This window comes from Campylobacter sp. BCW_6877 (genome assembly GCF_001762445.1).
Lineage (GTDB): Bacteria > Campylobacterota > Campylobacteria > Campylobacterales > Campylobacteraceae > Campylobacter_D > Campylobacter_D jejuni.
Genome location: NZ_MJWW01000055.1, coordinates 1 through 51526, shown reverse-complemented (window position 1 = coordinate 51526; position 51526 = coordinate 1). Strand labels below are relative to the sequence as shown.

General features: G+C 32.0%; 39 protein-coding genes, 2 tRNA genes and 1 pseudogene. 25 read left to right on the top strand and 17 right to left on the bottom strand.

Annotated features, from left to right (window positions below; genetic code table 11):
• Positions 1-280 precede the first annotated feature (280 nt).
• From AJ936_RS07205 to AJ936_RS07195, 3 genes are all read right to left on the bottom strand, one after another.
• Positions 281-1327, bottom strand: coding sequence for a type II asparaginase (locus AJ936_RS07205; protein WP_079396326.1), 1047 nt, complete (start codon positions 1325-1327; stop codon positions 281-283).
• Between the two features lie 85 nt (positions 1328-1412).
• Positions 1413-2984 (bottom strand): single-stranded-DNA-specific exonuclease RecJ, encoded by a 1572-nt coding sequence (gene recJ, locus AJ936_RS07200; protein WP_070209968.1) that lies wholly within the window; start codon positions 2982-2984, stop codon positions 1413-1415.
• On the bottom strand, positions 2971-4602 hold the full coding sequence (locus AJ936_RS07195; RefSeq protein ID WP_070209967.1) for a CTP synthase: 1632 nt from the start codon (positions 4600-4602) through the stop codon (positions 2971-2973). Before AJ936_RS07195 ends, recJ begins: the two co-directional genes overlap by 14 nt.
• Positions 4603-4721: 119 nt before the next feature.
• Here AJ936_RS07195 and thyX point away from each other — a divergent pair, with 119 nt between their 5' ends.
• The gene (gene thyX / locus AJ936_RS07190; RefSeq protein WP_002871158.1) at positions 4722-5345 is read left to right on the top strand and encodes an FAD-dependent thymidylate synthase; all 624 of its coding nucleotides are present in this window, start codon (positions 4722-4724) and stop codon (positions 5343-5345) included.
• A gap of 119 nt (positions 5346-5464) precedes the next feature.
• Entirely contained in the window at positions 5465-6850 is a 1386-nt protein-coding gene (locus tag AJ936_RS07185) for a cation:dicarboxylate symporter family transporter (RefSeq protein WP_070209966.1), read from the top strand.
• Positions 6851-6888: 38 nt separating this feature from the next.
• Here AJ936_RS07185 and AJ936_RS07180 read toward each other — a convergent pair whose 3' ends face one another.
• Together AJ936_RS07180 and purB are read right to left on the bottom strand one after the other, a co-directional pair.
• Complete coding sequence (locus AJ936_RS07180; protein WP_002860869.1) at positions 6889-9258, bottom strand: ribonucleoside-diphosphate reductase subunit alpha; 2370 nt, start codon at positions 9256-9258, stop codon at positions 6889-6891.
• A 15-nt stretch (positions 9259-9273) separates the two neighbouring features.
• Entirely contained in the window at positions 9274-10602 is a 1329-nt protein-coding gene (purB, locus tag AJ936_RS07175) for an adenylosuccinate lyase (protein WP_070261427.1), read from the bottom strand.
• A gap of 77 nt (positions 10603-10679) precedes the next feature.
• Here purB and AJ936_RS07170 point away from each other — a divergent pair, with 77 nt between their 5' ends.
• The 6 genes from AJ936_RS07170 to dsbI all read left to right on the top strand — a co-directional run bounded on the left by AJ936_RS07170 (position 10680) and on the right by dsbI (position 17148).
• The gene (locus AJ936_RS07170; RefSeq protein WP_052859117.1) at positions 10680-11582 is read left to right on the top strand and encodes an RluA family pseudouridine synthase; all 903 of its coding nucleotides are present in this window, start codon (positions 10680-10682) and stop codon (positions 11580-11582) included.
• A gap of 111 nt (positions 11583-11693) precedes the next feature.
• Positions 11694-12566, top strand: coding sequence for a fumarylacetoacetate hydrolase family protein (locus AJ936_RS07165; RefSeq protein WP_053872890.1), 873 nt, complete (start codon positions 11694-11696; stop codon positions 12564-12566).
• 87 nt (positions 12567-12653) lie between these two features.
• Entirely contained in the window at positions 12654-13568 is a 915-nt protein-coding gene (locus AJ936_RS07160) for a cytochrome-c peroxidase (protein ID WP_070233442.1), read from the top strand.
• Positions 13558-15336, top strand: coding sequence for a methyl-accepting chemotaxis protein (locus AJ936_RS07155; RefSeq protein WP_070274255.1), 1779 nt, complete (start codon positions 13558-13560; stop codon positions 15334-15336). Before AJ936_RS07160 ends, AJ936_RS07155 begins: the two co-directional genes overlap by 11 nt.
• 106 nt (positions 15337-15442) lie before the next feature.
• Positions 15443-15610, top strand: coding sequence for a disulfide bond formation protein Dba (gene dba / locus AJ936_RS07150; RefSeq protein ID WP_002779270.1), 168 nt, complete (start codon positions 15443-15445; stop codon positions 15608-15610).
• An 11-nt stretch (positions 15611-15621) separates the two neighbouring features.
• Positions 15622-17148, top strand: a complete 1527-nt coding sequence (gene dsbI / locus AJ936_RS07145; RefSeq protein WP_070274254.1) for a disulfide bond formation protein DsbI — start codon at positions 15622-15624, stop codon at positions 17146-17148.
• A gap of 20 nt (positions 17149-17168) precedes the next feature.
• On the opposite strand, the gene queC is transcribed toward dsbI, so the two are convergent.
• Entirely contained in the window at positions 17169-17843 is a 675-nt protein-coding gene (queC, locus tag AJ936_RS07140) for a 7-cyano-7-deazaguanine synthase QueC (RefSeq protein WP_002871557.1), read from the bottom strand.
• A 76-nt stretch (positions 17844-17919) separates the two neighbouring features.
• On the opposite strand from queC, the gene AJ936_RS07135 reads away from it, so the two are divergent.
• Positions 17920-19146, top strand: a complete 1227-nt coding sequence (locus AJ936_RS07135; RefSeq protein ID WP_044779735.1) for an HD domain-containing protein — start codon at positions 17920-17922, stop codon at positions 19144-19146.
• Positions 19147-19237: 91 nt separating this feature from the next.
• On the top strand, positions 19238-19762 hold the full coding sequence (locus AJ936_RS07130) for a YagU family protein (RefSeq protein ID WP_002860860.1): 525 nt from the start codon (positions 19238-19240) through the stop codon (positions 19760-19762).
• Between the two features lie 11 nt (positions 19763-19773).
• Here AJ936_RS07130 and ilvD read toward each other — a convergent pair whose 3' ends face one another.
• Positions 19774-21450 carry a dihydroxy-acid dehydratase gene (ilvD, locus tag AJ936_RS07125; RefSeq protein WP_052949447.1) on the bottom strand — a complete coding sequence of 559 codons (1677 nt, stop codon included), beginning with the start codon at positions 21448-21450 and terminating at the stop codon, positions 19774-19776.
• Between the two features lie 158 nt (positions 21451-21608).
• Between ilvD and AJ936_RS07120 the strand changes: the two genes are divergently transcribed.
• From AJ936_RS07120 to AJ936_RS07110, 3 genes are all read left to right on the top strand, one after another.
• The gene (locus tag AJ936_RS07120) at positions 21609-22256 is read left to right on the top strand and encodes a ferritin family protein (protein WP_002855562.1); all 648 of its coding nucleotides are present in this window, start codon (positions 21609-21611) and stop codon (positions 22254-22256) included.
• Positions 22257-22320: 64 nt separating this feature from the next.
• On the top strand, positions 22321-22560 hold the full coding sequence (locus tag AJ936_RS07115; protein WP_044778569.1) for a ComEA family DNA-binding protein: 240 nt from the start codon (positions 22321-22323) through the stop codon (positions 22558-22560).
• Between the two features lie 32 nt (positions 22561-22592).
• Entirely contained in the window at positions 22593-23168 is a 576-nt protein-coding gene (locus tag AJ936_RS07110; RefSeq protein ID WP_070274253.1) for a ribonuclease HII, read from the top strand.
• Here the strand turns inward: AJ936_RS07110 and AJ936_RS07105 are convergent, their stop codons facing one another.
• From AJ936_RS07105 to AJ936_RS07095, 3 genes are all read right to left on the bottom strand, one after another.
• Complete coding sequence (locus tag AJ936_RS07105; protein ID WP_070274252.1) at positions 23169-24614, bottom strand: glutamate synthase subunit beta; 1446 nt, start codon at positions 24612-24614, stop codon at positions 23169-23171.
• Between the two features lie 9 nt (positions 24615-24623).
• Positions 24624-29114 (bottom strand): glutamate synthase large subunit, encoded by a 4491-nt coding sequence (gene gltB, locus AJ936_RS07100; protein ID WP_070274251.1) that lies wholly within the window; start codon positions 29112-29114, stop codon positions 24624-24626.
• A 134-nt stretch (positions 29115-29248) separates the two neighbouring features.
• Positions 29249-30556, bottom strand: coding sequence for a Na+/H+ antiporter family protein (locus tag AJ936_RS07095; protein ID WP_070274250.1), 1308 nt, complete (start codon positions 30554-30556; stop codon positions 29249-29251).
• A gap of 203 nt (positions 30557-30759) precedes the next feature.
• Here AJ936_RS07095 and AJ936_RS07090 point away from each other — a divergent pair, with 203 nt between their 5' ends.
• Both AJ936_RS07090 and AJ936_RS07085 read left to right on the top strand, forming a co-directional pair.
• A complete protein-coding gene (locus AJ936_RS07090) occupies positions 30760-31998 on the top strand; it encodes a sulfite oxidase (protein WP_070274249.1) in 1239 nt (412 codons plus the stop codon).
• Positions 31999-32000: 2 nt separating this feature from the next.
• On the top strand, positions 32001-32342 hold the full coding sequence (locus AJ936_RS07085; RefSeq protein ID WP_070274248.1) for a monoheme cytochrome C: 342 nt from the start codon (positions 32001-32003) through the stop codon (positions 32340-32342).
• Positions 32343-32367: 25 nt separating this feature from the next.
• Here AJ936_RS07085 and gyrB read toward each other — a convergent pair whose 3' ends face one another.
• The 3 genes from gyrB to dnaA all read right to left on the bottom strand — a co-directional run bounded on the left by gyrB (position 32368) and on the right by dnaA (position 37255).
• Positions 32368-34677 carry a DNA topoisomerase (ATP-hydrolyzing) subunit B gene (gene gyrB, locus AJ936_RS07080; protein ID WP_070274247.1) on the bottom strand — a complete coding sequence of 770 codons (2310 nt, stop codon included), beginning with the start codon at positions 34675-34677 and terminating at the stop codon, positions 32368-32370.
• 28 nt (positions 34678-34705) lie between these two features.
• On the bottom strand, positions 34706-35773 hold the full coding sequence (gene dnaN / locus AJ936_RS07075; RefSeq protein ID WP_002881348.1) for a DNA polymerase III subunit beta: 1068 nt from the start codon (positions 35771-35773) through the stop codon (positions 34706-34708).
• Positions 35774-35932: 159 nt separating this feature from the next.
• Positions 35933-37255, bottom strand: a complete 1323-nt coding sequence (gene dnaA, locus AJ936_RS07070) for a chromosomal replication initiator protein DnaA (protein ID WP_002870442.1) — start codon at positions 37253-37255, stop codon at positions 35933-35935.
• 94 nt (positions 37256-37349) lie between these two features.
• On the opposite strand from dnaA, the gene ruvC reads away from it, so the two are divergent.
• From ruvC to AJ936_RS07045, 4 genes are all read left to right on the top strand, one after another.
• The gene (gene ruvC / locus AJ936_RS07065; protein ID WP_079861665.1) at positions 37350-37832 is read left to right on the top strand and encodes a crossover junction endodeoxyribonuclease RuvC; all 483 of its coding nucleotides are present in this window, start codon (positions 37350-37352) and stop codon (positions 37830-37832) included.
• A gap of 203 nt (positions 37833-38035) precedes the next feature.
• Positions 38036-40612 carry a flagellar hook protein FlgE gene (gene flgE, locus AJ936_RS07060; protein WP_070274245.1) on the top strand — a complete coding sequence of 859 codons (2577 nt, stop codon included), beginning with the start codon at positions 38036-38038 and terminating at the stop codon, positions 40610-40612.
• 246 nt (positions 40613-40858) lie between these two features.
• The gene (gene queF / locus AJ936_RS07050; RefSeq protein ID WP_070209957.1) at positions 40859-41242 is read left to right on the top strand and encodes a preQ(1) synthase; all 384 of its coding nucleotides are present in this window, start codon (positions 40859-40861) and stop codon (positions 41240-41242) included.
• Between the two features lie 135 nt (positions 41243-41377).
• The gene (locus AJ936_RS07045) at positions 41378-42025 is read left to right on the top strand and encodes an outer membrane beta-barrel protein (protein WP_052949455.1); all 648 of its coding nucleotides are present in this window, start codon (positions 41378-41380) and stop codon (positions 42023-42025) included.
• A gap of 35 nt (positions 42026-42060) precedes the next feature.
• On the opposite strand, the gene AJ936_RS07040 is transcribed toward AJ936_RS07045, so the two are convergent.
• On the bottom strand, positions 42061-42690 hold the full coding sequence (locus AJ936_RS07040; protein WP_002870446.1) for a hypothetical protein: 630 nt from the start codon (positions 42688-42690) through the stop codon (positions 42061-42063).
• Between the two features lie 316 nt (positions 42691-43006).
• Here AJ936_RS07040 and leuA point away from each other — a divergent pair, with 316 nt between their 5' ends.
• The 4 genes from leuA to leuD are packed head-to-tail and all read left to right on the top strand — an operon-like array spanning position 43007 to position 47618.
• Positions 43007-44542, top strand: coding sequence for a 2-isopropylmalate synthase (leuA, locus tag AJ936_RS07035; protein ID WP_070243343.1), 1536 nt, complete (start codon positions 43007-43009; stop codon positions 44540-44542).
• Positions 44539-45615 (top strand): 3-isopropylmalate dehydrogenase, encoded by a 1077-nt coding sequence (leuB, locus tag AJ936_RS07030; RefSeq protein WP_070248648.1) that lies wholly within the window; start codon positions 44539-44541, stop codon positions 45613-45615. Before leuA ends, leuB begins: the two co-directional genes overlap by 4 nt.
• Positions 45602-47014, top strand: a complete 1413-nt coding sequence (gene leuC, locus AJ936_RS07025) for a 3-isopropylmalate dehydratase large subunit (RefSeq protein WP_072238641.1) — start codon at positions 45602-45604, stop codon at positions 47012-47014. Before leuB ends, leuC begins: the two co-directional genes overlap by 14 nt.
• A gap of 1 nt (position 47015) precedes the next feature.
• The gene (gene leuD, locus AJ936_RS07020) at positions 47016-47618 is read left to right on the top strand and encodes a 3-isopropylmalate dehydratase small subunit (protein WP_070209953.1); all 603 of its coding nucleotides are present in this window, start codon (positions 47016-47018) and stop codon (positions 47616-47618) included.
• Here leuD and AJ936_RS07015 read toward each other — a convergent pair.
• From AJ936_RS07015 to AJ936_RS07005, 3 genes are all read right to left on the bottom strand, one after another.
• Positions 47598-48128 (bottom strand): GNAT family N-acetyltransferase, encoded by a 531-nt coding sequence (locus AJ936_RS07015; protein WP_002870451.1) that lies wholly within the window; start codon positions 48126-48128, stop codon positions 47598-47600. The two genes, leuD and AJ936_RS07015, sit on opposite strands and share 21 nt — an antisense overlap.
• A 27-nt stretch (positions 48129-48155) precedes the next feature.
• A tRNA-Val gene (locus tag AJ936_RS07010) sits at positions 48156-48231 on the bottom strand.
• A 3-nt stretch (positions 48232-48234) separates the two neighbouring features.
• A tRNA-Ala gene (locus AJ936_RS07005) sits at positions 48235-48310 on the bottom strand.
• 115 nt (positions 48311-48425) lie between these two features.
• Between AJ936_RS07005 and AJ936_RS07000 the strand changes: the two are divergent.
• Positions 48426-49166, top strand: a pseudogene (locus tag AJ936_RS07000) (DNA topoisomerase); the annotation flags it as partial.
• Positions 49163-51514 carry a hypothetical protein gene (locus AJ936_RS06995; RefSeq protein ID WP_070273933.1) on the top strand — a complete coding sequence of 784 codons (2352 nt, stop codon included), beginning with the start codon at positions 49163-49165 and terminating at the stop codon, positions 51512-51514. The pseudogene AJ936_RS07000 and the gene AJ936_RS06995, both read left to right, overlap by 4 nt.
• Positions 51515-51526: the final 12 nt, after the last annotated feature.

The following is a 51526-nucleotide window of genomic DNA, read 5'->3' as shown; positions in this document are numbered from 1 at the left end:
TAATTTATAAAATCTACTCAGTTAGTGAAACTTTATAATTTAAAAGATTTTAAGTCCTTTTTTCAAAAAAGGAAATGAAAGTATAACCAATTAAACTTAAAAGGGGATTAAATAATATAAATATTTGTGTAAGTATTTATATAAGTATTTGGTGGGTTAAAAAATGGGGGCTATATTTTAATGATAATAAAAAATGCAAGATATAATATACTATTATTAGGATTAAAAGGCTTGACTTAGGGAAGATAAATTCCCTAAGTTTAGAAATATTTAAAAAATTTTAATATTTTAAAAAATACTCTTGAATTTTTTTAGGATCACTTGTTTTTGTAAGCGCTAACATAAGCAAAACTCTTGCTTTTTGAGGATTCAAATCTTCAGCACTAATAAAACCTAATTTTTCATCTGAATCACTCACAGCAACACGACCTGCTACAACCCTTGAACTTACAACAACATCAAGTCCTTTTTTTATAAGCTCTTTTAAAACATTTTTTTGATCTTCATGTATACTTCCTGCACCACTTCCTGCAACAACTATGCCCTTAGTTCCATGTTCAAATAGAGCTTTTGCAGCGACACCGCTACCATCATTTGAATAGCTATAAAGAATATCTACTTTTGGCAAACTTGTGAGTTTGCTTACATCAAAAGGAGCGTTTTTTGCATGAGCTTTAGTAACATTATTATAGAAAAAGACTTTACCATCTACTATATAACCCAAATCCCCAAAATCAGGAGAAGAGAAAGCATCAACATTTAAACTATGGGTTTTTACTACACCTCTGGCACTTAAAATTTTATCATTCATAGCTACCATAACACCCTTGCCCTTAGACTCTTTATCAGCAGCTAATGCTACAGCATTGTAAAGATTTTTTGGCCCATCTGCACTTATAGCAGTTGATGGACGCATAGCGCCAACTAAAACTACAGGCTTATCACTTTTAATGGTTAAATTTAGAAAATAAGCAGTTTCTTCCATGGTATCAGTACCATGAGTTATAACCACACCATCCACCCCTTCAGCAAAAAGCTTATTGATTTCTTTAGCAAGCTTTAGCCAAATTTCATCACGCATATTTGAACTATCAATATTTGCTATTTGTTCCCCACTAATATTAGCTAAATCTTGAATTTGTGGAACCGCTTTGATTAAAACATCTACACCAACAACCCCAGCTGTATAACCTGTTGTAGCAACAGCACTATCAATAGAACCTGCTATAGTTCCACCTGTTGCTAAAATAGCAATCTTTGGTTTAGCTTCTGCCATACATGCTCCTATAGATAAAAATACTAATACACATAATAGTAACTTTTTCACATTTCTCCCCTTATTTTGTTAAAATTCGTTTCATTAATGAAACTTATATAATATTAATAAATAATAAATAAAAATTTTATAAAATTTATAAAATTTCTTTAATAACAAATTGTGGAGTTACTAATCCTCTAAATTCATTCTTAGAAATACTTCCAAGCAAAGAAATATTTTGATTCAATTCTGGCTCTTTATCAAAATTAAAAAATAAAGCTTCTATGGTTTTATTTTCCTTGGTTAAAATAAGCTTTAAGTGTTTTTCATCTTTACCTAGAAGTTTTTTATTTTTTACACAAAGATTTTCTAAAACAAAAAAAGGTCGTGGATTTTTATGTCCAAAAGGTTCAAAAGATTCTAAAATTTCAAGCATTTCAAAATCAATTTCGCTAGGTTCTAAGATTCCTAAAATTTCATCCGTATCCAAAAATTCACTTTCAGAAATTTGCGAACATTCTTTTTTGATTTTATTTTTAAATTGTTCAAAATTTTCAGAGTTTAAACTGATTCCAGCAGCACCTTTATGACCACCATAATTGCTTAATATAGAATTTGTCTTAGAAATTAAAGCTAAAATATCAATCTTACCAACACTTCTTGCACTGCCTTTTAAGTGTTCTTCATTTTGAGAAAATACAAAAGCAGGTTTATTAAAATATTTAGCTAAACGACTTGCCACAATCCCTAAAACCCCTTCATGCCAATTTAAACCCGATACCACAATACAAGAATCGTTTTCATCGATTTGATTTAAACTATCTTCAAAAAGCTGTTTTTCTTCATCTTTACGACTTTCATTAAAACTAACAATTTGCTCTAGATATTCTAAAGCTTTATTAAAATCTTTAGTGTGTAAAAATTCATAAGAAATACTTGCATCATCCATTCTTCCAGCGCTATTTATAAGTGGAGCAATTAAAAACCCTATATTATCAAGAGCAAATTTATCCTTTTGATAATAATGCTTAATAGCCCTAAAAGCAGCTCTTTTGGATTTGTTAATATGATCTATACCACGCCTTACTAAAGCACGATTTAAATCTCTAAGCTCCATCATATCTGCAATAATTGCAATCGCCAAAAGTTCTAAAAATTTACTCATATCGTATTTAAGCTTGCAAACTTCTTTTAAAGCTGCTATCAAATACCATGCCACTTGAGCTCCACAAATTTCAATTTCTGGAAAATCACAATCTTTTTGCTTTGGATTGATAATGGCAAAAGCATCAGGCAAAACATCTTGAGGCATATGATGATCAGTGATAATCAAATCTATATTTTTTTCTTTGCAGAGTTTGGCTGCTTCAATAGCAGCTATTCCATTATCTACTGTTATTATTAAATTTACATCAAGTTCGTTGATAATCTCAGCATTTAATCCATATCCATCTTTAAAACGATTTGGAATTCTTACTATATAATCAAAACCTATATCATCGAAAAATTCTGCCATAATAACACAAGAAATGATTCCATCAACATCATAATCCCCTACTATGGCGACTTTCTCATTTTTTTCTACAGCTTCTTTGATGCGATTAGCTGCTTTATATGCATCCTTTAAACAGCATGGCAAAGGCAGATCACAAAGTTTGGTATGCAAATCTTTTTCAAAGCGTGAAGCCAAAATTTTTTTAATTTCATTTTTATTAATTATCTTCATAGTTTATAGCTGCCTTGATAAAACCGCAAATCACAGGATTAACATGCTCAAGTCTTGATGTAAATTCTGGATGAAACTGCACAGCCAAGAAAAAAGGATGACAGTTAAGCTCAACTGCTTCGATCAATCCTTTGCTTTCACCACTTACAATCAAACCGTGTTTTTCAAAATCTGCTCTATATTTTGGATTTGCTTCATAACGGTGGCGGTGGCGTTCTTTTACACTTTTTGCTTCATTATAAACCTTAGCCAAAAGGGATTTTTCCTTAATATCGCATTTATAAGCTCCTAAACGCATAGTTCCGCCTAAAGGAGTTTTTGCAGTACGAATTTGTTTTTCTCCATTTGTATCCATAAATTCATCAATCAAATAAACCACAGGATTTTGGCATTTCTCATCAAATTCACTTGAATTTGCATCTTTAAGTTTTAATACATTTCTAGCAACTTCCACCAAAGTAAGCTGCATACCTAAACAAATTCCTAAAAAAGGAATTTTATTTTCTCTTGCGTATTGAATGGCTTTTATCTTACCTTCTACACCACGATATCCAAATCCCCCAGCAACTAAAATTCCACTCACATCTTTAAATACTTCAGCACTTTCCATATTTTCAAGTTTTTCACTATCTACCCATTTTAACTCCACTTTAGTATCTAGAGCTGCGCCTGCGTGTATAATAGCTTCAGTAAGGCTTTTATAGCTTTCTTTTAAATCCACATATTTGCCTACAAAAGCGATTTTAACTTCATTGCTTGGAGCTATAACTCTTTTTACCAAAGAGTCCCAATTTTCCATGTTAGGTTTTAAATTTTTCAAATCCAAAATTTCAGCAATAGGGCTTAAAATATCTTGCTTTAAAAAATTAAGTGGAATTTGATAAATACTAGCCGCATCAACACTTTCTATCACGCAATTTTTTTCCACCCCACAAGAAATAGCAATTTTATCTTTTAAATCTCTATCAAGAGCTTTTTCACTACGACAAATAATCATATCAGGACTAATGCCTATGCGTCTTAACTCGCCTACACTATGTTGAGTTGGCTTTGTTTTTAATTCTCCTGTAGCCTTGATAAACGGTACTAGAGTAAGATGAATATTCATAGCATTATTTTTACCCACTTCCAAACGCAAAGCACGAATAGCTTCTAAAAAAGGCAAGCCTTCTATATCCCCAACAGTTCCGCCTATTTCAACGATGAGTATATCTTTGCCTTCTCCTGCTTTTTTAATGCGATCTTTGATTTCTCCTACTATATGAGGGATAACTTGAATGGTTTTGCCAAGATATTCTCCACGCCTTTCTTTTTCAATCACACTTTGATAAACGCGTCCTGTAGTAAAGTTATTATCTTGAGATAAACTCTCATCCAAAAAACGCTCATAATGTCCCAAATCAAGATCCGTTTCTGCTCCATCATCAGTTACAAAAACTTCCCCATGCTCAAAAGGACTCATGGTGCCTGGATCGACATTGATATAAGGATCAGCTTTTAAAATACTCACTTTAAGCCCTGAATTTTTTAAAAGTGTTGCGATAGAAGCAGCAGCTATCCCTTTACCCAAAGAACTTAAAACTCCGCCTGTTACAAAAATATATTTTGTTTGTTTCATTGATAATAAGCCTTATTTTTTTATCTAATTATAGCTTGATAAAACTTTTTATTTCATTAGAATTTTAAGTAAAAAATGCAAGAATTATAAAAAATATTTTTATCAAAAAAGGAATAAGCATGCAAATCACTTTACTTTTTCACACTCCATTATCTATTTGTTCTCATGCAACAAGAACTTGTTGGCAAAGCTTTGAAAAAGGCGATTGCGGTGGCGAAAAAGATAAAGAACTTATCGATCGCGTGGGCAATAAATTCAAACACGCTTCAACCTTAGAACATCTAAACTATACTTTTTATATACAAGGAATTTCAAGAGCTTGTTTGCAAGAAGTTGCAAGACACCGTCACACTAGCCCTAGTGTAAAAAGCACACGTTATACCTTAAAAGAACTTCGCAATGAAGCTGAATTTAAAATAGGAGATTTTGAAAATGCAAGCCGTTATCTTGTGCTTTGTGGTAATGAAGAGGTTGATAACGCAAGCATTAAAGCCTTAGAAAATTTACGCACTATTTTACAAAAAAGCATTAGTCTAGATATAGCCAAATACTGCTTACCAGAAAGCTATAAAACCGAACTTACACTAACAATTAATGCAAGAAGTTTACAAAATTTCATATCTTTGCGTAGTTCAAAATCAGCTCTTTGGGAGATTAGAAATTTAGCAAATGCTTTATTTGAAGCCTTACCACAAGAACACAAATTTATATTTGAACATTGCCTACATAAAGATATAGAATAAATCATACTAATTTTATCTTATTTAAAATATTTTTATGCTACCATTTATAAAATCAAGCTTTATGCAAGTATATTTTCATATACCTTGTGCTTGATTATAGTTTCTTATAAGGACTTTTTATGGATAAACAATTTTTTCAAGATTTTCTAATGATTTCACAAGCTCATACTATAACTACTCTTACTATGCTTTGTGTTGTTTTTTACGCATTAAAAAAAATGCGGGATATAAAAATCAATTTTTCTCTTCGCATGCTATTTGCGCTTTTAATGGGTTTGGGGTTTGGTTTTGCTTTGCAATATTTGGCAAATTTTCCAGATGCTAAAGAAGCAAGTAATATTCTTTGGTATAGTGAAACAAAACATTGGTTTGCATTTGTAAGTTCTGTTTTTGTAGCTTTTATAAAAATGTTGGTTGTTCCCCTTGTAAGCATTTGCATTATAAAAGTAATTATAGAAATTGATAAAAATATCAAAATATCCTCCTTGCTTGGAATAAGTCTTTTTTGGATACTCTTTAGCACAGCCATAGCTGCAACCTTGGGTATATTTTTAGGTTATAGTTTTGATTTAGGAAGTAATTTTGCTATACATGAAGGAGATAAACAAATTTGCGAAATTCAAACTTTTTCAAATATTATACTAGGGCTAATACCTAGCAACATCATTACAGCTATTAATAAAGAAAATATTATAGCTATTGTCATTTTTTCTTTTTTTATAGGAATTAGTGCTAAAAAAATTTCTACAAAAGAAGAGTATGAACAAGCCTTTAAAAGTTTTCATAATTTTATCCTAACCTTTTATAATATTATGATGAACATGACTGCTACAGTTATTAGATTTATGCCTTATGCTGTAGTTTGTATGATGGCTAATGTGCTTTTAAGCAATGGTTTTGAAGCTATCAAAACAGCTGGACTTTTTATAATGCTTATTTATATAGCTATGTTTATGATGTTCGGGGTGCATTTTTTACTTCTTGCTTCACAAGGGCTAAACCCTATAAAATATGCAAAAAAAGCATTTCCTGTATGGTTATTTGCATTTAGCTCAAGATCTTCTTTGGGCACTTTGCCTATGACCACTTCAACTTTGCAAAATAAATTTGGAGTTAATTCAGCTATAGCTAATTTTGTAGCATCTATAGGTACAACAACAGGACTTAATGGTTGTGCGGGATATTTTCCAGCTTTAGCGGCAGTTTTTGTAGCTTTTGCTACACATACACATATTGATTTTACATTTGCTTTAATGATAGTTTTGGTAGCTGTTATTGGATCCTTGGGTATAGCTGGAGTACCTGGAAGTGCAACTATGGCAGCTTCTATTATGCTAGCAGGGATTGGATTTGGTAATAATTTTGTCATGCTAAGTTTGATTTTAGCCATAGATCCTATTATAGATATGGCAAGAACAGCAAGCAATGTCTCAGGAGCTATGACTTCGGCACTTTGTACTGCAAAAAATCTAAAAGCTCTAGATAAAGAAATTTACAATTCTTAATCTTTTAAAACCCAATGCTTTTCATTGGGTTTTAGTATTTATTGGCAACCTTCACATTCTATGCTACGATCTGCAACATTGACTTTTTCACTATCAGGGCTTTCACTTCTTAAATAATAAGTAGATTTTACTCCAAGCTCCCAAGCGAGTTGATAAATTTCATTTAAATATCCCCCACTTGCTTTATCGAGTGACAAAAAGATATTTAAACTCTGCCCTTGATCGATCCACTTACCACGCACAGCAGCAGCCTTTACAAGAATTTTTTGATCAAGTTCGTAGGCTGGAGTATAGTATTGCCAAGTATCAAGGCTTAAATTTGGCACAACAACAGGTATCATACCACTTAAATTTTGTTCAAACCACTTTCTTTTATAAACAGGTTCTATAGTCTGCGTAGTACCCACCAAGATAGAAATAGAAGAAGTAGGCGCAATGGCCATCAAATAACCATTTCTCATACCATCTTTTTTAACTTTTTCTCTAAGTTTAACCCAATCGCATTCACTTTGATCAAATAAACCTTCTCTTAAAGTTAAAGCTTTAGCCTTAGGACTTGCTACATCAATAGGAAAAATCCCCTTGCTCCAGTTTGATCCTTCAAAATCTTCATAAGAACCTTTTTCAAGAGCTAAATTTGAACTCGCATTAATAGCCTCAAAGCTAATTTGCTCCATGATTTCATCGATTTTATTTAAATGCTCATCACTTCCCCAATGAATCTTAGCCTCAGCAAGCATTTGTGCCTCACCCATGACTCCAAGACCTATGGCGCGAGATTTTAAATTTGTATCTTTTACTTTTCTATGAGGATAAAAATTTAAATCAATTACATTATCAAGCATACGAATAGCCGTTGGCACAACACGCTCTATATCTTCTTTAGTATACACTTTGCTAAGATTTATACTTGCTAAATTACAAACGGCTGTTTTTCCATCATTTTTATATTTTTCCACTATATAAACTTTATTACCATCAATGCTATCTAAAGTTGATATTTTTTTGGCTGGTTTTTCATATCCCCCATCGATCACAACCTTTTGCTCTTCATCAAAATGAAGCTCATCTCCATTTTCAAAAACTACTTTAATTTGATAATAATTTGGCTCGGTATTTTGAAAAATTTCAGTACATAAATTTGAACTTCTAATAATTCCTACATGAGCATTTGGATTTGCTCTATTAGCACTATCCTTAAAACATAAAAATGGCAAGCCTGTTTCAAAATAATTTAGCAAAATTTTCTTCCAAAGCTCTTTAGCTTCTACGATTTCTTTGGTAATGCTTTCATCTTTTTCATATTCTTCATAGCGTTTTTCAAAAGCCTCGCCATATAAATCACACAAATCCGCTGTATCTGCAGGATCAAAAAGAGTCCATTTATCATTAGCTCTTACTCTCTTCATAAAAAGATCATTGATCCATAAAGCAGGGAAAAGTTCATGAGCACGGCGTCTTTCTTCACCTGAATTTTTACGCAAATCAATAAAATCACTTATATCCATGTGCCAAGGTTCTATATAAACAGCTATAGCTCCTTTTCTGGTTCCTAGTTGATCTACTGCCACGGCAATATCATTAGTAATTTTCAAGAAAGGTATAATCCCTCCTGCAGCGTTTTTATGTCCATCTATGCTTCCACCCATAGCACGCACTTTAGACCAATCCCAACCTATACCGCCACCAAATTTAGAAAGCAAAGCCATTTCTTGGTAAGAATCAAAAATACCTTCAATATTATCAGGAGTTGAACCTATATAACAAGAACTAAGCTGATGGCGCGTTGTTCTTGCATTAGATAAAGTCGGAGTTGCAAGCATGAGTTCAAATTTAGAAATAAGATCGTAAAATTTCTTCGCCCATTCTTGAGGATTAAATTCATTCTGTGCTAAAAACATCGCAATAGCCATAAACATTTGCTGAGGAAGCTCTATAGGCATACCTTTGCTATCTTTAATCAAGTATCTATCATATAAAGTTTTAATACCAAGATAAGTAAATTGCATATCGCGTTCAGGTTTAATATAAGCATTTAAATCATCTAAATCATATTTTTCTTTAAGACCAAGTAAAATTCTTCCTTCTTTTTCACCCTTTTCAAAATATTCACGCAAATGATTATAGCGATTCATACCATTAACTTTTTTATATAAATCAAATAAAAAAAGTCTAGCTGCAACAAAGGTCCAATTTGGACAATCAATATCTATTTTATCTACTGCAGTTTTAATTAAAGTTTTTTGAATTTCTTCAGTTGAAATTCCATCACGAAATTGAATCTTTGCATCGAGTTCAAGTTCGCTTAAATTCACACCTTCTAAATCTTTTACAGCATCAGAGGTACATTTTTTGATCTTAGAAATATCCAATTCTTCTGTACGACCATTTCTTTTAATAACTTTCATTGCCTTCCTTGCTTTTTATTTAAATGTTCTTTTAAAAATTGCATCAACATTTTTTGTATAGTAGTTATAATCGAAACATTTTCTTATATCCTCTTCGCTCAAACTTTTTCTTAAATCCTCATCGCTTAAAAGCGCCAACAAAAACAAACTTTCATTTTTTTCATTGATAGCAGCCTTGCCATTTTGCAAATCCGCCCAAACTTTCATAGCATTTCTTTGAACTATTTTATAAGCTTCTTCGCGACTAATGCCTTTAAATGGAAGCTCTAAAAGCACCCTCCCTGAAAATACAAGCCCGCCTGTAAGATTTAAATTTTTCATCATATTTTCAGGATAAACCAAAAGCTTATCAATCAAATTTGTAAGACGCATAAGCATAAAATCAGCCGTGATAAAAGCATCAGGCAAAATAAATCTTTCGACACTAGAATGAGATATATCTCTTTCATGCCAAAGTGCAACATTTTCTAAAGCTGGAGTTACAAAAGATCTAAGCACACGACAAAGCCCTGTGATATTTTCACTTAAAACGGGATTTCTTTTATGTGGCATAGCTGAACTTCCCTTTTGTCCTACACTAAAATACTCTTCAGCCTCATAAACTTCAGTTCTTTGAAAATGTCTTATGGCTACAGCGATTTGCTCACAACTTGAAGCTAAAATCGCAATAGCAGAAATAACTTGAGCGTAACGATCTCTTTGAATCACCTGATTTGAAACAGGAGCGGCTTTAAGACCTAAATTTTTACAAACTTCTTCTTCAAATTCCAAAGGTGCATGAGCAAAATTTCCCATTGCACCGCTGATTTTTCCATAGCTTATCACTTCTTTTGCATGTTCTAAAAGCTCTTTTGCATGCAAAATTTCATCATACCAAATAGCTAACACCAAACCAAAAGTGATAGGCTCTCCATGAATTCCATGACTTCTTCCTACCATTAAGGTGTTTTTATGCTCCAAAGCACGCTTTTTGATCACTTCTAAAAGCAAAGAAACATCTTCTAAAATAAGCTCCAAACTCTCTTTTATCTGTAAAGCAACAGCTGTATCTATACAATCAGAACTTGTCATTGCATAATGCACAAAACGACTCTCTTCTCCCAAACTTTCACTTACACTTGTAAGAAAAGCGATAACATCGTGTTTTGTGGTTTTTTCTATTTCGTCTATTCTTGCAAAATCAAATTTTGCATTTTTAAGAATTTTTTCGCAGTCTGTGTCATTAATGAGACCGAGTTTATTCCAAGCTTTTACAGCAGCTAATTCTACTTTTAACCACGCATCATATTTTGCTTGCATGTCCCATTTTTTAGCCATGATTTCTCTGCTATATCTTTCAACCATCTTTGAAACCTTTTTAGCTATAATTTTATATTTTAAAAAACGGAAATTATATCAAATTATCCTAAGAAAGTTATTAAATGGCCTACATAAAAATAAAACTCTCAAATAATGGAAAAAAGGCGTTTCAAGTCCTTATGGAAAATTTAAAAATTAGCATAAATGAAGCACAAAAACTCATAGACAAAAAAAGACTTTTTTGTGATGGAATTTTAGTAGAAGAAAAGAATAAAATTTTAAATGGTTTAGTAGAGCTTATAGTCTATGAAAACAACCCCAAAGGAGTAGAAATTGTCTTTGAAAATGAAGACTTTGCCATACTTGAAAAAGAAAGTGGGATCTTAAGCCATCCAAATGGTAGACATTGCAAATACAGTCTTAGTGATGAAATTTGGCATCTTTGGGGAAAAGAAGCTTGCGTAACACACAGGCTCGATAAAGAAACGAGCGGACTTATACTTATAGCCAAAAATAAAAAAGCACAAATTGATCTTAAAAGCTTATTTGAAAAAAAACTAGTTCAAAAAGAATACCTTGCTCTAGCTCATGGAAAAATAGAAGAAAATTTTATAGTTGATAAAGCTATAAATTTAACTAAAAACTACGATGATGTAAAAACAAGAATGCAAATTTGCAAAGAAGGAAAACAGGCTATCACTGAATTTGAAATTTTAGAATACTTTCCTAAAATCAACGCTACTCTTTTACTTTGCAAACCCTTAACAGGCAGGCAACACCAAATAAGAGTGCATTTGCACTATAAAAACCATACTATTTTAGGAGATCCGCTTTATGGGCTTAGCAAAGAACAAATCGAAAGCATTTTAGATGAAAAATTAAATCCTAAAGAACGCTTAAAACTTACAGGTGCCTTGCGTTTGTGTTTGCATTCTTATCGTTTGAAATTTCAATATAAAAATCAAAATTTTGATATCAACTCAAAAATAAACATAAAAGAAATTTTCAACAATTCCATAAAATAAAATGATGTTTCACTACGCTACAATCAATCACTTTTTTACCAAATTTTAAAACAAAAAAATAATTCTTGCTAAAACTTTAAGTATAATTAAATAAAAAAGCGAGATTTTCTAATGAAATTTGTTAATTTTATACAGGATCAAAAACCCAATCTAGGAGTACTAAATTCTAGTGGAAAAATTGTAAGTTTTGCTGATCTTGGCATTGAAACTAACGATATGAATGAATTTATTATCTATTTTGATAAATTTAAACACAAGCTTACAGACTTGGATTCTAAAATAGCCTATGAAATTCCAAAAGAAAATTATCTAGCCCCTATTATAGAACCTCGTCAAGATATTATATGTCTTGGGATTAATTTTTTAGATCATGCCAAAGAATCTGCCAAATTTAAGGGTGAAAAATTTGAAGAAAGAGAATATCCTGTATATTTTGGAAAACGCTGCAATCAAGCTACGCCACCTTTTGGCGATATACCTTTACATGCAGATGTAACTTCTCAGCTTGATTATGAATGTGAGCTTGCATTTATTTTAAGTAAAGATGCTTATAAAATCAAAGCTAAAGATGCAAAAAATTATATCTTTGGCTATACTATTATCAATGAAATTTCAGCTCGCGAACTTCAAAAACGCCACAAACAATTCTACCGAGCAAAAAGTCTTGAAGGTAGCACTATAATGGGACCTTATATCACAAGCGTAGATGAAATTTCTTATCCTCCTAAACTCCAACTTCAAAGCTATGTCAATGATGAACTGCGCCAAAACTCTAATACCCAATTGTTTATTTTTGATATTGCTTATGTCTTAGAAGAACTTAGCACAGGCATGCTTTTAAAAGCTGGAAGTATTATATCTATGGGAACTCCTAGTGGAGTGGGCATGGGGTTAAATCCACCTACTTTTTTAAAATCAGGAGATAAAGTACGTTGTGTCATAGAAAATTTAGGAGAACTTTGCAATAAAATAAAAAAACATTAAATAAAAAATATCAATATATTAAACAATTTACCAAAATTAAAGTATAATGACATTCTGAGAAATTTAAACTTAAGGTAGAAATTTATTATGAAAAAAATAATAATAATTTTATGTTTATCTTATGCAAATATAGTCTTTGCAGTAGATATGATAACCCCTATTCCAAATTCCATCCCTTATGATAAAGAAAAAGCTAAGCTTGGAAAAAGTCTTTATATGGATAAAAGCTTATCCAAAGATGGAAAAGTTTCATGTAATACCTGCCATAGGCTTGATCAACACGGCGTTGATGGACTTGAATTTTCAATAGGAACCGATAATCAACTTGATAAACCTTTTAACACTCCCACAACCTTTAACTCTGTATTTAATTTTGTGCAATTTTGGAATGGTAGAGCCAAAGATTTAGCAGAACAAGCAAAAGTGCCTTTTTTTAATCCAAAAGAAATGGGACTAAGTCCTGAACTTCTCTTACAAAAAGTTAATTCTAATGAAGATTACGTAAAAACTTTTAAAAAACTTTATGGAGAAGTTACGGTAGAAAACATAGCTCTTGCAGTTGCAGAATTTGAAAAAACCTTAATCACTCCAAATTCTCCTTTTGATCGCTATCTTAGCGGAGATCAAAATGCTATTTCAGCTCAAGCTAAAAAAGGTTATGAAGATTTTAAAGCTAATGGCTGCATTTCTTGTCATCAAGGTCAAAATATAGGTGGAAATATGTTTCAAAAAATCGGTATTTTTGAAGAATACCCAAATCAAGAAGATTTAGGACGCTATGAAATCACAAAAAGAGAAGCTGATAAAATGATATTTAAGGTTCCTAGTTTAAGAAATATAGCCAAAACCGCGCCTTATTTTCATGATGGTTCTATACCTACTTTAGATGCTTGTGTTCAATTTATGGCTTACTATCAATTAGGAAAATTTTTAGATCAAAAAACAGTTGATAATATAGTTGCATTCCTAGAAAGCTTGACAGGAGAATATCATGACAAATAAAAAAAGTTCATTTTTGATAAAATTTATTATTTTATCTACACTAGTTTTAGCTTTTATTCTTGTTTTGCTAGGTATTATTTTTAACAACTACTCCTCATCTAAAGATAATAAAGACTTAATAAACATAGTTCAGCAGCTACAAATTTCAGATGAAAAAATCAATTCCGTTTTTCAAAATAGTTTTAATTTTATTAACTATGATCCAAGTGTTCAAGCAATAAAAAAAATGCAAGAAAACTTTAAAAAACTTAAAACTTTTGGGATTGATATAAGCAAAGCGGAAGAAATTTTTAATGCCAAACTAATCCAGCTTAATTATTTCAAATCCGCAAATTCCATAGCGGTAAATTCAAAACTTTATTTGTTTGAATTGGCTAAAAATTATTTTGAAGAATTAGAACAAAACCATGAAACAAATAAAAACAACTATAGAACAATGAGTTCTATGTTAAGCGTTCTTTCAACTGAAAGTATTTTACAAAAAACAACACTCAATCAACTCAACAATCTTATGAAAGAAATCAAAAACGATACAAAAAGTGAAAATTTACAACTTTTTCTAAAACACTATAAAATGATTGTAAAACAGATTTCTATTATGCAAGATAATTCTTCTATTTATGAGAATAATTCTCTCATGAAAGAGTTAAAACAACTTAACACTTTCACCCAAAATACTATAGAACAATCCAATTTATTTAAATTTTATATCGCTTTAATAGTGTTTGGAATCACTCTTGTATTATTTGTATTTTTTATTTTATTAACACTAAAAAAAGTCATCATGCCAATTCATACTTTAGAAAAACTAAGCGCTAATTTAGCTAGTAAAGAAGCCAATCTACACTCTCGTTTAAATATAGATCCAAAAAGCGAACTTGGACAAAGTGCTCAATATATTAATTCATTTATATCCACCGTTCAAAACTCAATCATAGAAGCCATAGAAAATGCTAAATCAAGTCATCAAAATTCACAAAAGCTCAAAAACAACTCTATGATGCTTGAAAACAGTTCTAATTCACAACATGAACAAATTCAAGGTGTTAAAGAAATCACCTATGTCTTAGATGATCATATCAATCTTGCGGGAAATTTAGCGCAAGAAAGCATAGAAAATATGCAAGATATGCACATACTGATGGATAAGGTAGAACTTACTCTATCTGAACTTATAAATTTAATAAATGAAAATAATGAAAAAGAGCAAAATATAGTAGCCAATATGGATAATCTAACTCAAAGTGCAGATAATATCATAGAAATTACAAGTTCTATTAGAGATATAGCCGATCAAACCAATTTACTTGCCTTGAATGCAGCTATTGAAGCTGCAAGAGCGGGCGAACATGGACGGGGTTTTGCAGTTGTTGCTGATGAAGTAGGTCAACTTGCCGATAAAACAAGTAAATCTCTTTTAAATATAAATGCTACTGTTAATGCTATAGTCCAACAAATCAATGACAACAAAGCCTTAATGGATCTTATCCATGATTCTATGAAAGAAACCTCTTTAAAAACCAATGATTTGCAACAAGAACTTGTAAATTCTATGCATAAACTAGAAAGCTCTATAGAATCAACCCAAACCATGAAAGATAAAAGCATGGAAGTAAAAGATAAAATGCTTATCCTAGGAACAAGCATAGACAAGGTTAACGAACTTGCAAATTCTGTTAAAGATTTATCATCCGAAATCAATAACATCTCTCAAAATGTTCTAAATGGTGCGTCTAAACTCTCTGAAAAATTAAGTAGCTTTCAGTAACTTTTTTCGTGTTAATTTAAATTAACACGAAATTTTAATAAAAAATTTATCTTTAATTTATGTTTTTAAAGTAAAATTAACAGTTTTTATTTCATAAGGAGATACTATGGAGTTTCTTGAACTTTTATTAGTTTTAATCGCCTTGATACTGATTATCAAAAAACCAGAAAAAGAAAATTTGGCTTTTGGTTTGGTAATGGTAGCTTGGCTTTTAATGGTTTTTTTCTATGTTGGCCACAAAACAGGCGCACTATTAACAATAATGAATCTGTAAGGAAGGGCTAAATGAACGAAATCAATAAAACAAAAAATTTCTACACGCTAATGTGTTTAGCAGGCTTTTTGATCATACTCTTACCTGTAGGTATTGCAAATTTTGTATTTGGTTATATGTTGGGTGATAGTCCCTGCACGCTTTGCTGGGGACAAAGAGAAGCAATGATCTTTATCGGTGTGATGGCGCTTTTCATTGTTCGTTATGGTATGAAAGGTAAATACCTTGCTGCTCTTTTAATCATGACAGCAGTAGGCCTTTATCAATCTTTTGCTCACTATGGCAATCACGCTCATAGAGATTTAGATCAAGGTTTTGGTTTAGCAGTTTTTGGTATCCATACTTATTTTTGGGCTGAAGTGGTATTTTGGGCTGTTGTATTGCTTTTAGGTGTGATTTTTGCTTTTGCTCCTAAATTTAATGCTTTTGAAGCAGAATTAAATGGAGAAAAATTTAGAAAATATACGAAATTTTCTCTCGCAGCTGTAGTTATCAGTGCGATTGTAGTAGCTTCAAATGTTTTCCAAGCTTTTGTAAGCACAGGAATTCCTCCTTATGTAGGACAAGGCGATCCTGTAAGATTTAGCTTAAATCCAAAATACATCATTTGGAGTAAAGAAGGTTGGAATGGTTTATGGCAAAATATTTCTTTCTTAGGAAAGCGCGATGTTAAAGCTCCTGATTATGCTTTTGCACCTGCAAGTGAAAAACTTGGCATAAAATTTGATAATGATATCAACAATGCTCCATTTGCAAAAATCAATGATGAGCTTAAAATCACAAATGAACAAACTATAAATTTTGACAAAGCCATCAATACTCTTGATTATATCAACAATGAATTTGTAGCAAGCTCTAAATGGGATGTGGCTTTCTTAGACAATAATTTTAGCGTTAAAGAAGGTTTTGAGCTTGATCCTTATTTTTCAGCTTCTATTGATCCAATTATTGGCATCATACCTTATATGAACGATAAATTCATTCTTATGGGCTCAAACAAATCTTTCTTAAGATTTGCAAAAAATCCTAATGCAAGTGAAGAAGATATCGCTAAACAATACGCTGATTTTGTAAAAGGTAATGATAAATTTAAAGGCCAAGGTGAAGGTTTAGGTCGTGGAAGACTTGATACTGTAAGAGCAAAATTTAACCATGTAGCAAGCATAACTACAGATGAAAATTATCTTTATCTTGCAACCGTTCCAAACAACAAAGACGCTAAAACTTTTGTAATCTCTAAAGTTTCTTTAAAAGATCGTGTTCTTTCAGGAGAATTTACTCCAAAAGCAAATCTTAAAGAAGGTAAAACTTTAGGCGATCTTTATGTAACTTCTATGACTTTTAAAGATGGAGAAATTTATGCACTAAGCAAAAATCACAATGTGATTGCCGTAATTGATCCAGTTAAGGAAGAAGTAGTAAAAACTATCGCTTTCCCAAGCTCTATCACTAATGCTAGAAGCATTTTCTTTAAAGATGGAAAAATCAACATTCTTTCTTATCAAGATGGAGCAAACAAGCTTTATACTCTAAACTAAGCTTTAAGTCCTAGTGAAAACTAGGACTTATATTTGATCTTATCTTTAAACCCTGCTTTTTCAAAACCTCTTAAACGAAGCAAACAACTATCGCACTCCCCACATGCTTCATCTTCACTCTCATAACAAGACCAAGTAAGTTCTAAAGGTACATTTTCTTTTAAGGCTAGTTCTACAATTTTAGCTTTGTTCAGTCTAACAAGCGGAGTTTTTATATAAACTTTGAAATTCTTACTCGTGCCTTCATTGATAAATTCTTGTGCCTTTTGTATAAACTCATCAGTACAGTCAGGATAACCACTGCCATCTTCTTCTACCACCCCTATAAAAATACTCTCACAATTTTCCTTTTCAGCCAAAGATCCTGCTATGCTTAAGAAAATTCCATTGCGAAAAGGCACATAGGTGATAGGTGGGGTATCGCTTATGCAAAGCTCATTTTTAGGAATGTCTATACTTTTATCGGTTAAGGCATTACCCCCTATATCTTTGATAAAACTCACATCTAAAATATAAGATTTTTCTACTTTTAAAGCCTTGCAAATTTGCTTAAAACATTCTCTTTCTTTCTCTTGAGTGCGTTGTTCATAATCAAAATGCAAAGCGATGATTTCATAACCTTCTTTTTTGGCTAGATAAGCACACAAAGTGCTATCCATACCGCCACTTATGATACAAAGTGCTTTTTTACTCATTTTTATCCTTAAATTTGCTATAATTTCGCAATTTTAACGAAAATTTTTAAATTTAAATTGCAAAAAAGGCAAAAGCATGATAAACATAAAACTCATAGAACACATTTTTAAAGCCGCTTCTATCAGTCGTTGGAATGATTATCCAAGAATGGCAAATTTGGTTGAGCTTGACAAACAAGCTCATAAATTCATCATCGCATATTTTATCGCTAAAATGGAAAAAGATGTGGATATGAGAGTGATTATAGAAGGGGGAATTTTTGAGTTTTTAAGTCGTGTGGTAGTAACCGATATACGCCCTGATGTGTATCATGAAATCGTGCGTCAAAAAAAAGCTGAAGTTAATGCTTGGGTTTTAAGCAAAATCGAACCTATGATAGAAGATATAGAAGAAGGAGAGTTTTTAAAGCGTTTTGAAGCGTATTTAAACGGCAATGCTTACGCTAAAGAAAGGCTTATCTTAAAAGCAGCTTCGTATTTTGCTACAAGATGGGAATTTAACATAGTTTATCAAACCTCAGCTTTTTTAAATGATATTGATGAGATAAAAAATAAAGTTGAAGAAGAATTAGAAGATTACTATGAGCTTATAGGAGCTAGAAAAATCGCTTTAAATCAAAAAATTGCAAAAATTATTGATCTTAGCGGAAGACTTCGCTTTCAAAAGCGTTGGGCTCAAACTCCACGCATACCAGAAACTGCGGTTTTAGGACATATGCTTGTGGTGGCGATTTTAGGATATTTTTACTCACTAAAAATCAAATCTTGTGATAAAAGACTTGAGAATAATTTTTATTGTGCTTTGTTTCATGATTTGCCAGAGTCTTTAACGCGTGATATTATAAGCCCTGTAAAATACGGCATTGATGGGCTTCATGATATTATAAATGATTATGAAATGAAACTTATTAATGAGAGAATTTTACCCTTCGTTCCTGAGGGTTTAAGGGCTGAATTTTCTTATATTTTAGGCATTAGAGAAGGTAGAAATGATGAGTCAAATTTTGTAAAAAATGAGTTTGAAAATCGCACTTATAAAAATGCTAAAATAGAACTTTGTAGCGGAAGTTTAAGCTCTTTTAATGAAAATGAATTTGGTGCTATAGATGGTAAGGCGCTTAAATACTGTGATAAAATCGCTGCTTTTATAGAAGCAGGACTTAGTATAAGCTATGGTGTAAAGTCTAAAGAACTTGAAAGTGGTTTTTTAGGAATGCATGAGTTTTTTAAAGAAAATCCTACTATAGATGGGGTAAATTTTTTTGAAATTTGTGAAAGTTTAAGAGAGTATTTTAAAATTTAAATAAGATTTTTATGCTCCTATTTTCAATATATTTTAAACAAAAATATTATAAATTCAAATTTTATTTTGTATAAAATATAAAGGAGTTATTATGAAAAAATACTTTCAAAAGCGCTATACTTTAGCCTTTTTTATAGGTATATTAGCGGGTATTTTCGGAGCTATTGTTAAATGGGGTTGGGAAGTACCTTTTCCTCCAAGAAATCCCAATGTTTTTTGGCCAGCAGATGCTTTAGAACGTGTTACTCCACCTAAAATTTTTCTAGAACAACTAGGCTTACCTACTGATTGGACTTATATGTTTTCAGGTATGCAAATGCCTTTGTCAATTTTTATAGTGCATGTTGGTTTTTCTATTGTTTTTGGAGTGGCTTATTGTATGATAGCGGAAAAATGGCACCGCATTACTATGTGGCAAGGTGCAGTTTTTGGATTTTTTGTTTATCTTTTTGCCCATGTTATTGTAATGCCTTTAATTGCAGAAGTTCCACCACTTTCTGAAATTCCTTTTGATGAACACCTGTCTGAAATTTTTGGCCATATTGTTTGGCTGTGGGGTATGGAAATAGTTCGTAGAGATATAAGAAATCGTATAACTAAAGAAATAGAAGAATGAAAGGTTTCCTTTCATTCCATATCTAAAACTGCACCTTTACTAGCATTGCTAACAAGTTTTTGATACATTCTAAGCCATCTTGAAGGCACTTCTTTTTGAGGTAATACAAATTCTTTTTTGCGTTTAGCGATTTCTTCTTCGCTTAAATTTGCATGGATGGTATAAGCATCTACATCAATTTCTATTTCATCTCCATCTTTTAAAAGTCCTATAAGACCACCTTCAGCTGCTTCAGGGGAAATATGACCCACGCTTAAACCCCTTGTAGCCCCGCTAAAACGACCATCGGTGATTAAAGCCACATCAGCACCCAAACCCATACCCATTAAAAGTGAAGTAGGACTTAACATTTCTTGCATACCAGGGCCACCTTTTGGACCTTCATAGCGTATCACACAAACATTTCCTTTTTGCACCTTGCCTTTGATAATGCCTTTTATAGCTTCATCTTGAGAGTTAAAACAAACAGCTTTGCCTTTAAATTTTCTTTTTCCAACTATTCCTGCGGTTTTTATAACACAACCTTGCTCAGCTAAATTTCCAAACAAAATAGCAAGTCCACCTACTTTTGAGTAAGCATTATCTACTCTACGAATGATATTTTCATCTTTGATTTTGGCATTTTTTAAGCGTTCTTTGAGACTTTCTCCTGTGATAGTCAGTGCATCAAGTTCTAAAATATGTCCTTGTCTGCTTGAAATTTCAGCCATAACTGCACTCACACCTCCTGCTTTGTGGATATCATCCATATAAACACTATTTAGCGATGGGGCTATTTTTGCTATGTGTGCAACTTTGCTTGAGATGAAATTTAAATCTTTAATATCTAGTGCTACCCCTGCTTCACGTGAAATGGCAAGCATGTGTAAAACAGTATTGCTACTTCCACCCATTGCCATATCTACTACCATAGCATTACGCACGGCTTTTTGAGTGATGATATTGCGAATTTTAAAACGCTCATCTAAGGCGATTTCACAAATACGACGCGCTGCTTTTCTTAAAAGCTCTTCTCTTTCTTTGCTTAAAGCTAAAATGGTTCCATTACCTTCTAGTGCTATACCCATAGCTTCGCATAAGGTATTCATGGAATTTGCCGTAAACATTCCCGAGCAAGATCCACCACTTGGACAGGCTGAACATTCTATGTCTTTAAATTCTTCTTCGCTAATTTTTTTGGCTTCATAAGCCCCTACAGCTTCAAAAACAGAGCTAAGACTGATCTTTTCTCCTTTTTTGGTTACTCCTGAAGCCATAGGCCCACCACTTACAAAAATGGTTGGAACATTAACCCTTAAAGCTCCCATTAACATACCAGGAGTGATTTTATCGCAGTTTGGGATACAGATTAAAGCATCAAGTTGATGAGCATTCATCACTGTTTCAATGGAATTTGCGATAATTTCACGACTTGGTAAAGAATAAAGCATACCTTCATGCCCCATAGCTATACCATCATCTACACCTATGGTATTAAACTCAAAAGGCACACAACCATTTTTGCGTATCTCATCTTTAATGATTTTAGCATAATCATTTAAAAAATAATGCCCTGGGATTATGTCTATATAGCTATTTGCTACACCTATAAAAGGTTTGTCAAAATCTTCATCTTTCAAACCACAAGCACGAAGTAAAGAACGATTAGGTGCTTTTAAATGTCCTTTTTTTATCGCATCGCTTCTCATTGTAACTCCTGATAATAATTTTTTAAAATTATATTTAGCAAAGCTTAATTTTTGTGAAATTTATTTTGATATACATTTTCATAAATGATAAAAATTATTAATTGACAAAAATATTTTTTTATAATACAATGCTTTTTGATAATCAAAAAGGAGTCAAAATGAGACAATATGAAACCTATAAATGCCAAAAATGTGGCAATGAAGTAGAAGTTCAAAATGTAGGCGGTGGTAAACTTAGTTGTTGTGGTGAAGAAATGAAATGTATCACTACAGATTTAACTGCAGTAAATTTGATGAAAGCTTTTGCAGGCGAATCTATGGCAAGAAACAAATACGATTTGTTTGCTGATGTAGCTGAAGAAGAAGGTTGGCACGCGGTTGCTAGACATTTTAGAGAAGCAGCTGAAAATGAAAAATGGCATGCAAGAGCAGAATTTAAAGCTTATCATGAAATCGTTGATGGCAAACCTTTAGAGGTAACTACAAAAAATCTAGTAAGTGCTGCAGAAGGTGAAAACTATGAGCACACAACTATGTATCCAAATTTTGCAAAAATTGCTGAAGATGAAGGCAAAAAGGCTATAGCGAGATTATTTACAGCTATTGGTAAAGTAGAGATAGAACACGAAAGAGAATATCTAGCACTTAAAAAAATGCTTGAAGAAGAAGAATTTTTTAATAGCGAAGTAGAAGAATTATGGGTTTGTGAAGTATGTGGACATATACATCGTGGCAAAAAAGCTCCAGCAGCCTGTCCTTTATGTAAAGCACCAAAAGAGTATTTTAAACGCGAATTTTTGGGTTAAGTTAAGAAATTCTTATCCTTTTTAAGATAATATTACAATTATTTTTTAATAAAAGGATAATAAAATGAAAAAATTACTATTTTTATTTTTTGCTTTAACGGCTTTTCTCTTTGGTGCTGTAAATATCAACACTGCAACGCTAAAAGAATTAAAAAGTTTAAATGGTATTGGCGAAGCTAAGGCTAAAGCAATTTTAGAATACCGCAAAGAAGCAAATTTTACAAGTATTGATGATCTTAAAAAAGTTAAAGGCATAGGTGATAAGCTTTTTGAAAAAATCAAAAATGATATCATAGTAGAATAAAAGGGCATTTTTGCCCTTCTTTTTAGAAAAATTTGAAAACTTTATTTGACACAAAAGAACTTTTAAACGAATTTGACATAAATTTAATTGGTATTGATGAAGCAGGACGCGGTGCTTTGGCAGGTCCTATGATGATGGCAGCTTGCAAACTGAACAAAAAACTTCATGGGTTGTGTGATTCTAAAAAACTAAGCGAAAAAAAACGCGAAGAACTTTATGAAATCATCATCAAAAATTCAAACTATCTCATACTTGCTTTTTCTTCAGAACAAATCGACACACTCGGCTTAAGCACTTGTTTAAAAACAGGCTTAAAGCTTATAAAAAAGCATTTTAAAGCAGAAAATAACTTCTTATATGATGGAAACACCAACCTAGGTATAAACGGGATAAAAACACAAATCAAAGCCGATACTAGCATTTTGCAAGTAAGTGCAGCTAGCATACTTGCAAAAGTTAGTAAAGATAGGGTGATGAATTTCTTAGCTAAAGACTTTCCTTGTTATGAATTTGAAAAAAACAAAGCCTATGGCACAAAAGCTCATAAAGAACTTATAGCTAAATTTGGAATTTGCAAACTCCACCGAAAAAGTTTTAAACTTTTATGATTATTTTGCTAAATTTTGATGCAAACTCAAAGCACATTCTATACCATCTTTTATAGCCCAAACAACTAAAGATTGTCCTTTTCTAGCATCTCCACAAGCAAAGATTTTTTTATGAGTGGTTTGGAAATTTTCTGTGTTTATGTTGTTTTTCTCATCTAATTTCACTCCAAAATTTTTAGAGATAGCTTCTTCGCACCCGCTAAAACCCATAGCTAAAAGCACTAAATCCGCTTTATAAGTTTTTTTAGAATTTGAAATTTCGACATTTATAGCTTTGCCTTCTTTAAACTCGCGTTTTAAATCATTTGCTTCAACACCTTCTACATGAGTTTTTCCTAAAAATTTCTTTGTCATTTTTTGATATTCCCTAGGATCTTTGCCATATACAGCAATGGCTTCTTCTAAACCATAATCAGTAGTAAAAATGTCAGCTTTTAAAGGCCAAGGATTTTTTTGGCTTCTTTGCAAAGGTCTTTTTGGACTTCTTTCAAAACGCACTATAGATTTAGCCCCTTGTCTTGTCGCTACAGCGATACAATCCACACTTGTATCCCCACTTCCTATAACCAAGACATTTTTACCTTTGGCCGTATCTGCACCCTTGCCTGTTTTTAACAAAGTTTTGGTATTTTGCGTTAAAAAATCAAGGGCAAATTCAACCCCTTTTAGCTTTCTACCTTCTATATCAAGATCTATAGGCTTACTTGCTCCTGTACAAAGCACCAAAGCATCAAATTCTTTTAGAAGTTTTGAAACCTTATCTTTGCTGTCTATATTTTCATTCACTTTAAATTCAATCCCACTTTTTTTAAGCAAATCCACCCGTCTTTGAACTATACTTTTATCAAGCTTCATATCAGGGATGCCATACATCAAAAGTCCGCCTATTTTATCGCTTCTTTCAAAAACACTTACTTTATAACCTAGCGAATTTAAAGTGTTAGCACAAGCAAGTCCAGCGGGTCCACTTCCTATGATAGCGATTTTTTTGCCATTGTATTGCTTAGGTTTATTTACTCTTACTAAATTTTCCTTAAAAGCATTTTCTATAATGGATAATTCATTATTTTTTATGCTCACACTAACACCATTTATCGCACACACACAAGAATCCTCACAAGGAGCAGGGCAAACACGACCGGTAAATTCAGGAAAAGGATTGGTAAGATCAAGTCTTTCATAAGCTTCTTCCCATAAAGAACGATAAATAAGATCGTTCCATTCAGGAATGAGATTGTTTAAAGGACAGCCTATATCTTTTCCTTCGCTCATCACGCCCGTATGACAAAAGGCCACACCACAATCCATACATCGTCCGCCCTGAATTTCTTGTTCTTTCTTGTCTAAAAGCGTTGTAAATTCTTTGTAATTTAAAACCCTTTCCTTAGGAGCAATTTTTTTAAAATCCATTCTTTTAAAGTCTAAAAAACCTCTTGCATTTCCCATTTTTACTCCTTATTTTTGCGTGATTTTCAAAAATGCTGCTAAATTTGGATCTTTTTCATTTTTACAAAGATCAAGCATTTTTAACATCTTTTCATAATCTCTTGGCATGACTTTAAAAAAGTCTTTTTTATCGAATTTTTCTAAAATATCTTTAGCCTTTTTAGAATCTGTATAAGCGATATGTTTTTCTATCACAGCTTTTAATTCTTTTTCATCCTTAGCATTAAGATCTTTAATATCCACAAGCTCGGTATTTACATGAGCTTCATTGTGTCTTCCAAAAATATAAACAACGCCCCCACTCATACCAGCAGCGAAATTCGCACCCACATCTCCAAGAACTACAACTTGCCCACCTGTCATATATTCACAACCATGCACGCCTGTTCCTAAAACCACAGCCAAAGCTCCTGAATTTCTTACACAAAATCTTTCCCCTGCTATACCATCTAAATACACTTCACCCTCAGTTGCTCCATATAAACAAGCATTTCCTGCGATGATATTTTCTTCAGGCGAAAAAGTAGCTTCATTTGAAATTTTTGCTATGATTTTGCCACCACTTAAACCCTTGCCTAAATAATCATTGCTATCGCCTATAATCTCAAGTTTAATGCCCTTTAACAAAAACGCTCCAAAGCTATTACCTGCATTGCCTATAGCTTTGATATGGATACTATCTTCATCTAAAGCATCTTTTCCATAAGTTTTTAAAATTTCACTTGAAAGCATAGTTGCAAAAGTACGACTTTGATTTCCTACTTCTAAAGAAAGTTTGATAGGCTCTTTTTTCTCCACAGCATTTTTACAAAGTGGTAGTAAAATTCTATAATCAATCGTTTTTTCAAGTTTATTGTCTTTATAATCTTTAAAATGCACAGCAGTTCTATTATAAGTAGGCAAGGATTTTAAAATTTTATCTAAATTTAGCTTTCCTGCTTTACCTTGCACACTTTTTTGGCGGAGTTTATCCACACGACCTATCATATCATCTAGGCGTTCAAAACCAAGCCTTGCCATGTATTCTCTAAGCTCCTGGGCTATAAAATACATGAAATTAATCACATCATCTACTTTGCCCTTAAAACGATCTCTAAGTTCTGTATCTTGAGTGGCTATACCAAAAGGACAGGTATTTAGATGACAAACTCTCATCATCGTACAACCTAAAACAATCAAAGGCGCGGTTGCAAAACCAAATTCTTCAGCTCCTAAAAGTGCCGCTATGGCTAAATCACGCCCATTCATAAGCTTTCCATCAGTTTCTAATCTTACCCTATCTCTAAGCTTATTTAAAATCAAAGTTTGATGTGTTTCAGCCAAACCTAACTCCCAAGGAATTCCTGCATGCGGTATAGAAGTCCTAGGACTTGCACCCGTACCTCCATCATAACCTGAAACAAGGATTAAATTCGCTCCTGCCTTAGCCACACCTGCAGCAACCGTTCCTATGCCATTTTCGCTTACAAGTTTTACTGAAATTTTAGCGTCTTTGTTAACATTTTTTAGGTCATAAATAAGTTGAGCCAAATCTTCTATAGAATAAATATCATGATGAGGAGGTGGGGAAATAAGCGTCACACCTGCAGTAGAATGTCTAGCCTTGGCTATCCAAGGATAGACTTTAAAGCCCATTAATTGTCCGCCTTCACCTGGTTTTGCGCCTTGAGCGACTTTGATTTGAATTTCTTTTGCATGACTTAAGTAGTTTAAATCCACGCCAAAACGCCCACTTGCTACTTGCTTAATGGCTGAGTTTTTATCCACACCCTCTTTGATTTCATAGCGTTCTTCATCCTCGCCACCTTCGCCTGAATTTGATTTAGCACCTATTTTATTCATAGCTTGTGCTAAACACTCGTGTGCTTCTTTAGAAATAGAACCATAACTCATCGCCCCTGTTCTAAAGCGTTTAACTATACTTTCTACACTTTCAACCTTATCTATACTGATAGCTTCACTAAAATCAAATTCCATCAAAGAACGCAAATTAACTTGTTTTTCATCTACTAAAGCCGAGTATTTTTTAAAACTTTTATAGTCTTTGTTGCGACAGGCTTGCTGAAGATTAAAAATCACAAGCGGATCGATTAAATGTTCTTCTTTAGCACTTCTAAAACCATGAATTCCTTTAGAATCTAAAGCCTTATGTGTATCGTTAAAAGCATGTTTGTGTAAAGCAATGAGTTCTTTTTCAAAATCTTCTAAATCCATACCTTCAATGCGTGAAGTTGTAGAAGTGAAGTATTTATCAATCACCTTAGAGCTTAAGCCCAAACATTCAAAAAGTGCAGAGCCATTATAACTTTGCAAGGTAGAAACTCCCATTTTAGAAGCAATTTTGACTATGCCACTTGAACTTGCCTTGATGAAATTTTCTACCGCCTTTTCATAACTTAAATTTAAATCTTTATTGACAATAAGTTTTTGTATGCTCTCATAAACCAAATAAGGATTAATAACAGTCGCACCATAACCTAAAAGACATGCAAAATGATGAATTTCTCTAGGTTCACCACTTTCGATAATAAGACTTGTGTGTGTTCTTAAATTTTTTCTTACTAGATGATTATGCACTCCAGAAACAGCAAGCAAAGCGGGGATATAAGCGTTTTTTTCATCCACTCCTTTATCACTTAAAATGATAATAGAAACACCTTTTTTAACCTCATCTTCTATCTTAACGCAAAGTTCATCTAAAGCCTTTTCTAAAGTTTTTTTAGAATAATCATAAAGTATAGAAAATTCTTTAACTTGAAATTTATTTAAAGCCTTAACTTCAAAAAGTTCTTCATTGCTTATCACAGGCAAGGCTATTTTTACGCGTTTTGCATTGTTTTCATCAGGTTTTAATAAATTGCCTTCGCTTCCTAGATAAATCCTTGTAGAAGTAACGATCTCTTCTCTTATGGCATCAAGGGGAGGATTGGTTACTTGTGCAAAAAGTTGTTTAAAATAATTATACAAAGGTTGATAAGTTTTAGAAAGTATAGCCAAAGGAGTATCTACACCCATAGCTGCTATAGCTTCTTTACCATTTTGAGCCATAGCAGCCACACTCATTTTAAGCTCATCATAACTCCAACCAAAAGCTTTTTGGAGTTTTAAAACCTCATCTTCTTTTAAAAACTGATGTTTATAAACTCCGCTTTTTTGTTTTTCAAGTTCAACTAAATTTTTAAGCCATTTTTTATAAGGTTTAGCATTAGCATAATGCTCTTTGATTTCATTATCAGCTATAACCCTACCTCTTGCTGTATCAACGAGTAAAAGTTTTCCAGGTTCTAAGCGTTTTTTAGCTTTGATATTTTTTTCATCAAGTTTTAAAGCCCCTGTTTCACTTGAAAGTATGAGCATATCATCTTTTGTAAGATAATACCTTGAAGGACGAAAACCATTTCTATCCAAACTCGCCCCCATAATCACTCCATCAGTAAAAACTATAGCAGCAGGTCCATCCCAAGGCTCCATCAATAAAGAATGATATTCATAAAAAGCACGCTTTTTGCTTTCCATATTTTCATTTTTATGCCAAGGTTCTGGCACCATCATCATAAAAGCTTCTTCTAAAGTACGACCATTTAGAGCTAAAAATTCTAAAGTATTATCAAACATTGCAGAATCACTGCTAGGTTTAGCTATGATGGGAAAAATTTCATCTAAATTTTCAAAATACTCACTTTGCATCAAGCCTTCTCTAGCTCTTATGCTATCAACATTTCCGCGTATGGTATTAATCTCTCCATTATGCACCATATAACGGTTTGGGTGGGCTCTTTCCCAACTTGGAAAAGTATTAGTCGAAAAGCGAGAATGCACCAAAGCGATGGCTGATTTCATATTGACATCTTTAAAATCAAGATAAAAATCGCTCAATTGAGTTGAAAGAAGCATTCCTTTATAAACTATGGTACGTGAAGAAAAACTTGAAAAATAAAATTTTGGCACATTAATAGCTCTTTTTTCTATAAGGCGACGCGTACTATAAAGCACTCTTTCAAACTCAAGTCCTGCACTTATTTTACTTGGTTTTTTCACAAAGGCTTGTAAAAAATAAGGCATAGCTTTTAAAGCACTTACACCTATATCGCTAGGATTAAAAGGCACTTCTCTAAAACCTAAAAATTCAAGTTTTTTATCCTTTAAACCTTGTAAAAATATCTCTTTTGCTTCTTCTTTTGCATCAGTATTGGGTGATAAAAACATCTGTGCTACGGCATAATCACCCTTTTTAGGAAGTTCAAAACCCAATTCTTGAGTTTTAAAAAAATCATGTGGAATTTGGATCAAAATCCCCGCCCCATCACCTGAATTTTCTTCAGCTCCTGCACCACCTCGGTGCTCAAGATTCATCAAAATTTCTAAAGCATCACAAATAACCTTATAAGAGGCAATACCGCGTATATTAGCAATTGCAGCGATACCGCAGGCATCATGTTCGTTCTTTGGGTGATATAAACCTATGCTTTGATTATTTTCTAGGATATTTTCTAAATCCATTCTGCTCTCCTTATAAGACTGATTTAAATTTTGTTAGCTTTATAAAGGATTATAGCATACATTTTTTTAAAATCGATATAATTTTTATCTTAAAAATAAATAAATTAAAAAATATTTTGATAGATTTGTAAAAATTATAAAAACATGGCGATAATACTACCTAAAATCAATAATGGGCCATTATAAAAAATAAAAGTTGGTATACAAGTATCTTTAATGTGATCGTGTTGCTTATCAGCATTTAATCCTACAGTGGTTCCCATGGTTGTTTCACTGGCTGGACTTCCTGCATCTCCTAAAGCTCCTGCTACTCCTAAGATAAATATAATAAGTGCTGTACCAAAACCAAGTTCCAAACAAATAGGACAAAAAAGCGTAGCTATGATAGGTATAGTTCCAAAAGAAGTACCTATACCCATAGTGATGATAAGTCCTATTAAAAGCATGAAAAATACTGCTAAAAATTTACTTTGCTCCATCCAAGGAACGACTGAATTTACAAGCTCTACTACTGATCCACTTTCTTTTAAAACTTCTCCATATCCTGCAGCAACAAGGATAACAAAAGCTATAAAACCCATCATTTTAAGCCCATCATCAAAAACTTCATTGACTTTTGAAAATTCAACTCCACCCAAAATAACCATTAAAACAAAACCCAAAAGCCCTGATAAAGGTAAATTCATAGTCAAAATTTGCAAAATTAAAGTTAAAACAAGCCCAGCTAAAACGCCCCATTCCTTACGAGTCATTTCAAGATTTTCTAAATTCACTTTAGCAATTTCTACTTCTTGATACTCTCTTGGCTTACGATAAAACACAAAAAGCGCTAGAAAAAGTCCTGTTATCATACAAATAGCAGCAAAATACATAGTATTTGTAACATCATTTAAAGATACACTTACATTATTTGCATTTAAATTATCTTTTAAAAGATCTTGAAAAGTAAGTCCAAAGCCTACTGGCAAAACCATATAAGGCGTAGTAAGTCCAAAAGTTAAAGCACAAGCAACCGCTCTACGATCGATTTTAAGTTTATTAAAAAGACTTAAAAGAGGTGGAATTAACAAAGGTATAAAAGCCACATGAATAGGAATTAAATTTTGAGAAAAACAAGAAATCAAAGCTATAGACAAAAGCAATAAATATTTTTTATGAGATATAAAATGGCTTACTATCTTAATCAAATATGCAGTTAAATTTGTCTTTGAAATCGCTGCGGCAATGGCCCCTAAGAGTATATAGCTAAGAGCTGTTTTTAAATTTTCCTTCATTCCGCTTATAAGTATATTCATAGTATCTACGAGTTCAAGATGAGAAAATACACCTGCAACAAGAGCTGAAATCAAAAGACTCAAAAGCACATTAAAACGAAACAAACAAAGTAAAGTCATCAAAACAACACTGATAATGATAGGATTAGTAAGTAAAGTCAAAATCATTCCTTAAATAATTTTAAAAATTTAATTGTAGAAAAAACTTAGTTAAAATGTAATAAAACTCGAACATATGATGATTTTATTTAATATGTAAAATTATAAAAATAATTAATTTTTTTAATTTAAATAATTAATATAATTAATTATTTAAATTTTTAAAATTTATAATAAAATAAAAGATTATATAAATATTTAAGGATATTTCAATGAAACAGAACGATCAAAAAGAAAATCGTAGAGACTTTCTAAAAAATATAGGACTTGGTTTATTTGGCATTAGTGTATTGTCAAATTTTTCTTTTGAGAATTTTTTAGGAAGTAAGGCTTTGGCAAAAGAATTACCTGATTTTAAAATAGAAGGTAAAAAAGATCTTATCTATCATGGTGAAAAACCATTAACAGCAGAAACTGAAATTTATGCTCTTGATTCTGATTTTACAAAACCTGAAAATTTCTTTGTTAGAAATAATGGCTTACCACCAAGCCTAGAAACGATAAAAGAAAGACTTCATAAAGGTTGGACTTTAGAAATAGATGGAGAAAGCATTATCAATAAAAAATCTTACACCATAGAGGATTTAAAAAATAAATTTAAAACCTATACTTATGCCTTAACAGTTGAATGCGGTGGAAATGGTAGATCTGAAGTTATACCTAGCACAAAAGGAACTCAATGGGGTTATGGTGCAGTAGCTTGTGGTAGATGGACAGGAGTGCGTTTAAAAGATATTTTAAAAGATTGTGGCATCAAAAATGATGCGGTGTATATCGGATATTATGGTATAGATACAAAATTAAACGGTGAAGAAACTTCACCTATTAGTAGAGGGGTTCCTATTTCTAAAGCTTTACAAGATGAAACTCTAATAGCTTGGGCTTATGAAGGCAAAGATATTCCTTTAGTTAATGGCTATCCACTTAGACTTGTTTGTGGTGGTTACCCTGCAAGTACAAGCGGTAAATGGCTTTATAAAATTTCAGTAAGAAATAAAATTCATGATGGTGAAAAAATGGAAGGTTCTTATAAAGTTCCTGTAAATCCAGTAAAACCAGGAGATTTTAACTATAAAGGCGAGATGAAAATCATAGAATCAATGCCTGTAAGATCTGTAATCACTAATATCAAAAATGGTTCTGAAATAAAAGCAAATAAAAAATTTGAAGTTAGAGGTAAAGCTTGGGCTGGCGAACTTGAAGTTAGTGAAGTTTATGTAAGCAATGATTATGGCGTAACATGGACCAAAGCAAAAGTAGAAAAACCATTAAATAGATTAGCATGGCAAAAATGGAGTGCTCAAATATCAATACCGACAAAAGGATATTATGAAATTTGGGCAAGAGCTATCGATAGTCAAGGTAACAGTCAACCTATGGTTTTAGCACAGTGGAATCCAGGAGGATATATCAATAATGCATGCCATAGAGTTAATGTTTATGGAGTTTAAGAATGAAAAAAATTATATTGATCTTAGCATTGTTTTTAAGTGCAAGTTGGGCTCAAAATCTTGAAATTAACCCTGATACAGGATTGATTATCGATCCTGATTCACCTTTAGTGGAAGCAAATTGCTTAGCTTGTCATGGATCCAATCTCATTACCAATATGCACGCAAGTAGAAAAGCTTGGTTAGCAGCTATAAGATGGATGCAAGATAGTGAAGGACTTTGGGAAATAGAACCTGAAGATGAAGAAAAAATTTTAAATTATCTTGAAAAATATTATGGAGAAAAATACGATACAAGAAGAAGAATTCCTCTAGCTATATTCTTACAAAGCAAAACTCATTGAAGAAATCATTTCTTCAATGATAAATTTACACATCCAAATGTTTTACATCTTTAGCATGTGCTTGAATATAATCGCGTCTTGGTTCAACCTCATCGCCCATAAAGAGATTAAAGGTATCGTTTGCACTTTGTGCATCTTCAATAGTAATTTTTAAAAGTCTTCTTACGCTTGGATCCATTGTGGTTTCCCAAAGTTGCTCAGGATTCATTTCTCCTAAACCTTTATAGCGTTGTATAGTAGCACCTTTTTTAGCATTGGTTTCAACATCTTCAAGAACTTCTAAAATATCTTTATCAAATTCCAAGCCTCTATCTTTAATCTTATCAAAAATATAACTTGCTTCTTCATATAGTGGATGAGTGAAAAGTTCTTCATTGATCACAAGTTCTTCTAAGCCATTTTGAGTTTGAACGAAAGCTCGAATTTCATTTTCGTTGATATAGTGATTTAAGATATTGTGTCCTTGTGTTTCTAAAAATTGTTTAATTACACTAAATAATTCTTCATTATTTGCTTTAACTAAATTTGAATTTTCTATCATATAGCGTATCACAGAAATCACATTAAAACGCTTTTCAAGATCTTTTAAAATCGCACGATAAGCTGCAACGATTTTTAAATAATCTTTTAAATCATTCATTCCTATACCTTCATAGTTTAAACCTTCTATTCCCGTTTCTATCAGGTATTCGCTCAAAGCTTTTTCATCTTTTAAATAAATTTGCTTTTTAGCTTTTTTATAAAGATATAAAGGCGGCTGTGCTAAATAAATATGTCCATTTGCCACAAGTTCATTCATAAAACGGAAGAAGAAAGTTAAAAGTAAGGTTTGTATATGAGATCCATCAACATCCGCATCTGTCATGATGATGATTTTATGATATCTAAGTTTTGAAAGATCAAAATCTTCACCTATACCACAGCCAAAAGCGGTAATCATATTTTGAATTTGCTCAGATTTTAAAATTTTATCCAGTCTTGCTTTTTCAACATTTAAAATTTTACCACGCAAAGGCAGTATAGCTTGGAAAGATCTTTCTCTACCTTGTTTTGCAGAACCTCCTGCAGAATCCCCTTCCACAAGATAAATTTCACTTTCACTTGGATCTTTACTTTGACAATCAGCTAATTTCCCTGGTAAAGTTCCTACGCTTAAACTTTCTTTTTTACGCGTTAATTCTCTAGCTTTTTTCGCTGCTTCTCTTCCTCTAGCTGCCATTAAGGCTTTGTTCATTATAGCTTTAGCTTCGATAGGATTTTCTTCAAAATATTTAGTCAAATACTCAAAACTTGCTTTTGAAACTATAGGACGCACATAAGTTGAACCAAGTTTTCCTTTGGTTTGTCCTTCAAATTGTGGTTCAGGCACCTTTACACTTACAACAGCGATCAAACCTTCACGCACATCTTCACCTGTGATTTTATTGTCCTTTTCTCTAGCACTTGCATTTGCTTCTATATAATTACTTATCACACGAGTTAAGCCCATTCTAAAACCAGCTTCATGTGTTCCACCATCTGGAGTTTTGATATTATTTACAAAAGAGAATAAATTTTCGCTATAAGTATCATTGTAAAGCAAAGCTACTTCAACATTCACATCTTCTTCATCTACGCTAAAGAAAATTGCTTTAGTTAAAGCTTCTTTTTTATTTAAGTCTGTAACAAACTGAGAAATTCCACCTTCAAAGTGAAAACTTTCATGTTTGCCTACGCGGTTATCTTTAAAATTTATAGTGATTTTTGGATTTAAGTATGCAAGTTCACGAAATCTTTTAGCCAAAATTTCATAATCAAATTCAGTCACTTCAAAAATTTGATCATCAGGCCAAAATTCTATAGTTGTTCCTGTCTTTTTACTTTTTCCTATCACACCAAATTCACTGATAACTTTACCTTCTGAAAATTCTTGACGATAAATTTCTCCATTTCTTTCAACTGTAGCTACAAGTTTTTTAGAAAGTGCATTTACAACCGAAACCCCAACACCGTGCAAACCACCTGAAACTTTGTAAGTATCTTTATCGAATTTTCCCCCTGCATGTAGGACAGTTAAAACAACAGTTAGAGTCGGCATATTTTCAGTTGGGTGTATATCAACAGGAATACCACGACCATTATCACTAACTATACAGCTTCCTTCAGTAGTGATTTCTACATCTATAGTATCACAATGTCCTGCCATAGCTTCATCGATAGAATTATCCACAACTTCATAAATCATATGATGAAGTCCGCCTATGTTTGTATCTCCTATATACATACCTGGGCGTTTTCTAACAGCTTCTAAGCCTTTTAGGACTTTAATATTACTCGCACCGTAATTTTCTTGCATATTTTTCCTTTATCTTTTACTTGTTTTATTATAAAATCATAGGCATGATAATCATTGATAGTCCTTGGGATTTGACTATAAATGCTGAATTAGGTTCATTTACACTTAAAGTGAATTTTTCTTCTTCTATAGAAGTTAAGAAATCAAGTAAATATTTGATCTTTATAGTAAGATTAAATTCTTCACTCACTCCTGTTTGAATTTCAAGCTCTGTTTTTGCTTCCATATTGTCTAAACTTATACCTTCAAAGATGATTTTATCTTTGTTAAAATGAAGTTTCATTTTTTCAGTTACAACGCTGATTTTTTTAAGACTATCTATAAAATCTTCAGTTGAAAAGCTAAGTTCTTGTTTGAAAGTTTTTGGTATAACTTTTTCATAATCTGGAAATTTATCGTTAATAAGTTTTGTAAAGAATTCAAAGTTTTCATTTTTAGCGATAAGCATATTTTGATCATAAAAAATTTCTATTTTTTCATAGAAAAGTTTTTGCATTTCCATGATAGCTTTTTTAGGGATACTAAAACTAAATTCTTGATTATTTGCTTTTTCTAAAGTATAGATTGCAAGGCGTTTTGTATCGGTTCCTACGAAGTTAATTTTATCTGTTTTTATATCTAAAAATGCACCGTTTAAGGAGTATTTTGGATTGTTTGTATCAATACTTGGTAATATCTTTTTAAGAGAACGACTTAAGTCACTTGAGTCAATGTCAAATTGGTTTTTTCCTTCTGTATTTGGAAAATTTGGAAAATCTTCGTGATTAAACATAGGAAGTTTATATTTTGTGCTTTTTTGTCTTATAAATAAGAAATTATCAATAGTTTCTAAAACAACTTCTTCATTATTTAAGCTTTTAATAACATCTGTAATACTTTTTGCATTTGCAGTAGCAAAACCACTTGATTCTACGCGGATTTTTTTTATTTTATAGTTGATACCTATTTCATAATCACTAGCTCTAATAAGAAGTTTATCTTCATCAACATGAAAAAAAAGATGAGAAGTAATGGTGCTTGAATCTTTTTTTTCTACATAAGCATTACATAAAATCACTGCAGATTCTAAAGTATTTTTATTGATACTTAACTTCATTTTTTCTCCTTGGTTTATTTTAATTTTAAATTCGTTGTAATAATAAGCTTGTTGAAATTGTGAAATTTTTCAAAGCAAAATAATCAAATTTGTATTTTATCATACTTTGCTTAATTTCTTTTTTTCACATTCTAGAATTTATTTTTCACATCCTTTCACTTAACTTTGACTTTTAACAAGAATTTTGTTTTTAAGTTCTTCGATTTTTGCTTTTAAAGAAGCATCATTTTCTATCATTTCTGTGATTTTTTTAACATTATGTGAAATAGCCGTATGATCTTTCATTTCAAAATAATTCGCAAGTTGTGGCATAGTCAAAGCCGTAAGTGTCCTAGCTAGGTAAATCACAATGCGTCTTGCTGTGACTATATTTTGAGTTTTTTTATTGGATTTCACATCACTTGGTTTGATGTTAAATTCTTTACATACCAAAGATAAAATGTCATCTATGGTGATATTTTCTTTCTTTTCTTTGATATGATCTTTCATCACACTTTTGGCAAGTTCGAGTGTGATTTCTTGTCCTAGTATGGTTGCATAAGCATTTAAACTTATGATGATGCCTTCGATTTCTCTTATATTATCCCCTAAAGAAGTGGCGATATAGTTTATGATATCATTAGAAAGATTGATATCGTTAAATTCACATTTTTTTCTTATGATGGCTATTTTTGTATCTAGTTGAGGTGGAGTTATATCAGCTATGATCCCATGTGCAAAACGACTTTTTAAGCGTTCGGTTATACCTTTTAGCATGTTGGGTGGATTGTCTGAAGTCATGATGATTTGTCCATCGTTATTTTTGATTTCATTAAATATAAAGAAAAATTCTTCTTGAATTTTATCGGTTTTTCCTAAAAACTGCACATCATCTATAAGCAAAACATCGCAGTTTCTATACTTTTCATGAAATTTATCTAAAGAGCCATTTTTTAAATTTGAAGTAAAATCATTGATAAAATTTTCACTTGTAGCGTAAATGACTTTTTTTCCCATTTCTAAGCTTGCATTTCCAACTGCTTGAAGTAAATGTGTTTTTCCAAGTCCTGTAGGCCCATAAACAAAGATTGGATTATAAAGTTTTCCAAGTTTGTCTTTATGTATTATAGCTTTACATGCTCCATAAGCGTATTTGTTAGAATCCCCCACAACAAAACTTTCAAAAGTAAAAGAAGGATTTAAAATCGTGCTTTGTGCCTTTATATGAGCTATGTCGATTTTTGTGCTTTTGTTGCTTTGTTTAGTACTTTGTGCTTGTATGTTTATGATGGCTTTATTTCCGCTTTGCACTTCATAAAAATGTGCGATTTTTTTGCCGTACTTTGTTTGTATGAATTTAGCCATGAGTTCATTTGGAGCATTAAAAACCAAAAGATCTGCTTTGCTTTGCTTTTCGTTGAATTTTAAATTTGATAGATAGTTTTCGTATTCGTTTTCGCTTAATTCTTTTTTTAAATTTTCAAGTATTTGGCTTGGATTCATAATCTCTCTTTAAATTTTGCATAATGTATAAATTTTATCTTAAATTTCATAAAAAAAGGTTAAAATCCGCTTTTGTATTTTATTTTCAAAAGGTATGAATTTGAAAATTTTAGGTATAGATCCAGGTTCGAGAAATTGTGGTTATGCTATCATAGAAGCCAGCAAAGGAAAAAACATTCTCATAGAAGCAGGGCTTATAAAGATAAAGCCAAGTGCTTTACAGTATCAAATCACAGAGCTTTGCGAGGGTTTGGATTTGATTTTTAAAAATCATTCTTTTGATGAGGTGGCTATAGAAGATATCTTTTTTGCTTACAATCCAAAAACCGTTTTAAAACTTGCACAATTTCGCGGAGCCCTATCTTTAAAAATTCTTCAAATTCATGGAGACTTTGCAGAATACACTCCCTTACAAGTGAAAAAAGCTGTCACAGGAAAAGCTAAAGCAACCAAAGAACAAGTTGCTTTTATGGTAAAAAGACTTTTAGGACTTGGTAAAGATGTCAAGCCTTTAGATATCACAGATGCTATAGCAGTGGCTTTAACCCATGCGGCAAATTTAAGAGTTAGGGTATAACTTTGGTAATTTTCATTACACAAAAGTCCAAAGTTTCATAAACTCCTAAAATACCTTTAAATTTTTTCTATAAATTTTTAAAAAATTCATAAAAAATTTCAAAAGTTGGAACAGAACTTGCTTGTAAAACTTCACATAAACGCAAAAGTTTTTTAAAGCCAAAGCGTTAAATTTTTAAAGCAATATTTTATAAAGGATTTAAGATGATGAGATCACTTTGGTCTGGCGTAAGCGGACTACAAGCACATCAAGTTGCGATGGATGTTGAAGGTAATAACATTTCAAATGTTAATACCAATGGTTTTAAATACTCTCGTGCAGATTTTGGAACTATGTTTAGCCAAACAGTAAAAATCGCTACAACTCCAACTGATGGAAGAGGCGGACAAAATCCACTTCAAATCGGTCTTGGCGTTTCAGTAAGTTCTACTACAAGAATTCACTCTCAAGGTTCAGTTCAAACTACAAATAAAAATACTGACGTTGCTATCAATGGTGATGGTTTTTTCATGGTAAGTGATGATGGTGGTCTTACAAACTATCTTACGCGTGATGGAGACTTTAAGCTTGATGCTTATGGTAACTTTGTAAATAATTCAGGTTTTATTGTTCAAGGATGGAATATCAACTGGAATGATCAAACCATAGATAGTTCAAGAACTCCACAAAACATTTTTATCGATCCAGGTATGCATATCCCTGCAGCAAAATCAACCGAAGTAGCTATCAAAGCAAATTTAAATAGTGGTTTAAATATAGGTACTTCAAGTAGAAATCTTTATGGTCTTGACTCAGTTCATGGTTACAATACTAAAACCAACAAAGCTGAAGATGAAAACGACACAGGAACCACTCAGTTTTACACCACTTCTAAAAACTCGATTGAAGTAACTGAAAAAGGTGTGGATGCAGGATCACTTTTTAACGCCAGTGGAACAGGGCTAAATTTAAGAGATGGTCAAGGAATTTGGGTCTCATACGCTGATGCGAAATACTCTACTAATCAAGTTGGTGCTAAAGCTTTTGATGAAAATTCTCATACAAATCAAACTGCGGCTTTTTGGGGTAATAAAGATCAAAAGGTAAATTTAGATATAGTTATAAATGGGGTTAAAATTCAAAATGCTGATATTCAAAGTATAGATGATGCTATAGCTTATATCAACACTTTCACCGCACCAACCGATACTAGAGATGGAACAGGAGTAAAAGCAGTTAAAAGTTCTGATGGCAGTGGTATACAGTTTGTAAATGATAATGCTGATGGCACTACAGACAATATGAAAAATATTAGCTTAACTGTAAATGATGGAAATACAGCAGGTGAACTTTGGAATGCAGTATGGAATACAAATGATAGTAAATTTACTTTTAATCAAAATGATCCAGCAATTACGAAAAATGGTACTTCTTTATGGACTGCAACTCAAATGAAACCTACTCCAGATGGTAAAAAACCTGTAACCTTAACTGGAACAAATTCAGCTCAGGTTATCACTGCGCATAAATATATCTATAGTTCAAATCCTGTGGATTTACCACCTATGTACAATCCTGATGGAGGCCCTAGTTTTAATGATAATACGCCTGATAATGCGAATGATGTTCCTACGGATCCTGCTTCTGCTAATTATTTTAATGCTGTAAAAAACGGTAGCCTTTTAAATACAAATGCAAGACAGTTTAGAACCACAGAAGATTTAAGAGAACTTTTACAAAGAGATGCTAGATATGGGGTAGACTATGATGGAGATGGTAAATTTACTGCAACTGGAGATGTAAACCAAGCTGTAAAAGTTGTGGTAAATGATACAGGACATTTTGCTATCTCAAATGCTAAAGAAGATTCAACTATTCCAAAAGGTGCTGGAGTGGCTAATGCTACGCAAACTACACCAAAAAATATGAGTTTTAATATCACTGCTTATTCTAACAAAGAAGGCACAGTAAGTACAAACGATGCTTTTACAGCTATCTTTAAAGCTTGGGATGGTCCTTTAGTAACGGGTGGATCGATCAAAGAAAGCGAACAACTTAAACTTTCATCTTTTTCAGCCGCGCTTGATATCTATGATTCTTTAGGTTCAAAACACAGTCTTGAAGTACAGTTTGTAAAACAAAGTACCACTCAAGATGGGGGTAATGAATGGCAAATGATCATCCGTGTGCCAGAACCTGCAGAGATCAACACTACAGGAGAAGGTCCTACGAACATCATCGTGGGTAGTGCAAGATTTAACAACGATGGATCTTTGGCTAGCTATACACCAAAAACTATAAGCTTTTCACCAAACAATGGTGCTGCGCCAAATCAACAAATCAAACTTTCCTTTGGAACAAGCGGAAGTAATGACGGCCTTGTAAGCTCAAACTCTGCTTCAACTCTAACAGGACAAGCAACCGATGGTTATACTTCAGGAAACTTAAAACCTGATGCAATTCGCGTTGATGATAAAGGAAATATCTTGGGCGAATTTACCAATGGTAAAACCTTTGCTGTAGCAAAAATCGCAATGGCTTCAGTAGCAAACAACTCAGGCCTTGAAGAAATCGGCGGAAACCTTTTTAAAGTTACTGCAAATAGTGGTAATATCGTAGTAGGTGAAGCAGGAACAGGTGGTCGTGGTGAGATGAAAACCTCAGCTCTTGAAATGTCAAATGTGGATTTGAGCCGTTCTTTAACAGAACTTATCATTATCCAAAGGGGTTATCAAGCAAACTCAAAAACCATTTCAACCAGTGATCAAATGCTTCAAACCTTGATTCAGCTTAAACAATAATTTAAGCTTAGCATTCTATAAAATATTGTTTTTTGCTCCCTTAAAAGGAGCAAGCCTTGCTTTACAAGCCTATCTTGGTAGTCTTGTAATACTAGGCTTAGGCTTGAACTGCCTTCAATTTATTGCTAACTCACTCTTGCTAGGGGTGAGTTGCAATAAAATTGCATTTTCTTATCTGTATCATAATCGTTTTAAAAACTTATTTTGTTATAATTTTTGCTTGAATTTAAATTTTAAGGAAAATCTATGCGTTATGGTGAAAAAGAAATCAAAGAATTTGATGTAGAAAATATGGAAATTTGGCCAAATGATGCGAAAAATGACTATATCATTAAAATCACTTTGCCTGAATTTATGTGTACTTGTCCGCGTTCGGGCTATCCTGACTTTGCGACGATTTATCTTGAGTATATGCCTGATAAATTTGTGGTTGAGCTTAAGGCGATAAAGCTTTATATCAATACTTTTATGTATAGAAATGTTTCACATGAAGCAAGTATCAATGAAATTTACAATACTTTAAAAGATAAACTAAAACCAAAATGGATTAAAGTTGTAGGGGATTTTAACCCGCGTGGAAATGTGCATACGGTGATAGAATGTCGTAGTGATATAGTTGTTCCAAAATAATATTTGAGTAAAATATTCACATATTTTTATGTAAAGATTAAATATTTTATAAAAAATTCTTATTTAATCTTTGAAGAATATATAATATAAAAAGATATAAAATTTTTAGATCGAATTTTATTATAAGGAGTTAGGATGAATAAAAAATTATTAAGCATTGTCGCAAGTGCTACTTTGTTTTCAAATTTGGCTTTAGCAGATGAGAATTCTGGTTTTTTTATAGGTGCTGATGCAGCTTGGATGCATGCTCAAGTAAAAAGTGAGTTAAAACATAAGAAGAATACAAAGCAAAATTTTAATGGAGATATTTCAGGTAATATACCATCATTTGGTCTAAAACTTGGATATCGTTTAAATGAAAATCATAGAATTTATGCTGGTTATAATTATTCTGATGAATTTAGTGATTTTATCAAAACTCCTAGAATTCAAATCGAAGGTGATTTTGCTACACATAAATTTTTAACAGGTTATGATTTTACTCCTAAGCTTTTTGAAAAAACCAGAGCTGTTTTAGGTGTGTATGGAGGATATGCAAGAACAGATCTTACCTTAAAAACAAGCTTTTTATCTTTGTCGCAAAATTTTGACGGTTATTTTTATGGAGCGAAAATAGGTGCTTTATATGATTTGACACCACATAATGAAATAGAATTAGGCTTTAAAGCAGAGCAAATTCATTATAATTCTAGAAATTTTTATCAAAATCAAGTGGGTTCAAACTTTTACGATCCTAAACAAACAAATTATGGTGTATATTTAGGATATAATTATAAATTTTAATCTAATGCAAGTTTTTATAACTTGCATTAATGAAATCAACCTCCACCAATAAAGTATTTTTCAACATCGTCAAGTAATTTTTCACAAATTTGAGAATCTGTATTTTTTTCTACTATAAGATTTATATAAGTTTTAGTATCTCTAAAGCTTCCTGCTGATTTTGAATTTTCGCGAGTGAGTTTTTGAGTGTCTCTAGTGTATTCTATATTGATGTTAAATTTAAGTGCAGCACTTGCTTCGCCTAAATTTGTTTTTACTACTACATTCATTTTAGAAGCTTTAGCGAGTGTGGCTTGGGTTTTATTTATGATTTCTTTAAAGCGTTGGCAAGATCGTATGAGTGTAGCGATAAATTTGTTATCAAGCCCCTCATAAGCTACTTTGAGTTTGTTTTTGATGTCTTTTGTACTTTCTTTTTCAGGGGCTACAAAAACCATGTAAAAACCATTTTTTATAGCTACATTGTCTGTTTTTACATCGCGTCCACTTGACATAACTTTAACATAAATGGCGTTATCAAGATAAACACGATCTACCATAGGGCCATAAATTTCGTATTCTTTTTTTCGGACTATGACTTCACGAGCTAGGACATTTAATTTCACATTGGCTTCGTGGATAACAGGTTCCATTTCTTTTTTAATCTCTAAGAGTTCTTTTAACATCAACATCCTTTTTGTTACTTAAAATTACAATTATATCAATAATTTTCTTAATTTAAGAATTTTACAAACACATTTACTAAAAATATGATACATTAGGGATTAATTTTAACAAAGGAGGAAAAGATGAAACAAATTTTTAAAATTTCAAATTCAGTCCAACAAAAAAGTAAAGATACTTTTAATCTACTACTGCAACTCTCACTCTAAAACTCAATTTTATTTTTAATCATTTTTTATATTTTTAATTTTTTATCATTGTTGTTAAGTTTTTGAATTTTTAATTCATTTAGTCTGTTTCGTTTTAAAGGATTAAATCATGAAAGATAATAAAATCATAATCTTTGATACCACTTTGCGTGATGGAGAACAAGCTTTAGGCAGTTCTTTGGGTATCAATCAAAAATTACAAATCGCTTTAGCGCTTGAAAATTTAGGCGTAGATGTTATAGAAGCAGGTTTTCCGGTATCTTCACAAGGGGATTTTAAAGCGGTGCAAAAGATCGCTTCTAAGGTTAAAAACTCAACCATTTGTGCACTTTCTAGGGCATTGGATAAAGATATAGATATGGCTTATGAAGCTTTAAAAGTGGCAAAGCATTTTAGAATTCATACTTTTATAGCCACTTCAACTTTGCATATACAAGATAAATTAAAAAAAGATTTTGATGAAATTTTGTCTATGGCAAAAAGAGCGATTATAAGAGCAAGATCTTATACTGATGATGTAGAATTTTCATGCGAAGATGCAGGAAGAACTCCTATAGATAATCTTTGTTTTATGGTGGAAAATGCGATAAAAGCAGGTGCTAAAACTATAAATATCCCAGATACTGTGGGCTATACCTTGCCAAGTGAATTTGCTAATATCATCAAAATTTTATTTAACAAAGTGCCAAATATAGACAAAGCTATCATTTCTGTGCATTGTCACAATGACTTAGGTATGGCAACGGGTAATAGCTTAAGTGCTATTTTGCAAGGTGCAAGACAGATAGAGTGCACTATAAATGGACTTGGTGAAAGGGCGGGCAATTGTGCTTTAGAAGAAGTGGTTATGGCGATAAAAACTAGGAAAGATTATTTAAAAGGTTTTTATACTGATATTAAATGTGAAAATATCTCTAAAACTTCAAAATTAGTTTCAGCTATCACTAATGAAAGCATACCTTCGCATAAAGCTATAGTGGGTAGCAATGCGTTTTCTCATAGTTCAGGTATTCATCAAGATGGAGTGCTTAAAAATAGGCAAACTTACGAGATCATAAGCCCTAGTGCCATAGGAATTCATGAAAATCGTATGCTAATGACAGCAAGAAGCGGAAGAGCTATGATAAAAACTTGCCTTGAAAATTTAGGCTATGATGAAAATACTTATAATTTAGATGATGTTTATGAGCGTTTTTTACGCCTTGCGGATAAAAAGGGTCAAGTGTATGATTATGATTTAGAAGCGTTGATGTTTTTAAGCTATGAGAATGAAGAAGAAAATGAATTTATACTTGAAAAATTAAGCGTGATTAGTGGCAATATCCCAACCGCTTGTGTTTGTATGCGTATCAAAGAAGAGCTAAAAACTGAAGCTTGCACAGGAAATGGTCCTGTTGAAGCAGTTTTTAACTGCATTGCTAGGATAACGAATTTAAAGCCTGTGCTAAAAGCTTATAGTATCAATGCAAAAAATTCAGGAGTAGATGCTCAAGGACAAGTGGATGTGGATTTGGAATTTAAAGGGAGAAAATTCCATGGAAAAGGACTTTCAACAGATGTTATAGAAGCTTCAGCACAAGCTTTTGTGAGTGCTTATAATGCGATTTATCGCTCTTTAAAAGTAGAAGAAAGGAAAATGGCATGAAAACTTATAAAGTAGCTGTTTTAGCAGGAGATGGCATAGGGCCTTTGGTGATGAAAGAGGCTTTAAAAATTTTAACTTTTATCGCACAAAAATACAATTTTAGTTTTGAATTTAATGAAGCTAAAATAGGTGGTGCAAGTATAGATGCTTATGGAGTGGCTTTAAGTGATGAAACTTTAAAGCTTTGTGAGCAAAGTGATGCGATTTTATTTGGTTCTGTGGGTGGGCCTAAGTGGGATAATTTACCCATAGATCAAAGACCTGAAAGAGCCTCGCTTTTACCTTTAAGAAAGCATTTTAATTTGTTTGCAAATTTGCGTCCTTGTAAAATTTATGAAAGTTTAACTCATGCTTCACCTTTAAAAAATGAGATTATCCAAAAAGGAGTGGATATTTTATGTGTTAGAGAGCTTACAGGTGGAATTTATTTTGGTAAGCAAGATTTAGGTAAAGAAAGTGCTTATGATACTGAAATTTACACTAAAAAAGAGATAGAAAGGATAGCTCATATCGCTTTTGAAAGTGCAAGAATAAGAAAGAAAAAAGTCCATTTAATCGACAAGGCGAATGTTTTAGCAAGTTCTATTTTGTGGCGAGAAGTGGTGACAAATGTTGCAAAAGATTATCAAGATATAAACTTAGAGTACATGTATGTGGATAATGCTGCGATGCAGATTGTAAAAAATCCTAGCATTTTTGATGTTATGCTTTGTTCAAATCTTTTCGGTGATATTTTGAGTGATGAGTTAGCTGCCATTAATGGATCTTTGGGTTTGTTAAGTTCAGCAAGTTTAAACGATAAAGGTTTTGGACTTTATGAGCCAGCAGGTGGAAGTGCGCCTGATATAGCTCATTTAAATATAGCCAATCCCATAGCTCAAATTTTAAGTGCGGCTTTGATGTTAAAGTATAGTTTCAAAGAAGAACAAGCCGCACAGGATATAGAAAATGCTATATCTTTGGCATTGGCACAAGGAAAAATGACTAAGGATTTAAATGCTAAGTCGTATTTAAATACCGATGAAATGGGGGATTGTATTTTAGAAATTTTAAAGGAGAATGACAATGGCTAAAACTTTATACGAGAAAGTCTTTGATGCTCATGTGGTTTATGAAGGCAAAAACGAACTTCCTATACTTTATATCGATAGACATTTAATCCATGAAGTAACAAGCCCTCAAGCATTTTCAGGGCTTAAAATGGCTAAGCGTAGAATGGCAAGATCGGATTTAACTTTGGCTACTATAGATCATGATGTTTCAACTAAAAGTATGGATTTAAATGCTTGTTCTGATATGGCAAAAGAGCAAATTACAACTTTGATGCAAAATACTAAGGAATTTGGAGTAAGGCTTTTAGGACTTGGAGATAAAAATCAAGGCATAGTTCATATAGTAGGTCCTGAGCTTGGCTTTACTTTACCTGGGGTTACTTTAGTTTGTGGGGATTCTCATACGGCAACACATGGGGCTTTTGGAGCTTTAGCCTTTGGTATAGGCACGAGTGAAGTAGAGCATGTCATGGCAACGCAAACTTTAAAACAAGCCAAACTTAAAACTATGAAAATCGAATGTAAAGGGCAGTTTCAAAAAGGCGTTTATGCTAAGGATTTGATTTTGTATTTGATCGCACAATATGGCACGGCAAAAGGCACAGGCTATGCTATAGAATTTTGTGGAGAACTTATAAGAAATTTAAGTATGGAAGCTAGAATGACTCTTTGTAATATGGCTATAGAATTTGGAGCTAAAGTAGGTATGATAGCTCCTGATGAGATCACTTTTGAGTATATTAAGGGAAAGGAATTTGCACCTAAAGGAGAAGAATTTCAAAAGTATTGTGAGTATTGGAAGAGTTTAAGAAGCGATGAAGGAGCAAAATATGATGAGAGTATTACTCTAGATGTAAGCAAGATACAACCACAAATTAGCTATGGAACAAATCCTTCGCAAGTGATTGGTATAGATGAAAAAATTCCAAAAATAAGCGATTTTAAAAATCAAAGTGAGCAAAAATCTTTGCTTGATGCTTTATCTTATGTAAATTTAGAGCAAGATCAAGTTATAGAAGGGGTAAAAATCGACATTGTATTTATAGGATCTTGCACAAATGGGCGTTTAGAAGATCTTAAAATAGCCGCTGATATCTTAAAAGGGCGCAAAATTCATAAAAATGTTAAAGCTTTAATCGTGCCTGGTTCAATGCAAGTAAGAAAAGAAGCTGAAAATTTAGGACTTGATAAGATTTTTATCGAGGCAGGGTGTGAGTGGAGATATGCAGGGTGTTCTATGTGTCTTGGTATGAATGATGACAAAGCAAATTCAGGTCAAAGAGTTGCTTCAACTTCAAATCGTAACTTTGTAGGCAGACAAGGTAAAGGTTCTATCACTCATTTGATGAGTCCTGCAAGTGCGGCAGCTTGTGCCATAGAAGGTGTTATTTGTGATAATAGAAAGTATTTAGGAGTTTAATATGCAAAAATTTATTATACATAAAGGTATAGCTTGTCCTTTAGAATATGCTAACATAGATACAGATCAAATTATACCTAAACAATTTTTACTTGCAGTGTCTAAGCAAGGTTTTGGTAAGCATTTGTTCCATGATTTGCGTTATTTAGATGATAAAGAAAGTGTTTTAAATATGGATTTTAATCTTAACAAAAAAGAATATCAAAATAGCTCTATTTTGGTGAGTTTTGAAAATTTTGGTAGTGGCTCTTCAAGAGAGCATGCGCCTTGGGCTTTGGTTGATTATGGTATTAGAGCTATTATCGCACCTTCTTTTGCGGATATTTTTAAAAACAATGCCTTAGGAAATGGTTTACTTACCATAGAACTTGCTAAAGATGAGGTTTTGGAAATAGTTGATGAGTTAAAAAAATCCCAAGATAAAAATATAGAAATTTCTTTGTTGGAAAAAAGAGTATTTTTTAAAGATAAGATTTTTTCTTTTGATTTAGATGATTTTCACAGAATTTGTCTTTTGGAAGGACTTGATAATATAGCTTTGACTTTAAAACATGAAGCACAAATCAAAGTCTATGAAAAAAACTCAAAAAGCTTTTTGGTTTAGAATTTTTTCATAAGCTAAAAAAGGATCTTGGTAATTAGGTATGTCAAAGTTTCCACAAAAATTAAAATCAAGCTTTTTAAAAAGCGAATTCATAGGAAAATTTTTACTATGAGTATCTGCTCTTAAACTTGCCTTGTGATTTTCCAAGGCAAAATTTTCGCAAAAATTTAAAAGTTTTTGTGCCACGCCTTTGCCTTTTGCATTTTGTTTGACGGCTAAACGGTGTAGATAAAAGGCTTTATCATCATAATTTTTGTTAAAAATAACTTGTTTGTAAAATTCAGGTTCAAATTTTTCATTGATACAGATAAAGCCTAAAATTTCATCATTTTCTTTAAACACATAAAGTTCTTGTGCTTGTATGTCTTCTTGAAAAACTATTTCATTGGGATAATTCTCATCCCATTGGTGAAAATTCATAGCTTTCATAGCATTTAAAGCATCTTTTGTGATTTCAAGTATAGAATTTAAATCTTTATGGACGGCTTTTTGTATGATAGTGTTTTGCATAATAATCCTTTGTATAAGGAAGGGTGATGGTGGCTCCGATTGGACTTGAACCAACGGCCACTACCATGTCAAGGTAGTGCTCTACCAGCTGAGCTACGGAACCATATGGTGGAGCATAGCGGGTTCGAACCGCTGACCCCAACGCTGCCAGCGTTGTGCTCTCCCAGCTGAGCTAATGCCCCTTTATAAGTCTGAGATTTTATCGCAATATTACTTGTTTTTGGCTGAAAACTAAAATCAAATTTTTAATTTATGATGTAATATACTACTTTATTAAAAGATTTAAATCAAGTTTCTAAATATGTTAAAGATGAAAAAATTAAAAAACTTTTAATAGAAAAAGATAAAGATAAAAAAGGCGAAAATGGCGGAATAGGAACTCCAGCAACAAGAAGTAATCACATAGAAACTTTAATAAACAGAGGCTATATTGTAGTTTCAAAGGATAAAAAGCAAGTTGTTAATGCTACAGAACTTGGAATTAATTTAATCCAAAATTTAGATCCTATATTGACAAATCCAGACATGACAGCTTTATGGTTTGAATCTCAAAAAGAGATACAAGAAGGAAAACTAAAAAGAAGCGATTTTTTAAATTCAATTAATGATTTTATTTTAAAAATAATTGATAATGAAAAGAGTTTAAACAAAAAAATTGTTTCTAATGAAGAAAAAGAAAAAATAACTTGTCCTAAATGTCAAAAAGGTTTTTTAAGAGAAATAAATGGAAAATTTAGAAAATTCTTTTCTTGTTCTGAGTATTCTAATGGTTGTGATTTTAAGGCGAAATCTGTTAATGGAAAACCTGAATTAGAAAATAAAAGCACTAATTTAAATACATCTTTTAAATGTCCTCAATGTAATCAAGGAAACTTAATAAAAAGAGAAAGTAAAAATGAAAAAAACAAATTTTGGTATGGTTGTTCTGAATGGAAAAATGGTTGTAAATTTATGTGTCCTGAATTAAATGGCGAACCTAATTTAAATGCTAAAAATAATTTTCAAAACAATTATAAGCAAAAGGTTAAATACAAATGAAAAAAATAATTTTATTTTTATTGCTGTTTAATTTCTTATTTGCAGAAGGAACAAATAATGGGCAAGGAGTTGTTTCTGAAACTACTAAAGAAGAAATGCAAAAAATATTTCCTAATAGTGATGATGACATAGATTCTAAAAATGGATGTAGTTGGGAGTGTAGAAAGGTTAATAGCGGATATGGAACTCAAATCATAGGATTTGATTTTAAAAATGGGACAACTTTTTGTAGAGTTTATAAAAATGAAAATTTTGATTTAGATTTAAAATTTAATGCTTCAAAAACTAATTTATCTTGTGCTAAACAAGTGTATACAGGACTTGATACTGAATTAAAAAATTATGAAAATATAGATAGAAAAATTAATTTAGAAAGTATAATTAAATGGACGCCAAGCGATACTAAAATTAATTTTGCAAAATATTTAGTTGCTTTAGCAACTTTAAATCCAAATATTATTGATAGAGAAAAAACTTATAATTTAGGAGAATTAACCTTAAAAGATGGTATAGATAATTTTAGCATTAAAACTATACAAAAAAATCAAAGTTTTATGGATTTTTTGATAGCTCCAAATTCTGTTTTAAATCAAAATAAAGGATTTTCTACTTCAAGTATAAGTTTGCAAGAAACTTCAGCTGTAGATGGTTTTAATAAAAACAATATGGCGTATTTTTCAAATCTATTTTTAGCCAATGAAAAAATTTATCAACATTTACAAATTCTAATTCTTGTTTTAGTTGGTGGATTTTTTCTTACTTCAATTAGTGCAGAAAAAATTCAAGCTTACTTAGAAAATAGGGGCGAAAATGAAGGAAAGCAAAAATTTTTACATAAATTTTATATTCCAATGATTATGATAGGAACATTTTTTATGCCTATACCCGAAGGAAATGGTTTAGCTCACTCAACAATTATGCAAAACGTCATTAGATATTTTGCATTAAAATCAACAGATATTGCAGATATGGCTAGTGCAATTGGTGGAAAAACCTATATGGATAAAATTTATAAAAGTATAGGTGGAGTAAATATTCAAGGTATTAAAGCCTTATTAGAAAAAAAGAAAGAAAATGAGTTTCTTATAAGTCAAGGAGATGAAATTTATAAAAAAACTTGTTCTTTAAGATATAAAAACCAACTATCTGCCATTAGAGAAAGCTATATCACTTCTTTAACAGATGAAGATAAAGAAAAAATAAAACGATTTTTAGCTGAAGATAGTAATGATATGGCAGGAAAAAATGGCGATATTTCCTTGGAAGCTTGTATAGCTTTAGAAGCTGATATTTTAAAAGCAAGAAATGAAATAACTAAAATAAATTCTCAAATGGAAAAAATTGATAAATTAAGAGATAACACTCAAAAAATCAATGAAATGAAAAATCTTGATGCTTATTTTGCAGTAAGAGAAATGCAACTTGGATGGATAAATTCTTTATTTACGCCAAGTAGTGCAATTTTAGCAGAAGTAACTATGTTTAAAGAAGAGCAAGGTGATGAAGATGAACAAAAAGAAAGGATGATTAAAGCAACTAAAAAAAATATTCAAAACACTAAAGAAAATATAAATAAAGGAGATATTGAAATTAGTAAAGATGATATTACAGATAGCTCTTTAGGATGGATAGCAGGTAAATTAGTATGGATGATGTTACCAGGAGCTTCAACTATAAAAGATTTTGTAATGGAAAATACTGGAAAATTCATGGCTGTAATTCAAGCAGCAGCAGCTTCTACTGTGCCAATCATAGGAACAGTAGGTGGAGCTATCGTTGGATACATAACAGGAACAGTTGCCTCAACAATTACAGGATATGCTATAGCTATAATGTTAATAGAATGGACTTTTCAAAAAATACCATTATTGGTTTGCACTACAGCTTCTATTATAATATTTGTATCTTATTTAGTTTCTTTGATAAAATATTTTTATATTTCACCATTCGTTGTAGCTTTCTCCTTAGCAACTAAAAGAATGGATAAAATTATTGAATTCTTAATTAATGGTATGGCTATATTTTTAAAACCCGTATTAATTATTCTCTTTATATATTTATCATTATTTATAAATGTTTTAGTAGACGAATTTTTCTTATTTGTTTCTGTAGAACAATTTACAGGAATTAAAACTAGCGTATATAATTTTCACACTAACTTTATTATAGGTGCAATCACAGGCTTATTAACTATATTTGCAAAAATTGCTTCAGCGGTAATTATGTGGAATTTAATTATTAAAGGGCCTTCATGGGCTTTATCATTAGTAGGTATTGATGGAAAACAAAGTGAAATGATTTCTCAAGGTATGGAAAACACTTTAAACAAGAGAGCAAATATTGTTTAAAGAAATCTCAAC

What these genes read in the sequence shown, in the direction of transcription:
- gltB (WP_070274251.1), bottom strand. Translation starts at nt 29,114, where the DNA reads ATGGATTTAGAAAATATCCTAGAAAATAATCAAAGCATAGGTTTATAT.
- queC (WP_002871557.1), bottom strand. Translation starts at nt 17,843, where the DNA reads ATGAGTAAAAAAGCACTTTGTATCATAAGTGGCGGTATGGATAGCACT.
- AJ936_RS07180 (WP_002860869.1), bottom strand. Translation starts at nt 9,258, where the DNA reads ATGAAAGTTATTAAAAGAAATGGTCGTACAGAAGAATTGGATATTTCT.
- AJ936_RS07090 (WP_070274249.1), top strand. Translation starts at nt 30,760, where the DNA reads ATGAAACAGAACGATCAAAAAGAAAATCGTAGAGACTTTCTAAAAAAT.
- ilvD (WP_052949447.1), bottom strand. Translation starts at nt 21,450, where the DNA reads ATGAGAAGCGATGCGATAAAAAAAGGACATTTAAAAGCACCTAATCGT.
- AJ936_RS07120 (WP_002855562.1), top strand. Translation starts at nt 21,609, where the DNA reads ATGAGACAATATGAAACCTATAAATGCCAAAAATGTGGCAATGAAGTA.
- AJ936_RS07135 (WP_044779735.1), top strand. Translation starts at nt 17,920, where the DNA reads ATGATAAACATAAAACTCATAGAACACATTTTTAAAGCCGCTTCTATC.
- leuB (WP_070248648.1), top strand. Translation starts at nt 44,539, where the DNA reads ATGAAAACTTATAAAGTAGCTGTTTTAGCAGGAGATGGCATAGGGCCT.
- AJ936_RS07045 (WP_052949455.1), top strand. Translation starts at nt 41,378, where the DNA reads ATGAATAAAAAATTATTAAGCATTGTCGCAAGTGCTACTTTGTTTTCA.
- leuA (WP_070243343.1), top strand. Translation starts at nt 43,007, where the DNA reads ATGAAAGATAATAAAATCATAATCTTTGATACCACTTTGCGTGATGGA.
- gyrB (WP_070274247.1), bottom strand. Translation starts at nt 34,677, where the DNA reads ATGCAAGAAAATTACGGTGCGAGTAATATTAAAGTCCTAAAAGGCTTA.
- AJ936_RS07105 (WP_070274252.1), bottom strand. Translation starts at nt 24,614, where the DNA reads ATGGGAAATGCAAGAGGTTTTTTAGACTTTAAAAGAATGGATTTTAAA.
- purB (WP_070261427.1), bottom strand. Translation starts at nt 10,602, where the DNA reads ATGGTTGAAAGATATAGCAGAGAAATCATGGCTAAAAAATGGGACATG.
- leuC (WP_072238641.1), top strand. Translation starts at nt 45,602, where the DNA reads ATGACAATGGCTAAAACTTTATACGAGAAAGTCTTTGATGCTCATGTG.
- thyX (WP_002871158.1), top strand. Translation starts at nt 4,722, where the DNA reads ATGCAAATCACTTTACTTTTTCACACTCCATTATCTATTTGTTCTCAT.
- AJ936_RS07165 (WP_053872890.1), top strand. Translation starts at nt 11,694, where the DNA reads ATGAAATTTGTTAATTTTATACAGGATCAAAAACCCAATCTAGGAGTA.
- queF (WP_070209957.1), top strand. Translation starts at nt 40,859, where the DNA reads ATGCGTTATGGTGAAAAAGAAATCAAAGAATTTGATGTAGAAAATATG.
- AJ936_RS07040 (WP_002870446.1), bottom strand. Translation starts at nt 42,690, where the DNA reads ATGTTAAAAGAACTCTTAGAGATTAAAAAAGAAATGGAACCTGTTATC.
- AJ936_RS07115 (WP_044778569.1), top strand. Translation starts at nt 22,321, where the DNA reads ATGAAAAAATTACTATTTTTATTTTTTGCTTTAACGGCTTTTCTCTTT.
- AJ936_RS07155 (WP_070274255.1), top strand. Translation starts at nt 13,558, where the DNA reads ATGACAAATAAAAAAAGTTCATTTTTGATAAAATTTATTATTTTATCT.
- leuD (WP_070209953.1), top strand. Translation starts at nt 47,016, where the DNA reads ATGCAAAAATTTATTATACATAAAGGTATAGCTTGTCCTTTAGAATAT.
- ruvC (WP_079861665.1), top strand. Translation starts at nt 37,350, where the DNA reads ATGAATTTGAAAATTTTAGGTATAGATCCAGGTTCGAGAAATTGTGGT.
- AJ936_RS07170 (WP_052859117.1), top strand. Translation starts at nt 10,680, where the DNA reads ATGGCCTACATAAAAATAAAACTCTCAAATAATGGAAAAAAGGCGTTT.
- AJ936_RS07095 (WP_070274250.1), bottom strand. Translation starts at nt 30,556, where the DNA reads ATGATTTTGACTTTACTTACTAATCCTATCATTATCAGTGTTGTTTTG.
- AJ936_RS06995 (WP_070273933.1), top strand. Translation starts at nt 49,163, where the DNA reads ATGAAAAAAATAATTTTATTTTTATTGCTGTTTAATTTCTTATTTGCA.
- dnaN (WP_002881348.1), bottom strand. Translation starts at nt 35,773, where the DNA reads ATGAAGTTAAGTATCAATAAAAATACTTTAGAATCTGCAGTGATTTTA.
- AJ936_RS07130 (WP_002860860.1), top strand. Translation starts at nt 19,238, where the DNA reads ATGAAAAAATACTTTCAAAAGCGCTATACTTTAGCCTTTTTTATAGGT.
- AJ936_RS07015 (WP_002870451.1), bottom strand. Translation starts at nt 48,128, where the DNA reads ATGCAAAACACTATCATACAAAAAGCCGTCCATAAAGATTTAAATTCT.
- flgE (WP_070274245.1), top strand. Translation starts at nt 38,036, where the DNA reads ATGATGAGATCACTTTGGTCTGGCGTAAGCGGACTACAAGCACATCAA.
- dsbI (WP_070274254.1), top strand. Translation starts at nt 15,622, where the DNA reads ATGAACGAAATCAATAAAACAAAAAATTTCTACACGCTAATGTGTTTA.
- AJ936_RS07160 (WP_070233442.1), top strand. Translation starts at nt 12,654, where the DNA reads ATGAAAAAAATAATAATAATTTTATGTTTATCTTATGCAAATATAGTC.
- AJ936_RS07185 (WP_070209966.1), top strand. Translation starts at nt 5,465, where the DNA reads ATGGATAAACAATTTTTTCAAGATTTTCTAATGATTTCACAAGCTCAT.
- AJ936_RS07085 (WP_070274248.1), top strand. Translation starts at nt 32,001, where the DNA reads ATGAAAAAAATTATATTGATCTTAGCATTGTTTTTAAGTGCAAGTTGG.
- recJ (WP_070209968.1), bottom strand. Translation starts at nt 2,984, where the DNA reads ATGAAGATAATTAATAAAAATGAAATTAAAAAAATTTTGGCTTCACGC.
- AJ936_RS07195 (WP_070209967.1), bottom strand. Translation starts at nt 4,602, where the DNA reads ATGAAACAAACAAAATATATTTTTGTAACAGGCGGAGTTTTAAGTTCT.
- dnaA (WP_002870442.1), bottom strand. Translation starts at nt 37,255, where the DNA reads ATGAATCCAAGCCAAATACTTGAAAATTTAAAAAAAGAATTAAGCGAA.
- dba (WP_002779270.1), top strand. Translation starts at nt 15,443, where the DNA reads ATGGAGTTTCTTGAACTTTTATTAGTTTTAATCGCCTTGATACTGATT.